Source organism: Thiomicrorhabdus sp. zzn3 (assembly GCF_029767755.1).
Taxonomy (GTDB): domain Bacteria; phylum Pseudomonadota; class Gammaproteobacteria; order Thiomicrospirales; family Thiomicrospiraceae; genus Thiomicrorhabdus.
The window spans coordinates 287,622-345,292 of the sequence record NZ_JARUQS010000002.1 but is presented as its reverse complement, the minus strand read 5'-3'; the positions used below and the strand labels follow the sequence as shown (position 1 = coordinate 345,292).

48 protein-coding genes (1 of these 48 only partly in view) are annotated in these 57,671 nt (G+C 49.2%); 16 read left to right on the top strand and 32 right to left on the bottom strand.

The genetic code is table 11. The annotated features are described in order from the left end of the window. Positions 1-183: 183 nt before the first annotated feature. Positions 184-633 (bottom strand): hypothetical protein, encoded by a 450-nt coding sequence (locus QCB44_RS09205; RefSeq protein ID WP_279409619.1) that lies wholly within the window; start codon positions 631-633, stop codon positions 184-186. A gap of 106 nt (positions 634-739) precedes the next feature. On the opposite strand from QCB44_RS09205, the gene hemB reads away from it, so the two are divergent. Further along, the gene (gene hemB / locus QCB44_RS09200) at positions 740-1,744 is read left to right on the top strand and encodes a porphobilinogen synthase (RefSeq protein WP_279409618.1); all 1,005 of its coding nucleotides are present in this window, start codon (positions 740-742) and stop codon (positions 1,742-1,744) included. A gap of 117 nt (positions 1,745-1,861) precedes the next feature. Beyond that, complete coding sequence (aroE, locus tag QCB44_RS09195) at positions 1,862-2,707, top strand: shikimate dehydrogenase (RefSeq protein ID WP_279409617.1); 846 nt, start codon at positions 1,862-1,864, stop codon at positions 2,705-2,707. Between the two features lie 69 nt (positions 2,708-2,776). Here the strand turns inward: aroE and QCB44_RS09190 are convergent, their stop codons facing one another. Continuing rightward, entirely contained in the window at positions 2,777-3,328 is a 552-nt protein-coding gene (locus QCB44_RS09190) for a gamma carbonic anhydrase family protein (protein ID WP_279409616.1), read from the bottom strand. A gap of 200 nt (positions 3,329-3,528) precedes the next feature. Here QCB44_RS09190 and QCB44_RS09185 point away from each other — a divergent pair, with 200 nt between their 5' ends. Continuing rightward, positions 3,529-3,846, top strand: a complete 318-nt coding sequence (locus tag QCB44_RS09185; RefSeq protein WP_279409615.1) for a PilZ domain-containing protein — start codon at positions 3,529-3,531, stop codon at positions 3,844-3,846. 59 nt (positions 3,847-3,905) lie between these two features. Then, complete coding sequence (locus tag QCB44_RS09180; protein ID WP_279409614.1) at positions 3,906-4,322, top strand: PilZ domain-containing protein; 417 nt, start codon at positions 3,906-3,908, stop codon at positions 4,320-4,322. Between the two features lie 60 nt (positions 4,323-4,382). Here QCB44_RS09180 and gorA read toward each other — a convergent pair whose 3' ends face one another. From gorA to mnmC, 10 genes are all read right to left on the bottom strand, one after another. Further along, the gene (gene gorA / locus QCB44_RS09175; protein ID WP_279409612.1) at positions 4,383-5,738 is read right to left on the bottom strand and encodes a glutathione-disulfide reductase; all 1,356 of its coding nucleotides are present in this window, start codon (positions 5,736-5,738) and stop codon (positions 4,383-4,385) included. Between the two features lie 192 nt (positions 5,739-5,930). Next, complete coding sequence (locus QCB44_RS09170) at positions 5,931-6,668, bottom strand: glutathione peroxidase (protein ID WP_279409611.1); 738 nt, start codon at positions 6,666-6,668, stop codon at positions 5,931-5,933. Positions 6,669-6,811: 143 nt separating this feature from the next. Next, positions 6,812-7,261 carry a hypothetical protein gene (locus QCB44_RS09165; protein ID WP_279409609.1) on the bottom strand — a complete coding sequence of 150 codons (450 nt, stop codon included), beginning with the start codon at positions 7,259-7,261 and terminating at the stop codon, positions 6,812-6,814. Between the two features lie 64 nt (positions 7,262-7,325). Then, entirely contained in the window at positions 7,326-8,522 is a 1,197-nt protein-coding gene (locus QCB44_RS09160) for an NAD(P)/FAD-dependent oxidoreductase (RefSeq protein WP_279409607.1), read from the bottom strand. Positions 8,523-8,547: 25 nt separating this feature from the next. Continuing rightward, complete coding sequence (locus tag QCB44_RS09155; protein WP_279409605.1) at positions 8,548-10,242, bottom strand: sensor domain-containing diguanylate cyclase; 1,695 nt, start codon at positions 10,240-10,242, stop codon at positions 8,548-8,550. Between the two features lie 3 nt (positions 10,243-10,245). After that, positions 10,246-11,004 (bottom strand): competence/damage-inducible protein A, encoded by a 759-nt coding sequence (locus QCB44_RS09150; protein ID WP_279409603.1) that lies wholly within the window; start codon positions 11,002-11,004, stop codon positions 10,246-10,248. Between the two features lie 32 nt (positions 11,005-11,036). Further along, positions 11,037-11,633: a YfaZ family outer membrane protein gene (locus QCB44_RS09145; RefSeq protein ID WP_279409602.1), complete on the bottom strand. Its 597-nt coding sequence runs from the start codon at positions 11,631-11,633 to the stop codon at positions 11,037-11,039. Continuing rightward, a complete protein-coding gene (locus QCB44_RS09140) occupies positions 11,634-11,828 on the bottom strand; it encodes a hypothetical protein (RefSeq protein ID WP_279409600.1) in 195 nt (64 codons plus the stop codon). 45 nt (positions 11,829-11,873) lie between these two features. Then, the gene (locus QCB44_RS09135) at positions 11,874-12,872 is read right to left on the bottom strand and encodes a hypothetical protein (RefSeq protein ID WP_279409599.1); all 999 of its coding nucleotides are present in this window, start codon (positions 12,870-12,872) and stop codon (positions 11,874-11,876) included. Positions 12,873-13,025: 153 nt separating this feature from the next. Continuing rightward, complete coding sequence (gene mnmC / locus QCB44_RS09130; RefSeq protein ID WP_279409597.1) at positions 13,026-15,014, bottom strand: bifunctional tRNA (5-methylaminomethyl-2-thiouridine)(34)-methyltransferase MnmD/FAD-dependent 5-carboxymethylaminomethyl-2-thiouridine(34) oxidoreductase MnmC; 1,989 nt, start codon at positions 15,012-15,014, stop codon at positions 13,026-13,028. Between the two features lie 133 nt (positions 15,015-15,147). Between mnmC and QCB44_RS09125 the strand changes: the two genes are divergently transcribed. Beyond that, positions 15,148-17,307 (top strand): GNAT family N-acetyltransferase, encoded by a 2,160-nt coding sequence (locus QCB44_RS09125; RefSeq protein WP_279409596.1) that lies wholly within the window; start codon positions 15,148-15,150, stop codon positions 17,305-17,307. A 54-nt stretch (positions 17,308-17,361) separates the two neighbouring features. Here the strand turns inward: QCB44_RS09125 and purU are convergent, their stop codons facing one another. After that, positions 17,362-18,219 carry a formyltetrahydrofolate deformylase gene (purU, locus tag QCB44_RS09120; RefSeq protein ID WP_279409594.1) on the bottom strand — a complete coding sequence of 286 codons (858 nt, stop codon included), beginning with the start codon at positions 18,217-18,219 and terminating at the stop codon, positions 17,362-17,364. A gap of 25 nt (positions 18,220-18,244) precedes the next feature. Continuing rightward, positions 18,245-20,842: a methyl-accepting chemotaxis protein gene (locus tag QCB44_RS09115; RefSeq protein WP_279409593.1), complete on the bottom strand. Its 2,598-nt coding sequence runs from the start codon at positions 20,840-20,842 to the stop codon at positions 18,245-18,247. A gap of 225 nt (positions 20,843-21,067) precedes the next feature. Here QCB44_RS09115 and xthA point away from each other — a divergent pair, with 225 nt between their 5' ends. The 4 genes from xthA (at position 21,068) to QCB44_RS09095 (ending at position 25,004) form a co-directional block, all read left to right on the top strand. Then, complete coding sequence (gene xthA / locus QCB44_RS09110; protein WP_279409592.1) at positions 21,068-21,889, top strand: exodeoxyribonuclease III; 822 nt, start codon at positions 21,068-21,070, stop codon at positions 21,887-21,889. 18 nt (positions 21,890-21,907) lie between these two features. Next, positions 21,908-22,585: an NAD(P)H-flavin reductase gene (locus QCB44_RS09105; RefSeq protein WP_279409591.1), complete on the top strand. Its 678-nt coding sequence runs from the start codon at positions 21,908-21,910 to the stop codon at positions 22,583-22,585. A 23-nt stretch (positions 22,586-22,608) separates the two neighbouring features. Beyond that, on the top strand, positions 22,609-23,640 hold the full coding sequence (locus tag QCB44_RS09100; protein ID WP_279409589.1) for a phospholipase A: 1,032 nt from the start codon (positions 22,609-22,611) through the stop codon (positions 23,638-23,640). A gap of 65 nt (positions 23,641-23,705) precedes the next feature. Next, positions 23,706-25,004: a GGDEF domain-containing protein gene (locus tag QCB44_RS09095; protein ID WP_279409588.1), complete on the top strand. Its 1,299-nt coding sequence runs from the start codon at positions 23,706-23,708 to the stop codon at positions 25,002-25,004. A 13-nt stretch (positions 25,005-25,017) separates the two neighbouring features. Here the strand turns inward: QCB44_RS09095 and QCB44_RS09090 are convergent, their stop codons facing one another. The 4 genes from QCB44_RS09090 to hemC all read right to left on the bottom strand — a co-directional run bounded on the left by QCB44_RS09090 (position 25,018) and on the right by hemC (position 29,504). Continuing rightward, positions 25,018-26,196: a heme biosynthesis HemY N-terminal domain-containing protein gene (locus QCB44_RS09090; protein ID WP_279409586.1), complete on the bottom strand. Its 1,179-nt coding sequence runs from the start codon at positions 26,194-26,196 to the stop codon at positions 25,018-25,020. 96 nt (positions 26,197-26,292) lie between these two features. Next, positions 26,293-27,732 carry a hypothetical protein gene (locus tag QCB44_RS09085; RefSeq protein ID WP_279409584.1) on the bottom strand — a complete coding sequence of 480 codons (1,440 nt, stop codon included), beginning with the start codon at positions 27,730-27,732 and terminating at the stop codon, positions 26,293-26,295. Continuing rightward, positions 27,729-28,547, bottom strand: a complete 819-nt coding sequence (locus tag QCB44_RS09080) for a uroporphyrinogen-III synthase (protein ID WP_279409583.1) — start codon at positions 28,545-28,547, stop codon at positions 27,729-27,731. Before QCB44_RS09080 ends, QCB44_RS09085 begins: the two co-directional genes overlap by 4 nt. A 21-nt stretch (positions 28,548-28,568) precedes the next feature. Then, on the bottom strand, positions 28,569-29,504 hold the full coding sequence (hemC, locus tag QCB44_RS09075; RefSeq protein WP_279409581.1) for a hydroxymethylbilane synthase: 936 nt from the start codon (positions 29,502-29,504) through the stop codon (positions 28,569-28,571). A gap of 154 nt (positions 29,505-29,658) precedes the next feature. Between hemC and QCB44_RS09070 the strand changes: the two genes are divergently transcribed. Next, complete coding sequence (locus tag QCB44_RS09070; RefSeq protein ID WP_279409579.1) at positions 29,659-30,264, top strand: thioredoxin fold domain-containing protein; 606 nt, start codon at positions 29,659-29,661, stop codon at positions 30,262-30,264. Between the two features lie 41 nt (positions 30,265-30,305). Further along, on the top strand, positions 30,306-31,703 hold the full coding sequence (argH, locus tag QCB44_RS09065; protein ID WP_279409578.1) for an argininosuccinate lyase: 1,398 nt from the start codon (positions 30,306-30,308) through the stop codon (positions 31,701-31,703). Between the two features lie 117 nt (positions 31,704-31,820). On the opposite strand, the gene QCB44_RS09060 is transcribed toward argH, so the two are convergent. From QCB44_RS09060 to QCB44_RS09040, 5 genes are all read right to left on the bottom strand, one after another. Then, a complete protein-coding gene (locus QCB44_RS09060) occupies positions 31,821-33,221 on the bottom strand; it encodes a GGDEF domain-containing protein (protein ID WP_279409577.1) in 1,401 nt (466 codons plus the stop codon). A gap of 77 nt (positions 33,222-33,298) precedes the next feature. After that, positions 33,299-33,817 (bottom strand): adenine phosphoribosyltransferase, encoded by a 519-nt coding sequence (locus QCB44_RS09055; protein WP_279409576.1) that lies wholly within the window; start codon positions 33,815-33,817, stop codon positions 33,299-33,301. Positions 33,818-34,070: 253 nt separating this feature from the next. After that, positions 34,071-36,464 (bottom strand): retention module-containing protein, encoded by a 2,394-nt coding sequence (locus QCB44_RS09050; protein WP_279409574.1) that lies wholly within the window; start codon positions 36,462-36,464, stop codon positions 34,071-34,073. A gap of 189 nt (positions 36,465-36,653) precedes the next feature. Then, positions 36,654-38,030 (bottom strand): Sel1-like repeat-containing protein kinase family protein, encoded by a 1,377-nt coding sequence (locus tag QCB44_RS09045; protein ID WP_279409573.1) that lies wholly within the window; start codon positions 38,028-38,030, stop codon positions 36,654-36,656. Positions 38,031-38,214: 184 nt separating this feature from the next. After that, positions 38,215-43,629 (bottom strand): retention module-containing protein, encoded by a 5,415-nt coding sequence (locus tag QCB44_RS09040; protein WP_279409572.1) that lies wholly within the window; start codon positions 43,627-43,629, stop codon positions 38,215-38,217. Between the two features lie 246 nt (positions 43,630-43,875). On the opposite strand from QCB44_RS09040, the gene QCB44_RS09035 reads away from it, so the two are divergent. From QCB44_RS09035 to QCB44_RS09020, 4 genes are all read left to right on the top strand, one after another. Then, entirely contained in the window at positions 43,876-44,166 is a 291-nt protein-coding gene (locus QCB44_RS09035; RefSeq protein WP_279409571.1) for a hypothetical protein, read from the top strand. A gap of 434 nt (positions 44,167-44,600) precedes the next feature. Next, positions 44,601-45,056: a hypothetical protein gene (locus tag QCB44_RS09030; RefSeq protein ID WP_279409569.1), complete on the top strand. Its 456-nt coding sequence runs from the start codon at positions 44,601-44,603 to the stop codon at positions 45,054-45,056. A 166-nt stretch (positions 45,057-45,222) separates the two neighbouring features. Further along, positions 45,223-45,636, top strand: a complete 414-nt coding sequence (gene trxC, locus QCB44_RS09025; RefSeq protein ID WP_279409789.1) for a thioredoxin TrxC — start codon at positions 45,223-45,225, stop codon at positions 45,634-45,636. 73 nt (positions 45,637-45,709) lie between these two features. Beyond that, positions 45,710-45,970, top strand: a complete 261-nt coding sequence (locus QCB44_RS09020) for a hypothetical protein (protein ID WP_279409567.1) — start codon at positions 45,710-45,712, stop codon at positions 45,968-45,970. An 18-nt stretch (positions 45,971-45,988) separates the two neighbouring features. On the opposite strand, the gene QCB44_RS09015 is transcribed toward QCB44_RS09020, so the two are convergent. The 7 genes from QCB44_RS09015 to QCB44_RS08985 all read right to left on the bottom strand — a co-directional run bounded on the left by QCB44_RS09015 (position 45,989) and on the right by QCB44_RS08985 (position 53,658). Further along, a complete protein-coding gene (locus QCB44_RS09015; RefSeq protein WP_279409565.1) occupies positions 45,989-46,252 on the bottom strand; it encodes a FeoC-like transcriptional regulator in 264 nt (87 codons plus the stop codon). Positions 46,253-46,293: 41 nt separating this feature from the next. After that, entirely contained in the window at positions 46,294-47,919 is a 1,626-nt protein-coding gene (locus tag QCB44_RS09010) for a hypothetical protein (RefSeq protein ID WP_279409563.1), read from the bottom strand. Beyond that, on the bottom strand, positions 47,913-49,916 hold the full coding sequence (locus tag QCB44_RS09005) for a VWA domain-containing protein (RefSeq protein ID WP_279409561.1): 2,004 nt from the start codon (positions 49,914-49,916) through the stop codon (positions 47,913-47,915). The genes QCB44_RS09010 and QCB44_RS09005 overlap by 7 nt, the downstream gene beginning before the upstream one ends. 27 nt (positions 49,917-49,943) lie before the next feature. After that, positions 49,944-51,122 carry a VWA domain-containing protein gene (locus tag QCB44_RS09000; protein WP_279409560.1) on the bottom strand — a complete coding sequence of 393 codons (1,179 nt, stop codon included), beginning with the start codon at positions 51,120-51,122 and terminating at the stop codon, positions 49,944-49,946. Next, entirely contained in the window at positions 51,110-51,604 is a 495-nt protein-coding gene (locus QCB44_RS08995; RefSeq protein WP_279409559.1) for a hypothetical protein, read from the bottom strand. Before QCB44_RS08995 ends, QCB44_RS09000 begins: the two co-directional genes overlap by 13 nt. Further along, a complete protein-coding gene (locus tag QCB44_RS08990; RefSeq protein WP_279409558.1) occupies positions 51,597-52,613 on the bottom strand; it encodes a DUF58 domain-containing protein in 1,017 nt (338 codons plus the stop codon). Before QCB44_RS08990 ends, QCB44_RS08995 begins: the two co-directional genes overlap by 8 nt. A gap of 61 nt (positions 52,614-52,674) precedes the next feature. Next, a complete protein-coding gene (locus QCB44_RS08985) occupies positions 52,675-53,658 on the bottom strand; it encodes a MoxR family ATPase (protein WP_279409788.1) in 984 nt (327 codons plus the stop codon). A gap of 233 nt (positions 53,659-53,891) precedes the next feature. Between QCB44_RS08985 and QCB44_RS08980 the strand changes: the two genes are divergently transcribed. Continuing rightward, entirely contained in the window at positions 53,892-54,788 is an 897-nt protein-coding gene (locus tag QCB44_RS08980) for a DUF808 family protein (RefSeq protein WP_279409556.1), read from the top strand. An 85-nt stretch (positions 54,789-54,873) separates the two neighbouring features. On the opposite strand, the gene chrA is transcribed toward QCB44_RS08980, so the two are convergent. Both chrA and QCB44_RS08970 read right to left on the bottom strand, forming a co-directional pair. Continuing rightward, the gene (gene chrA, locus QCB44_RS08975) at positions 54,874-56,049 is read right to left on the bottom strand and encodes a chromate efflux transporter (RefSeq protein ID WP_279409555.1); all 1,176 of its coding nucleotides are present in this window, start codon (positions 56,047-56,049) and stop codon (positions 54,874-54,876) included. Positions 56,050-56,240: 191 nt separating this feature from the next. Further along, a protein-coding gene (locus QCB44_RS08970; RefSeq protein WP_279409554.1) for a cation-transporting P-type ATPase crosses the window boundary here: on the bottom strand, positions 56,241-57,671 show its 3' portion. Its footprint extends 1,251 nt past the window's final position; 1,431 of the gene's 2,682 nt are visible here — the last part of the coding sequence; its start codon lies off the right edge, out of view; it ends in the stop codon at positions 56,241-56,243.

Below are 57,671 nucleotides of genomic sequence, written 5' to 3'. Positions count from 1 at the left end.
CTGACCAGTAATGATATTTGTTAAGGCCTCATACTTCAAGCAAATGCCTAACAAAAATTAGAATTCGCTTATATAATTTTTTTATGGGGATAAGCCCTTTTTCTATCCCCGGAAGGAATTATGGCTTTATAACCCGGGCTTAACCCCGCCGCAAAACGACCTTTCAAGCCGACTCCACATCAATCACAAGCTCGGCAAATCTTCCCTTCTGCAAATGGGTCCCGACTTCGGATTCTCAATGTCTTCCGCCACCTGACTTAAAAAGCTCTGTAGCTCATCAACCGTCAAAACTGACAGAATTTTATTCATAATTTCCGGATGAATGGCCACCGTAGTGAATTCGCCCGACTGAAGCTGCACCTGAACACCGCACGCATCGGCCAAAGCACCGTTCTCATCGTTACCTTCAATTTGCGCGGCTTGCTCTCCAAAAAACAGATCGTTGTAGTAATCTTCGATTTTCTCAATCGTCTCATCATCCAACTGACCTTTCATCTGGACCGTGAAAGAGAGTTCACCAGGATGCAATTCTTCACTGATCACCTCAAAGCCAACACCGAAACCACTACAGTAGGCGACAAACTTGTCTGCTAACGCCTCACTAAAAAAAACATACTCCATCTGTTCGTCCATTATGCCGATCCTTTCTTTTTAAGCCTATGAATAGTATCATTCAAACCACTTTGAAGCACGCTTTCCAGGCGTGACCAAACCTAATTGATAAGCAAAGGTCCAGACCATGATTGATCGCCAATTTCCTATTACGCGGATGCGCCGCATGCGCAAAGACGAGTTTTCCCGCCGCCTGATGCGCGAAAACATCCTGACCACAAACGATCTGATTCTGCCCGTTTTTGTGATTGAAGGACACAATCAAAGAGAGCCGGTCAAGTCGATGCCGGGAGTCGAGCGCCTGAGTCTAGACCTTTTGGTTGAAGAAGCCAAAGAAGTAGCGGCCTTGGGCATCCCGATGATCGCTCTGTTTCCGGTCACGCCACAGGAAGCGAAATCATTGGACGCAGCGGAAGCCTACAATCCGGACGGATTGGCGCAACGCGCGGTGCGTGCCATTAAACAGGCCTGTCCAGAACTGGGCGTCATGACCGATGTGGCACTGGATCCATTCACTACCCACGGACAAGACGGCATTATCGATGAAAACGGCTATGTGCTGAACGACGATACCATCGATGTTCTGATGAAGCAGGCCTTATCTCACGCAGAAGCCGGCGCGGACGTTATCGCCCCTTCCGACATGATGGATGGGCGCATTATCGAAATTCGTGAGTTGCTGGAAGATCATGGTTACATCAACACGCGCATCATGGCTTACTCCGCCAAATACGCTTCTGCTTTTTACGGTCCGTTCCGTGATGCCGTTGGCTCAGCCGGGAATTTGGGTAAAGGCAATAAATACACCTACCAAATGGATCCGGCCAACAGTAACGAAGCGCTGCACGAAGTCTCCCTAGACCTGAACGAAGGCGCTGACATGGTCATGGTCAAACCCGGATTACCTTATCTGGACATCGTACGTCGCATTAAGGATGAATTTAAGGCGCCTACCTATGTTTACCATGTCAGCGGTGAATATGCGATGCTGAAAGCCGCGTCGCAAAACGGCTGGCTGGACGAAAAATCGGTGGTTCTAGAAACGCTGTTAAGCTGCAAACGCGCTGGGGCCGACGGCATCTTAACCTATTACGCCAAACTTGCGGCGATCTGGCTTAAAGAAGAAAATTAAAGGCCATTATGTGCATGCTTCTGTGTTCAAAAACGGTCACTTGGCATTATTTAATCCAAACGCACCTTTTGCACTGAAGCGCACCATACTTGACTTAATTTTACACTGAGAGAAATTATGACTGATTTGTACGCTGTGGTGGGTTACCCCATCGCCCATTCAAAATCTCCACTGATTCACCGTCTATTTGCGGAACAGACCGGCGAAGCCATCAGCTATGAAGCGATTCTGATCGACAGCGATGAAACCAGTTTTCAATGGGCGATTGAAGATTTGAAGCGCCGTGGGTATAAAGGCATCAATATCACCGTGCCATACAAACTCGACGCCTTTGAATATGCCGACACCCTTTCTCCGAGAGCGCAGACAGCCCATGCGGTCAACACCTTCGTCTTCAACGAGGATGGTACGACCTTTGGCGACAATACCGATGGCGTCGGTCTGGTGAACGACATCGAACTTAACGGCGCACGGCCGTTTAAAGAGCAAAACGTACTGATCCTAGGCGCAGGCGGCGCCGTTCAAGGAATTTTAGAGCCGCTACTGGCCAAGCAGCCTAAACGGGTTCATATCGCCAACCGTACCGCCAAACGGGCACAAGTGTTAAGTGACCGTTTCGACAGCGATATTCCGATGACGGCGAGCGGCTGGGAGGACATTCCCGAAGGCCCTTTTGACATTATCATCAACGGCACTTCGGCCAGTTTGGACGGCAAACTTCCGCCCGTTTCAGAAGCGATAGTCCACCCCAGCAGCCTGGTCTATGACATGATGTACGGCAAAGAACCGACCGTATTTATGGAATGGGCGAAACGCATTCAACCCGACTGCCAGGTCATGGATGGATTGGGCATGCTGGTCGGTCAAGCCGCTGAAGCCTTTTACTTATGGCGCGGCGTCCGCCCTGAAACCCAGCCGGTCATTGATACGATTCGTCAGCAGATGCTAGAAAGCAACGTCTAACGCTATCAAAAAACCCAGCAGGAGGCCTGCTGGGTTTTATGCATCCAATCCCGAAATCATTCAAGCAGATTACTCTTCTTCATCCACATAGTCATAGTGATTCTGGTACTCATTTTTCAGATCCACATAATGCTTCGCCGAATATTTAAAGAACGCCATTTCTTCGTCAGTCAACGGACGCACTTTTTTCACCGGGGAGCCCACATAAAGGTGGCCACTTTCAAGCACCTTACCTGGCGGCACCAAACTATTGGCCCCAACCAATACATTTTTTTGCACCACCGCATTATCCAAAACGACGGATCCCATCCCAATCAGGCACTCATTTTCAATAATGCAGCCATGCAGGACTACATTATGGCCTACGGTTACATCCTGACCGACAATGCATTTTGACCCTTTTGACTTTTCGCTTTCATGCGTGGTGTGGAGAACACAGCCATCCTGAATATTGGAGCGGTCACCCACCATAATGTCATTGACATCACCGCGCAGGGTTGCATTCGGCCAGATGCTGACATCCGCCCCCAAAACACAACGCCCAATAACCACGGCCGCATGATCCACCCAGCACCCGTCTTGCAGAACTGGAAACACCCCTTGAAAACTTCTAATCGCCATAACTTTTATCACTCCACCTATTGATTGGCATCGATTCGCAATCCCATCAATTTTAGACCAAAAATCCCCTAAGAATTCACTTTCAGATAATAATCATTTATACGCACTAAAAATGATTGATTAAGAACCTATCAAAACTGCATTTTCTATGACTATAATAGCTTAAAAGCGATGACCGAAATAGGGAGCAGTTTCTTACCATGATCGAAAAACGTTTTGCAAAACGCATCCCATCCAGCCGGCCGGCCCTATTGCTGTTCGACAATCGTACCGTCTATGCGATCATGACAGACTTTTCCAGACATGGAATTGGACTTATTTCTGATGAACCGCTTCCAAAAGATAAACGCATTGAAATCCATTTCGATATTGCCAACCAGAATACTTTAAAGCCTTTTCAATTTAAGGCCGAGGTCAAACACTGCATTTCCTGGCATTCAGGCAATCATATCGGTGTTCGTTTGGATTTTCCAAGCGAGAGCTACTTGGAACTTTATGAGCTCCTTGCAGTGGCCTGATATTTTTTCTACAATCAGATCAAATAATTACCAATTTTTTCATTACATCTTGGTGTACTATGTATACAACATCAGCACTTGCTGAAGCACAATCGGTAACGGAAGACATGCCTGAATCTAAAATCGCAGAACGGGAAAAACGGGGCGCCCCGCGCTTTCCAGTCCATAAAGCATCTGTACTCCGACGAAATGATAATGAAATCTATACCACTCTAATTAACGTGTCCGCAAGCGGGGTCGCCTTTTTGAGTGCGGTCGAACTCGAGATGGGAGAAGAAGTCACACTTAAGTGTCACTCCACCCAAAACGAGGAGATCGTTCAGCTCGACCTGCCGATTACCATTGTCCGCTGCCACTTCGACGAGAAAGAGCTGGAATATGAGGTCGGCGCCAAGTTACAGAAAGTCACCTTTGAATACCGGGAAATGCTGAAGCATATTGCTGAAACCTACTCAAAGTTAGCCCATTTAAACTGATTAACTCTCAATAAAAAAGGAGCCAAAAGGCTCCTTTTTTATTTACAGCCAACCATTCGATTAACGCATGGTCACTAACTCTTCCGAGCTGGAAGGGTGAATGGCGATCGTGGCATCCAGATCGGCTTTGGTGGCTCCCATTTGCACCGCAACCGCAAACCCTTGCAGCATTTCGTCCGCCCCGTCACCGACAATGTGAATACCCACTACCTTCTCTTCAGGACCGGCCACCACCAATTTCAATGCGGTTTTGATTTGATGTTCGGTAAAAGCGTAACGCATCGGAGTAAAGGTAGAAGTATAGACCTTGACATTATCATGCCCATATTCGCTGCGCGCGTCATGCTCTGCTAAACCGACCGTCCCCACCGGTGGATGCGAGAAGATCACGGTTGGCACCGAACTCAAATCCAGCTTAAGCTCTGGCTTATTGTTATACAAACGCTCGGCCAAATAACGCCCGGCGCGAATCGCTACCGGTGTCAATTGGGGCTGACCGGTCACATCGCCAATAGCATAGATGTTATCGACAGAGGTTTTATGGTATTCGTCCACCTCAATAAATCCATAACCGTTGGCCTCAAGCCCGACATTTTCCAATTTCAACGGTTCGATCAAAGTCTGACGGCCAACGGCCCAAACCACTTGATCAAAGCCTTCCAAATGTTGTCCGTCCTCGCTTTCAACCGTAATCGTACCATCATCGGCTTTAATCAGCTTTTTGACCTTGAAGTGATACTCTTTATGAATCCCTGAAGTGATCATGGCATCGGTCAAGGTTTCACGGATCATGTCGTCAAAGCCTCGCAACACTAAATCTTTCCGGCTCAACAAGGAGGTTTCCGTACCCAACGCCTGGAATACCCCAGCCAGCTCAACGGCGATATAACCACTGCCGATCACCGCGACCTTTTTTGGTTGTTCCTTAAGCTGGAAAAAGCCGTCTGAGGTAATCCCTAAATCACCATTTTCCGTTTCCTGAGGAATCGTCGATGTACCGCCTGGCGCAATCACAATGGTTTCCGCCGTGTAACGCTTGCCGTCAACCTCGACCGTATGATTGTCGACAAAACTGCCCCAGCCCTGAAGCACATCGACGCCCTTGTCGGCCATGTAACCGCCGTACCAGGTATTGATGTTACTGATATACTGCTCACGCTTTTCAACCAATGTCGCCCAGTCAAAGCCTTTCTGATCGACATCAAACCCAAAATCCGGGGCATCACGCAGCGCTTCGGCAATGTGCGCACCAAACCACATCACTTTTTTAGGCACACAACCAATATTGACGCAGGTACCGCCGAGTTTTTTCGCTTCTACAACAGCGCATTTTTTTCCGTACTCCGCAGCACGTTCAACCACTGACAAACCGCCACTTCCGGCACCTATTGCAATCAAATCATAATCGTATTTCATTCTTTGCCCCTAATAAAAAGCTGGATTTAGAACCCCTCAAACAACCGTACTCTATCTTCAATCAAATGGTATCAAGTACGTTTGCCTAAACAGTCCTTTAAAGCAAAGAGGCCAACAACTGGCCCCCTTACAATATTTTGCCTAAGCATTTTTGACCAACTGAACAGGCCTGTTCAGTCTGCCGTGCCAGAATTACTTGGCAAGATAGGCTTCCAAGTCGTCAGAACCGCCGACATATTCACCTTCAATAAAGATTTGAGGTACCGTACCGGCATTCGCCACGGCACGCAGTGTACGGGAAGTTACACCACTGTTAGAAACGGTGATCTCTTCATACTCAATCCCGTTGTCTTCCAACATGGCTTTGGCCTTGATGCAGAACGGACAACCAGGCTTGGTAAAGATTGTCGCAACACGAGGCGGCTTCGCTTCTGGATTGATGTAGTTCAACATAGTATCTGCGTCAGACACTTCAAATGGATCACCCGGGACTTCTGGCTCGATGAACATTTTCTCAATCACGCCATCTTTAACCAGCATCGAATAGCGCCATGAACGCATTCCAAAGCCAAGATCTTCTTTGTTCACCAACATACCCATGCCATCAGAAAACTCACCATTTCCATCTGGAATCAAGCGCACATTCTGCGCTTCCTGATCTTTAGCCCACTCGTTCATCACGAAAGTATCGTTGACCGAAAGACACACGATTTCATCAACGCCATTTGCGAAGAAAACCGGCGCCAATTCGTTATAGCGTGGTAGGTGAGTTGAAGAACATGTTGGGGTAAATGCACCTGGAAGTGCAAACACCACAACCGTTTTACCTTTAAAAATATCATCCGTCGTGACGTTCACCCACTCATTGTTTTCACGCACACGGAATGTAACGTTAGGAACTCTTTGACCTTCTTTATTTGGTAATGCCATCTTTTGAACCCTCTGATAACTGTTTTAAATTCGTCACCGCTGTGACTTGATAGTTAGTGTAGGCGAACTCTATGAATTAGTAAATTTGATTATTTTAAAGCCAACAATAGTCAAAAACTATCAATAAAAACCAACTGATAGCATTACTGCAAAGTGGAGCCTTGAAGTGTACGCATAAAGGGTTCAAGCTGCTCTTTTTCCTGAGCGTATTTCATTAACAGCCCCAAAATCGCCTGATCTTCATGCTGCGAGGCAATTCGCGCGCATAGCTGAAAATCACGATCCGTGACCGAACCACTAAACGCCCCCAACTCCAATAAAGCCGCAGCCATTCCCACATTCTGCAACAGGCAGGCCGCATGAATCGCTTTAACCGGTTCGCCAGACGCATCCTTTTCCACCACTTTCTGTCCGGAAACAAAATGCTCCTGAACCAATACCATCGTCATCCAATAGTTCATTTCAGGGGCTTCCTGACTTTCAAGCACATTCATAAAAATTTCGTCAGGCGCAATCCCATGCTTTTGAATCAAGGTGGCAACCGTCGCCGAAAACGGTGCCCGAGTTTGTGGATCCACATTCAATAAATTCATAACATCTCTCGTAACTGCTTTTAACGTTCCATTATAACGAAAGCCATCGTTAAAAATCGTGCGCTTATAAAGCTAACCCGCACGCGACCGCCGATGCCCAGGCCCACTGAAAGTTATAGCCTCCCAATTGCCCGGTAACATCCAGGACCTCACCAATAAAATAAAGCCCAGCCTGTTTCTTAGCCTCAAACGTTTTCGAAGAGATCTCATCCGTATCCACGCCGCCAAGTGTGACTTCTGCTTTGTCGTAGCCCGCTGTATCCGCAGGATAAAGTCTCCAATGGCACAGATGGTGCAGCCAAGACTTTAACGTTTCATTCGGGTAATCCGCTAAACGGCCTTCCAAGGGATAAAGCTGCAACCACATTTGCGTAAACCGTTTTGGAAAGGCCTGGTTCAGCCAACTCTGAGCGGTTTTCCCCGACTGTTTAACAGCAAGTAATTCAGCCAACAACGCCTCATCCGACTTTCCAGGAAACAGGTTGATTTCAATCGGTTTTCCGGACTGCCAATAATTAGAAGCCTGCAAAATACCCGGACCACTCAAACCAAAATGGGTAAACAGAATATTTTCCGCAAAGTGATGCTCCCCCACAGAAACCTCCGCTTCAATCGACAGACCGCTTAACTGTGCAAAACGTTGCTGCCATTTGCCCTCAAATAGCAACGGCACCAATCCCGGAGCAGTCGGGATGATATTAAGCCCGAACTGTCTGGCAATCTCATATCCCCAACCGCTGGCTTTAAGCTTTGGAAACGACAACGCTCCGGTCGCTATAACCAGTTTTTGGGTAACCAAAGCGCCTAAAGAGGTCTGTAACTCAAATCCGTTTTCAGCCAGCGCAACAACCTTTCCAATCTGCGTCTTCAGTTGAACCGTGACGCCAGCCCAGTCACATTCTGTACGCAGAATTTGAATGAGGTCCGATGCTCGATGCAGACAAAACAGTTTGCCCAGTTCGCGCTGCTCATATTCCAAACCATGACGATCAACCAGTTCAATAAAAGCGTGCGCAGAATAGCGCGACAAGGCACTTTTAACAAAATGGGGATTACGGCAGATATAGTTGGCCGGCGTTACATTCAGATTGGTAAAATTGCACTTTCCTCCACCGGAAATGCGGATTTTAGAAGCCGCTTTCGGCGCGTGATCCAGTACCAGTACCCGCTTACCTTGATACCCTGCGGTAGCGGCACACATCAGGCCTGAAGCCCCGGCGCCTACAATAACAACATCCCAATTGATTTGATTTAGCATCATAAACGGAAGCGAATCTAAGAAGAAATCAGGTCAGATCTGAATAAAAACGATAGCCATTGCGGCCATGCAGCTTGACATCATATAAAGCCTGATCGGCTCGGCGCAACAGAGGCTTACGTTCCAATGAATCCTGAGGATAAATGGCCACACCGGCACTGATGGTGACACACACCTCACAGCAGTGAGTAACGATTGGAGTGGAAAACGCCTGCATGATTTTATCCATCACCGGCCTGAAGGCTTCTTGCTGCTTAACCCCTTCAATAATCAAACTAAATTCATCTCCGCCCAGACGCGCAATCGTATCGCTGCTACGTAAACAATTTTTTAGCCGGCTTGCTACCTCTACCAACACTTCATCCCCCGCCTGGTGTCCAAGAGAATCATTGATTTCTTTAAACTTATCAACATCAATGAACGCCAACCCCATCATCTGTTTTTCACGATTAGCGCGCAAAATGGCGTGCTCAATTCGATCATCAAACAAACGTCGGTTCGGCAAACCGGTTAGCTCATCATGACTCGCCTGGTAGTGCATTCTCTCAGCCTGTTCCTGAAGTGCGCGCTGCGCCTGCATCAGGTCGGTAATATCATGGGCCGTTTCCACAATTGCACTGATCTCCCCGTTTTCATCATGCAAAGGAACGGCGGTTAATTTAACGAAATGCTCACATCCTTCCTCTCCATGGTCATGTATCACCGAAACCGTTTCACCACTTTGCACCGCCATTTGCAGCGGACACGGGTGCTCTTTACCCGAACATGGCGAACTTCGATAATGAGATACCTCATAGCATTTGGGACACCCCGGATCCGCAACCCACTCTGGCTTGATACGTTCTCTTGCCGCCTTATTCATCAAGCGTATGGAGTAATCGGCATTGATGACCATGACCGCATCGGCAATCCCGTCCACCACATCCTGTACAAATTGATGCTCTTTTTCGCGCTCCTTTTCTAATTCCTTATGTTCACTGATATCCCGCACGACGGCCACGTATTGCAGCCGATCACTCACTTCCAGCATCTGTACGCGTACGTCAACTGGATAACACGGACCATTTTTAGGGCAAAAAACCGTTTCAAAACAGACATTGTCTTGTGGCCGTTCTGCGGAGTTCAAAGGTTTAAGTTTGGCCAGAAACTGCTCCCGATCCATTTCCGGCTGAATGTCTTTGGGCGTCAACTCCATCGCTTCCTCGAAGGTATAACCGATATTGTGAAGCGCGGCTTGATTCAGATAAGTAAACTTGAGCGAGAACTGATTAAAAACGTAGATTTGATCACTGCTTTGGTCAATCAAGTTGATGAGTTCTTGGTTATGCTGCTCGGTCGCTTTCTGTTCCGAAATATCAATAACGGTACCAAGAAAATGGCGTGCCTGACCGTGCTCATCTCGTTCAATCGAGGTGCGATCATCAATCCAACGAATCTCTCCGGCTTTATCCAAGATTCGATAGACTTGACGAAAACGGCCCGTCCCTCTGTTTACATGTTGAACGACTTCATGCGTTACCCGTTCGAGGTCATCTGGATGAATAATGCTCGCATAGGGAATCTCACCGCTGAGGAAGTCTTCTTGAGTATAGCCAAACATGTCGATGTTTTTGGAGACATACTCTACCGGCCACCCTGCCTCGGCACGCCAGTAAAACATAACAGCCTGACTGTTATCCAAAACCTTCTGAATCCGATCGTCTCTATCGGTGCTTATACTCATATTTCAGGACTCTTTGGGGTGCCATTGACACCCTCTGCGGCGCGCTTCTTCTTCCAGCTCTTTATACCCCTGCAACACATCGGCCTCTACGCCTTCCACACCCAGTTCAATACTGCGCCGATCTTCCTTATCAATGCTGGGCAGACTAAACAGCCTAAGCTGGGGAAACCGTCTCTCAAAATCTTCCATAAAGGCAACCCATTCCGATTCCTGGCCATCCATCAGCAGCAAAGCTTTTTCAACTCTGATTGGCTGTGTCAAATCGGCATAGTGATTTTGCAAAACCCACTCCATCATGGGTTTTGCCATCATCGGAAATCCAGGCATGAAATGATGGTTGTTTATCGAAAAGCCGGGCACGCGATTATAGAAATTAGGGATGATGGTAGAGCCCTGCGGGTACTCTGCCATACGAATACGCTGAGGATAGGCTTGCTCGCCAAACTGAGCCTCTATCTCCCTGACAGCCTCGGGGTGGCGCTCTAAAGGCAGGCCGAGGGCTTTAGCGGCAGATTGGCGAGTTCGGTCATCCGGCGTAGCGCCAATCCCCCCGAAACAGAAAACAATGTCACCAGTTGAGAAACTTTGCTGCAAGGTTTCGGTTAACAGCCCAGCCTCATCACCCAGAAAACGCACCCAACTCAAAGACAAGCCTCTTGCGCGTAGCAACTCATTAGCCTGAGCCAAATGTTTGTCTTGGCGCTTACCGGAGAGAATCTCGTCACCGATAATGGTTAAGCCAATGCGTGGAATCAATTGCACCCTACCTCCGGAATTGCGCTTTCAGAAGACCATTAATTCAATGTTACTTCGACGCCAATGTGCACATTCTTATCCAGCTCGTAATCCGAACTTAAATTAAAGTCCGCAGCCAGATACCGAAAACCGACAAACCCGTTCACACTCGGAAGGATTTGCAAGTCAGCACGCACCCCCATCTCAGTCACCGAATCGGCATCGCCCGAAGTCACAATTTCAGGCGAATGCATGATTTCAGCCGACAACGAAGCTGGAGAACTGGTAGGCAGCCAATAACGCCCGCTCACACCCAACATCAAGCCAAAAGCCTCTAAATCCTGTTCATCCTGAGTCACGTAATAGGCCTTACCTTTTAAACCGAGTTCCAGGTTAGGGTTTCCACCCATGCCTTTGCGCTGCACCCCGACTGAAGCGGAATACATGCGATCACCTGGTTCATTATAAAAATAGTGCGCGGCATAACGCGTCGAATCGACAGGGGTTTGCGTCTGAGAGAACAGACCGAAATTGGCGGTTTCGTCAGAAACCGCTAAATCCAAACCCAATGAGTTGGCCTGTGCCGTTGCAGCAAAAAACGTACACGACAAAAATGTGGCTTTTAAAGCAGATTTAAAAGGCATGATATAACGCATCTATTCTTTTCCTTTTTCTTTGATGGTTTCAATGGCTTCGCTGACCTGATCACCGGTATCCTGGATCTGTTCAACGGCTTTCTGGGCACCTTCAACCCCTTTCTGGGCAAACTCTCGGCTACCGAACCAATCGAACATAATCGCTAAAATGATCAACAGCACCAGTATGAAGATGAATACTATTTTTCCAAACATAAACTAAAGTTCTTACTCACTATATTGTTATTTTAATCAAGCACTTCATGACTCGGCTTGTGTTAATGAAACCAGTCTTTGGGTTAATTGCTGCAATAACTCTTCCGCCAATAACTGCAGCGCCTCATCAGAAGGTGCCTCACCATCATTGTTTTTAGAAAGGGCGCCTTGGGTCTCGTCATTGAACGAAAAAAAATCCTGCTTGCTCGGTTCGCTCAGAGTGATCTCGCTTAACAAGGTCTGTGAAGTTTCATTTTCATCCACAACCTCGATATAGTAATTCAAAATCAGGTCCGGCTGCTTTGAACTCACTTGAAGCCCCTGACTGCGTAGCGCTTTTGCCAAATAGGCCTGATAGCCTTCGACTTCAGGCGCCTGCTCGTCAAGCATAATTAAAAATTCGCTGAACAGGATCGAAATGCGACGATCCATTAACATTGCCAACGAACTGTCTGAAGACGACTCGGATGAAGAGTGCAGCCTATTGAGACCATTTGCCAACCACTTGTATTCTTCAATCAATGGCAGTGCAGGCAGAAATCCCTTGAGCTGTTGCAAACGCGTGCCGCGATCCGAAAAAAAGCGGTAGTCCGCCAATTTTAAATTAATCTCATTCAATCGGCTTTGTAAGGCGTCCACCAAAAGCGTTTTGGAAACATGCAGACGGCCTTCAACCTCGTTTCCATCCTGTTTTTCAAGCATGATCACTTGCTCAGGCAATATCCAATGATCTCTCACCGAGAGGCCCACATTCTGGCGAATACGCCGCTCCAATGGCGAATAATTCGAAGAAGGGGGCATCGATTCGGAAAACAGGAGACGGACCTGTTGGTTCAACTGCTGACGCGCGCGTTCAATCGAGACTCCGTCTGCTTCGTTGAAAATTTGAACAAGATCCACAGTTGCATGAGACGGTGGGATCTGCGGCTTAACTTCGGGATTGAGAGGCATGGATGAAAAAACTTGCATAGAAGAGCAGCCGGCCATCACGGTTGCCAACGTAGAAACCGCGGCACTCCTTATCCATCTTGACCTCATAGACATACCCTCTCTCCTCTCTTCCATCGGCAATCCTAGATAAAATGCTTATTTTTTTGTTATGCCTAAATCATACTCGGTTAACCAAGATTATTCATCTTTAACACCGCGAAATATTTAAGAATATTGCATTCCCGGCCTAAAAATTCGCCGGATGATTTACTGCGATTTGCCACTACGCCAATGGCGGATCTTAAAACGCGCCGGATGCGATGCATGATAAAGGGCCGAAGGCAGCGGCAAAGCCTCCCCCTGCAAATCGGCGACAATCATCTCCGCCGCAAGAAATACCGACATTAATCCTCTGGCACCATGCCCGTTAGACACATACAGACCAGGCTGATAGCGCTGCTGAGGATAACGATAAACCGCATGGGTATGTGACTGAGACAGATATGCAGCCTGCAAATAATCCACATCTGCAACTGGGCCGATTATTGGCAAATGGTCGGGCGTGGTCGGCCGAAACGCCACCCGCCCCTCTACCTCGCGTGCATCGGCGTGCAACCAATCCGGCAACGCTCGAGATACCTGTTCTAAATTGGCTTGATGACTTGCCTGAGACAGCGAGGCAGAAAGACTTGGGGCTTCAAACGTGGCGCCGGTAACCGCTTTACCCTGACCGCAAGGCGCGGAATACCCCAAATGAGTCACTGCGCACTGCAACGGCCAGCCTTGATGTTCCGGTTTAAGGTGCGTCACCTGCCCTTTCACCGGACGAATTGGCAGCCCCAGACGGGTATTTAAGCATTCGTTTAAGGCACCACTGGCTACCACCACACAATCCGCTGCATAAGAATAAACCTGCCCCCCCTGTTCCGCTACCACAGACCAGGCCTGATCAGTTTGTTCAACCTGCGTGACCGTCTGCTGATAGTGCACCTGAATATTTGCATGATCCAAACAGCGTTTGACTACGGACGGCGGATTCACCCAACCGCCTTGCGGAAAAAACAGCCCTGGTTCGGATACGGCTCCTCCTGCAATCTGCGCTGCTTCGTTCTGCTCCATCCAATAGGCAAAATCGTTCGGCAAGCCCACTCTTTGCAAGGCTTCTTCAATCCGCGTACGCGCCGTATCGGTGACCGCCAACTGCAACAAACCAGTCAAATCCCCCTCAATCTCGCCCGTTTGCAGCCACGGCAATAAACGTCGCAAGGTGGCGCTTAATCCGACCAGATACCACTGGCTACGCAGATTCCAGTCGGCCGTCACCAGCGGATGCACCGCGCCAGCCAGGTTACCTGAGGCATGCTGAGCCGCTTGTTCATCGGCTTCCAACACGATCACCTGCCAACCCGCTTCCGCCAGTTGATAGGCGACACTGCCCCCCGCCAATCCGGCTCCCACCACCAAGGCTCTACCCGCTTCCATTGCGGAAGGCCGGCTAAACCACGGGGCTTTGGAACTGTAAGGCCTCACCTGCTCCAATTGGCCGAAACACATTTCACGCTTCTTGCCGTGACCGGGGGCTTTGCGCACCGCAAACCCCACCTTTTCCAGACCGCGGCGCACCACTCCGGCGGAGGTAAAGGTCGCAAAAGTGGTCTGCATATGACTTAATCGCGCCATCTGTTGAAACAGCGTCGGTTGCCACATTTCCGGATTGCGCGATGGCGCAAACCCATCCAAAAACCAGGCATCCACTTTGGAATTTTCATGCACATCCACTTCCGACAGGCCGCTTAGCACATCACCAAACCACAGCGTCAACCTTACTCGCCCGTCAAACAGCCACACATCATGCCATCCCGGCAGCAGCACGGGATAGGCGGCACACAGCGCCTCGGAGATACGCAGCAATTCGGGGTGCTGCTGGTGCACCGCATGCGCCTTGCGCAAATCCTCCAGTTTTAAAGGAAACTTCTCAAAGGAAATAAAGTGCAACCGGCTGGTTTCTGGTGCCGCTTGCAGCCAAAGATGGACCGCCACCAAAAAGTTCAGCCCGGTACCAAAACCGGTTTCGGCAATACAAAACCGACCGGCACTTTCAAAGCGCTCGGGCAGACGATTATGCTCAATAAAAACATAACTTACTTCCTGCACCCCATCGTGACGTGAATAATAAACATCGTCAAAACGTTTGGAATGAGGAACCTGTTCGTCGGTCCAGTTGAGCTCGGCAGAAGTGATCTTTTCCAGTTTCATCGGTGTAATAAATGAGGCTGTTAGCACTTTTCAGATTGGGCAAGAAGGCAATATTATAAGACGGATTGCGTCGTGCGTCTTAATTGCCTCTCAATCGAGTACAATGAGGACAAAAACACCCAAATGAATCATCATGCCCAAGCCATTATTAAATCGCCTACTTGAATTGCGCCGTGAACTCAAACGCCTGCGCCAGCGCAGCCTGCTGATTTTAAGCGGTGACGCCCAGTGGCATCGGACATGCCTTGACGGCCTTTGGGGCCAGGACGAAACCGTCCTATGGCAAGGTTGTGCAGCGCCTAATCGCTATATCGCCATTGAAGAGAGTCAACTGAAGCACCGTTTGGGCCAGGAAGCCGACTCGGTGATTATCGATCTGAAAGAGGGATTTAGCGCCAATGGCCTCGGCATTGTCTCCGGTCTGATTCGTGGCGGCGGCCTGCTGGTTTTATTGATGCCGGAAATGAAAAACTGGCCAAAGGCGCCCAATCCGGCGAGCCGCCGTTTTTTAAGCTCGCCTTATACCATCGAGCAGACAAATCCTTTCTTTCACCAACATCTGTTGAATGTTTGGCAGCAAGAGGCCATTTGGCTGCATCAGCACCAATCACCGCAAACTCAGCAGGCCTCCTTGCAAACCGCAATTGGCGCACTGAAGACGCAATCTCGACCCGCGCCGTTCAGCCTGCCAACCAAAGCGCAGATAGAAGCCTTGCAGGCGGTCGAGTCAGTTGCGTTTGGCCATCGCAAACGCCCCTTGGTGCTCAGCGCCGACCGCGGTCGCGGTAAAAGCAGCCTGCTGGGACTGGCCGCCATTGAGTTGCTGTGCAAAGGCAAACGACAGGTTGAGATCACCGCCAGCCGTTATGAGCAGGCAGCGATTGCGTTTCATCAGGCCTGGCAAACGCTGCAAGATCATGATGATTGGCAATTGCTGGAACAACGACCAGGCCTGCTCAGTTTTCAATATCAAAACCAGACGAAAACACTGAAATTCAAAGCGCCGGACGAACTGGTCAACACGCCCTCGCAAGCGGATGTTTTGATGGTTGACGAAGCCGCTCACCTGCCGACACCGATGCTCACAGCCCTGCTCACCACCCATCATCGTCTGGTATTTGCCACCACACTGCACGGCTATGAGGGCTGCGGTCGCGGGTTTGAGCTGCGTTTCAAACGCCAGCTCGACCGACTGACGCCTCACTGGAAAAACCAGCATCTGCTGCAACCTATCCGCTGGGCTGAAGCCGATCCGCTCGAACGCATTATGCAACAGAGCCTGTTGCTGGATGCCGAAGCCGCCGAAATCCAAACGGACGGCTCTTTAGGCCGCACCTCAATGACTTGCCAAATGGAGCCAATCCAACCGCTGATTGACAATACCGACCGTCTAAAACAGCTTTTCGGCTTGCTGGTCCAGGCGCATTATCAGACCTCACCCAATGACCTCCAACAACTGTTGAGTGCACCTGATGTCAGGCTATTCACCGCCAACTGGCAAAACCAGATTGTAGGGGCCGCATTGTGCATTGCAGAGGGAGGCCTGGCCAAAACGACTGAAACCCGATGCCTGCATGGACACTTGGTACCGCAACTGCTCAACCATCAATATGGTGAAACGCGCTTTCTCACGGCGCGAGGCTGGCGCGTTATGCGCATTGCCGTCCATCCACAACGGCAAGCACAAGGCATTGGCCGACAACTGCTCAAGCAAATTGAACACCACGCCATGAGCCAGAAGCTTGAATACCTCTCAGCCAGCTTTGGCACCCAAGACACCCTGCTGAAGTTCTGGTTTCAAAACCATTACAAGCCGCTGCACTTGGGGTGCAAACGCGACAAGGCTAGCGGCAGCTATACCCTGGTCGTTATGCGCAGCTTAACGCCAGCCATCGAGCAAGCTTGCCAACAAACGCAACAGGCCTGGTCACAGCAGTTTCCTCATCTGCTAATTGAAAACTTGCAATCCCTGGAAGCATCGCTGATTTCCCAGCTTTTAAGCGAGATCGTCATCTACTTTAAAGTCGACGAGACAAAGGCAACGGAACCGATCCAGGCCTATCTACACGGACACCGGCCTTATGAAGCCATAAGTGGCCAGCTGTGGCAATGGGGATACAGACACGCTGAGCAGCTAAGCAGACTGTCCGAACTAGAACGGAATATATGGATTGAAAAGATTTTCAAAAAGCGCAACTGGCAGGAGGTGGCGAGCGAATACCAACTGGCCGGCCGCAAGGCCGTTGAGAGCACTTTAAAAAGCGCCCTCAGCAAACTGCAGCCGAAGTCTTGAACAGAGTATTTATCCAGGTTTCACGTGAAACACTGTCGTTTGACTACCACTTGGTCAGACGGCAAACACCACCGTTTTATTGCCGTGGATCAGCACACGGTCTTCCAAGTGGTAACGCAGCCCCCGAGCCAGCACGGTTTTTTCCACATCGCGCCCAAGGCGCTTCATGTCATCAATGGTATGCGCGTGATTCACACGAATCACATCCTGTTCAATAATCGGCCCGGCATCCAGAACTTCGGTCACATAGTGGCAAGTGGCGCCGATCAATTTCACCCCGCGTTCATTCGCTTGATGATAAGGGCGCGCACCGACAAACGACGGCAGGAAACTGTGGTGAATATTGATCACTTTGCCTGCGTAGTCGGCGCACATCTGCGGCGGTAGAATCTGCATGTAACGCGCCAGCACGATCACATCCGCACCGTACTGTTCAACCAAAGATTCCGTATCCGCAAACGCCTGCGGCTTATTCTCCGGGGTAACCGGTACATGATGAAATGGTACGCCATGCCACTCAACCATGGAGCGCAGATCATCATGATTGGCGATTACACATACAACCTCACCCGGCAACTCGTTTTCGTGCCAGCGATGCAGCAAATCGGCCAAACAGTGGGATTCTTTGGAAGCAAACAGAGCGATTTTTTTCGGTTTTTCCGAGTCGGAAAGGTACCATTCCATTTCAAACTGCTCGGCAATTTTGGCAAACCCGGCTTCAAAATCGGCCAAATCTTCTTTCAGTGAAGAGGCCAAAATCTCATGGCGCATAAAAAACCAGCTATTCACCGGATCGGTATGATGATTGGCTTCTACAATGGTTGCTCCCTTATCGGCGATATACTGGGCGACCGTAGCCACAATTCCGACCTGATCGGGACAAGAAATTACCAAACGATAGACTCTGCTCATAAACTTTATTCCAAAACCAATTAGACTATGCGGTTTTGGATTCCGTTTCAATCAGTGCAAATTCATCAGCATGTTCTTCTAGAAACGCATCATTTTGCTCAGCACTATCGGGAAGGGCCAAAACCGTTTCCGCGATTGTATCATTCACCGCCAATAGATTGAATCCTTGCATCTTGTCTTCCAATCCCATCACTTGATCGATGATGCGTGTTGATGTCGAGGAGATCTGCTCCACTAAAGCCGCGTTGTGTTGCGTTGCACCATCGATATCCAACAGCGCCTGACTCACCTCTGCAATTCCGTGCGTCTGCAGATCCAAAGCCTGATTCATTTTACCAACCATCTCACCAATACCCTCGATCGACTGGGTATTCTGCTCAAATACCGTCTGCGTCGCACTGGACAGCTCCATCCCCTCAGAAATACTTCGCAGATTATTGTCCGTGACCTGCTTGATGTCTTTCGCCGCCTGCGCCGATTTCTGCGCCAATGCACGCACTTCTGTGGCGACCACAGCAAAACCGCGACCGGCCTCTCCGGCACGTGCTGCTTCTACCGCAGCATTCAACGCCAGCAGATTAGTTTGGAACGAGATACTGTCAATGACATCGGTAATCTGTGCCACCTGCTGACTGGCTTCCTGAATTTTTTCCATCGCCGCCACCATTTGCTGCACAATCGTGACGCCTTCGGCCGAATCCGACTTAACCTGCCGCGTTGCAGCCCCCACTTCTTGAGCCTGTTCTACCGTCTGATTGACGGTCATGATCATTTCTCCCATACGAGCCGTGGTTCTTTGCACCACCTCAGCCTGTTTTTGTACACGCTGATTCAGATCCTGATTGCCGTCACTGATCTCTTTAATTCCATGCACGGCATGCTCGGAGGCCTGACGAACCTCATTCAACATATCACTCACACTATGCGCCATTCCGGACATGTGTGTCTTCAACTCATCCAACTTACCTCTGTATTCACCCTGCATCGCAAACGAGAAATTTCCTTGGCTAAAGTGCTCCAGAGCTTCGGCCTTGCTGTTAATCGCGTCTTCTAAATTCTGCAACGACTCATTCAGATAGCGCTTTAGGTTTGACAAGTCCCCCGGCATATTGACGCTGATCCGTTGAGAGAAGTCACCGTCACGCATTGCACGCGTTACTTGGCGCACATCATCAATCGCCTCATGCTGCACACGCAGAGCTGCATGCATGCTCGCCATCACAACGCCATACTGACCTTGATATTGGCGCAAATCCACCTCATGACTCAAGCGGCCTTGCTCCAATGCCTGGCTCACCTCCACAATATCCTGCAACGTCGATTGAATGCGCTGCACGCTCTGATTGAAGTTCTGACTCAGTGACAACAAATCTCCCTGATAGTCGGCACTCATTTGGCGCTGTAAATCCCCGCTCGCGAGCGCATGGCTGACCGCACTCACTTCTGACGTCGCATCACCAATACGTTTTAACAACTGCTCAATACTCAGCCCCATATCCACCAATTCATTACGTCCGTCCAGCGGTTTCCAGCTGCCAAACTGGCTATTGACCGCGATGTCACTGACGGCTTGACGCATGGCCTTCATAGGCCCAACAATTGAGCTGCGCAGTACCGTATTAAACAAGACCATCACAGCAATCGCGCCGAGACTGATCCAGACTAAAATGTCGGTACTTTGACGGCTTTCAGCCTCGACGGCTTGCAACGTAGCCACTCGCTCTTCTCTCAAAGAGTTGGCGAGTTTAATCAGCGTCATATTGCCCTGTTCAGAAAGTTCCGATAGAGCGCGGTTATTATCCGCCGTTGTCGCCAAGTAATCCTTAAGGTCGGCAAAGGATTCATAGTAGTCATCCCGCGAACTAACAATGGTTTCTACGGTCTCTCTGACCGAGAAATCCATGGAGAAGGATTCCGCCAAATTTTCAAACAATGGATTAACGACATCTCCCAACCCGGTTTTATCGAACTCATCACGGTAGCTGACATCGCCACTAGACACCATTTTGGCTGCTAAAATTTGCGACACCCCCAGTTTCTGCTCAATCTCATCCAGTGCCTGGCGCGTTTCCGTATTGTCTTCGTCAATGGCTTCGCGCATTTCATTTAACGCTCTGAGCAGCTTTTCGCCACTTGGCGTCAAACCGTATTCAATCGTACTGTCGATGTTCTGCTTCAAAAAAGCATAACTATTAGTGGACTTTTTCAGATTGATCAGCACTTGATTAAGGCTGAACATCGGCACAATCATGGCTTCAAGTTCCGGCGGATAAGACTGCAACACCCAATATCCGTTACCCCCCACTTCCGTTTGCGCGCCCAACGATTGCAACAGGGTTTTCAGCTCTTCCAGCTGATCATCCAAACTCTGGTTAAACGCCTTCCCGGCTTCTTCATCCAAGGTCAGCAGATAGGTATTCATGCCCTGTACGGTTTTAATAAAGTCTTCATGAAATTGCGCCACTTTAACCGTACGCTCCTGCTCAACGCTCACCAATTTTTGTGCGGAATGTTCCGCCTGATTCATCGCATACCAGCCTGAGATGGCGACACCGGACAGAAAGATCACTGCCATTAACAAGTTCAACCACAGACGACCGCCAATTGTGAGCCGTTTAAACATATTTTTCCCTTTATTTCCTGACGTTACCTTGAAAAGATAATGAATTACTTATTCCTTTTATTGGATGATTAGATTACAGAAATTAGAAAACGGCAGGTTTGACATTTTTATGACAGTTTATGACACCAAAACCCGCTAAAAATCAGGGCTGATGTCACTATCTCAAATACCTTTCCATCGCTTTTTCAGGTATAATTTTTTAAAAATTAAGAATTCGGAATGGTTATGAAAATCGTCTCATTTAATGTCAACAGCGTGCGTCTGCGCTTGCACCAATTACAGGCCTTAACAGATCAAATTGCGCCGGATATCATCGGCCTTCAGGAAACGAAAGTTCAGGATCACGAATTTCCGCTGACTGAAATTGAAGCCATGGGCTATCAAGCCATTTTCATGGGACAAAAAACGCATTATGGCGTCGCCCTGCTTTATCGTAATGGTGTTGAATTAGTTGACAGTCAGAAAGGCTGGAAAGACGATAGTGAAGACGCTCAAAAACGCATGATTATCGGCGATTTTCGTTTTGAAACGGGCGACATCATACGCGTCATTAACGGCTATTTCCCACAGGGAGAGAATCGAGAACACCCGGTTAAATTCCCAGCCAAAACCAAATTTTACCAGGACCTCATGAGCTACCTGCATAGCGACTGCGACCCACAACAACCGTTAGCAGTCATTGGTGATTTCAACATTTCACCTCAAGACATCGACATCGGAATCGGTGAGCAAAACCGCAAACGCTGGCTGCGTGACGGAAAAACCAGTTTCTTGCCTGAAGAGCGTGAATGGTGGGATCGCCTGCTACGCTGGGGGCTCAAAGACACCTTCCGCACCATTCATCCGGATGTAAACGATGTGTTTAGCTGGTTTGATTATCGCTCAAGAGGCTTTGAACGCGAACCTCGCCGCGGACTGCGCATTGATACAATTTTGGCCACCGAACCACTTAATGCCAAGGCTGTGGCCAGTGAAGTGGGATACGACATTCGAGCCATGGAAAAACCCTCCGACCATGCACCGGTATGGACCGAATTTAAACCGTAACCACTTTAAGGAACTTTAATGAGCGATTTTCATACCCTCAAAGTGGTGCACTGTGAAAAGTTTACTCCACACATCATTCAACTGCTGTTACGCCCGGATTTCCCCGTCACCTATGCGGCGGGTCAGTACATCATGCTCGGATTTGAGCGTGAAGACCTCAAACCGTTTTCCATTGCGTCCGCGCCCCGAGAGGACGGCTTGATTGAATGCCACATCCGCAAGCAGGCAGATAGCGCTTGGATGGAAAGGCTATTTGCCGTCGAGCCCGGAGATACATTAGTGATGCAGGGCCCTAAGGATCAGATGCAGATCCAGCCTGCCCACCAACCGATTATTTTTGTGGCCGGCGGGACTGGCTTTGCACCTATGAAAGCCTTGCTTGATGAGTATTTGAAGCAAAACACTGAAGTTCCTTTACATTTCTACTGGGGGGTTCGTCACTCTGAAGACTTGTATATGCACGACCAAATGCGTGACCTGGAACGCAAACATGGCAACTTAATTTATGTTCCCGTGATTTCGGAAGACGACCCTCAATGGGACGGTTTGACCGGACTGGTGCATCAGCAAGTGCTTAAAGATTACCCCTCTTTGGAGCATAAGACTGTCTTTATGTGCGGGCCCTGGCCAATGATTGAAGCGGCCAAAAAAGACTTTTCCGCCGCCGGACTCGATCCCGTCGCCTGCATTCACTGACTGTTCATTACAAGGTCTCTTCCATGAAAAAACTCATCGCCATTAGCCTTCTCATTCTCCCCTCATTGCTAATGGCCGATGCGCTTACAGGCGACTCTAAAACCGATTCTTTCTCCCCACCCGGCCTAACGGTGGAAAACCTGACCGACTGGGTTCCCGGCGCCTATGATCTCTGCATCCACAATATGCTACTAAATGGCTCAGACAGCCTGACTGTTGGAGAAATTCGACAACAATGCGCTAACATAAAAGCCCCAGAACAACCGCTTTCTAAGCGTCATTTAAGTGAAGTCTTAACCGAAAAGAACCCATTTGTCATCACGCCACATCGACTCAACTATGCGATTTTTGGGCACTATACGTCCGACGTCAATCAGACCCCCTTTGAGCTGCAAAACCCAGACACGCCACTGCACTACGAAAACAGCGAGCTGCAATTTCAGGTTAGCTTCAAGTTTCCCCTTGCTAAAAAAGTGATTTACGATACCTTTGATGTTTACGCAGCCTATACCAACCGTTCTTTCTGGCAGTTTTTCGATGACAAAGATTCAATCCCGTTCCGTGAAACCAATCACGAACCGGAACTGTGGGCTGAATTTCACGCCAACCTGGACATCTTTGACTTCAATCTGCACAAAATATTAATTGGAGTTAATCATCAATCCAACGGTCAATCCGGTCTCCTGTCCCGCGGCTGGAATCGCGTATTCGTTCAAGGATTGCTCCAGCGTCCAGAAGGCTACCTGAGTTTTAAAACCTGGCAGCGTTTTGAAGAAGATGACGAGTTTGACAATAGTTTTGACTATGCGAAATATTTAGGCGATTATGAAATTGAGCTGGGCTACCGTTTTAACCAACATACACTGGGCATGACCCTACGCAACCGCTACTTGGTCAATCCCTACGGCTCTGTTCAATTGGATTACACCTATCCTTTGACGAAAAAAATCAAAGGCTATGTACAGTGGTTCAACGGCTATGGCGATAGTTTAATCGACATGGACCACCACCATAATAAAATCGGTATAGGCGTAGTGTTAGCGGATCGCATCTAAAATTTGCCCCTTACTCGGAGCGGGATTGGGGAATTTAGATCCGTTACACAGGGAGGACGCAATCGGTGCAGACAATCTCTTTTAAAAAGTTAATGCTGAAGCAGATCGCCATAGCCGTGGCCGCCAGCTTCATTATCAGTTTTGTGATTACCTTGATTCCCGGCTACCTACTGCTCAAGGCCAATATTCAAAACGATCTGAAACAGTTGCAAAAAACCAGCCACGACGAAATCAGTCTGCATCTAGCAACCGGTTGGCAGCCGCAAAATATTCAAATCATTCTGCAACATTTACAGCAAGAAATTCCGAATGCGGTTTTTTATCTGTTAAAAGCCGAACCCTTTACTGAAACCCACAACCATGCGTCAGCCACGCCGCCCGAAAGCGTCATTCGCCAAATGGATGAAGCCAAGTTAAAGCAAACCATCGCCTATGACACCGATCTTGTCAACGGAAAGCTTTATGCCGCCTATCCGATCTATTTTGAAAAACAGTGCCTAACCTGCCATATGCAAGCGGTTCAAGCAGGATCAATCCGCGAAGGTCAGCTGGCCGGAACCATGGCGTTTCAAGCGCCCATTTCGGTTAAATATATCTCCTCCGTCTCCATGCTGCTATTTTTCGTCCTATTTCTATTCTCCTTTATCACAATCGGAGTTTTTCTGACGCAGCGTTTACTGCAGGACAAGCTTATTAAGCCGTTGCATACTTTATCGGGACGCATTGCTAAATTGAAACTGGATACCAAAACTCAAGAGACTGACTGGAAAAGAACACCAAACGAAATATTGGAAATCGACCGCATTGATGAAGAGATCAGTAAACACATTCATAAGATTCAAGGCATCTACAGCAAACTTGATGCTTTGATCGTCACCGAACACGAAACCGGGGTGTTTCACAAGGATAGGTTCAACGAGGTCATGCGATATGAAATGCTGCGATCTCAACGTTATGAGCACGCTTTTTCAGTGATTGTCGTCAAACTGGCAAAAGTCCTGCCGATTGATCAAAACCTTGCAAATCAGGGGTTGAATGAGGAGCAAAAAAGTGCGGCGACTGTCGAGTTCAGCGACCAACTCGTCAATCACACTCGGGTAACCGACTTGATTTTTCGCATTACCGATAGCCTGTTTGTCATTATCGCACCGGAAACCGACCAGGCCGGAGTGTTAGGGCTCAAACAACATTTAAGCCAAGAGCTTAAAAGTGAGGTTCAGACCTCCAGGGAGTATCATTTTGAATTTCAAATCGGCCAGGCTACTTACGGTGAAGATGGCGTGACCTCGAAACAGCTGATGCATGAAGCGCTGATCAATCTGTCCCCGATAGAAAACACCCTACCGAACAATCCAAACAACTAGTTTAGAAGAGCGCTTAGGATTGCTTTTTCTCTAGCTGCAAAATCGCTTCTTTATAGGTCAACGCCGCTTGGCGTTCTTCGCCTTCGGCCTCATAACATTGCGCCAAGGCATGGAAAGTCTCGATTTCAGGCCGTAAGCTCAAGCTTTTTTTCAAATAACTCTGACCCAGCCCCCACATTTGGCTACGGCAAGCTAGACGTCCCAAAGTCAGCAATAAAACCGGGTTTTCCGGCTGTTTCTTCACCCACGGCTCCGCCTTTTTCAGGCGCTCGAAGGCCGGTCCCAAGGTCAGTCGACCGTATTGATACACCAGCCGATCATTCCACTGCCTTTTCAGACTTTTCTCGATCCAATCCGCTAAACCGACTTCCTGCTGCCACCCCAAACGCTGCTCAATGTATTCACTCAGAATATCGGGATTCAATTTCTGCCGATTATCTAACTGCTGCCACAGAGCATCCAGCTCTTCTTCTCGAGACACACTCGCCAATTTGCCGGCCCACAGTTGCACCTCCAGTTCGGCAAAATGTTCACGGTCTATCGCCGAGCTACGTTTAAGCTTAGGTAAAAGCGTTTCAAGCTTGTCCCATAGCTTCAATCTCTGCAACAGTCGGGCGTACTCTGCCAGCACCGTCGTCTGTTTTGGATGTTGCTGGTGCAGCGTTTCCAAAATCGTCAGCGCCACATCCGGTTTCTGATCGCCCAGCAAACGAGCTTCAACCAGACCAATGGTCACGTAATCCTCGGGATACTCGGCTCGCGCCTGCGCCAAATATTGATCACGACGCTCATAGGCCTGTTGATTATCCGCCATTTTGGCTGCGCTCAGATAGTGCACCAAGCCCGCTTCACTGTGTTTAGCGCTCTTGATCAACTGCTTTTCCGCTCGATGCCAGTCACCGTATTCCAGGGCAATCATGCCTTTTGCCATTGCATTTTCGGCTTTGCTATAGCGTTTAAGGCGTTTGCGATGCTTTAAACGCTTGGGCAGTTGCCATAAGGTAATCAAGAGGCGCATCAGAAGATAAACCAGCAAGAAGCCAAGCACCCCACCGGCCAGTGCAAAGCTTAGACTGGTTTCAATAATCCAGTCGCCCCACACCATCGAAAGACGGCCGCTGTCATACAGCGCCAAGGTTGCCAGCGCGGTGCTTAATCCAAACACCAATGCCCAAATGATGACTTGTTTCATTGAACTCCTATCTGTACGAACACTGCGCTTTTGACTGTTTGCGCGCCCTGTACAGCAAACCTAAATTAAAAACTCAACAGGCCTGACACAAAAAGATTAACGACCCTGAATAATGGCCAAAGGCTGAGGTTGCAATAAGCGTGCACTGCGAACCTGCTTTAAAATTGTCCCAAATTCGTCTGCTTGAGCGGAAAAGGATTGGGTTACAAACGCCTGTAAGGCATCGCACGCGTCGATCAGATCCGTTTTGGATTCAATCATCAGCGCCCACTGCACCCGTTCTATCAGCAGATTCAGGCGCTGCAACAGCACATCGTGTTGCAGTAACGATTCCACTTCCCCAAGGCTCTCGGCCTCTTCACGTTTTTTCAGTGAGACCAAACCGCTCAGTCTATGTAGAAATTGATCGACCGCCGAGGCTGGCGCGAGCCCAGCCTCTTGCGATTGCTCGGATTGCGTAATCTCTTTTTTCGGGAGTGATGCGGCGAGTTGTTTTAACTCTGCAACCCACTGCTGATGCTGCGCGCGCGCCTGCTGCCGGTATTGAGCGTAACCGTCCAGGGTTTGTAGATCCTGACCGATTTTACGCGCCACCTCGGTCTGATGCTCCAACTCACTCATCGGCAATGCTTGTTCGAGCGCCAACAACTGCTGCTGGGTTTGCAGGGGGTTGCGTTGTAATAACCATTGGGCATTGATCTCCAGCATCCACTTTTGCAGCTGGATTGAAGTCAATTTAGGTGTTATCTGCGACGCTGCAGGGTCAGCAGGCTGCTGTTGCAACTCCTGATCACGGAATTCAAACAGCTTTGACAGTGCATCTCCCATTTCACTTAACTGGGTTTGCACTTTTTGTTCGAACTGCTGTAACGCTAGGACATCTTCCTCACTCGGCTGCAGCCGTTTACCGGCTTCATCAGAAAGTTTTTGCCACTGCGTTTGCGCTTGCTCACTCAAGGTTTGCAGCTGTTGCTGCAATGCTTCGCGCTGCACTTTCATGGCTTCCAGCTTTTGATCGATCGTGTGTTGCAAGGCCTCCAAATCGGCTTGGCTAACGACAGGTTGATTTTCAGGTCGAGCCAGCAGTTCGGCCACTTTTTCATCGACCATCTTCTGCTGCTGCTCGATCTTTGCCACCAAAAGCTGATTGGTTTCATGCAGTTGGGCGACCTGACTTTGCAGGCGGTTGATGTGCTCGATTTGCCAGTCCTGATCCGGGCGAGTGTAAATCAAAGTCAGTACAATCACCGCCAGCGAACCGCCCCATAGAACGGTTTTAAATAGCACCCTTTTGCCGCTGCCGTCAAAGAACAGACTTAACCGGCCTGATGAATTCGATGCTTCTTCAGAGGCCGCCTGGCGGTTGCGTGAAAAGGCACTGCCTCGTGCTTCCTCTGTTGAGGCTCGAGCACTCTGATCCGCTCGCCGTTTCATTGACGGTTCATTTTCTTTCTCAACGGTTTCGGTGGCCGAGTTGTCCACCACCTCTCCATCAATCACGCGGCGTTCCGCTTTGGGGGTCACCGGTTCTGTCATACCGAATTCTTCCTTAAAATACCCTGTATGGTTTGCACAATTCCTTCGTCACTCTGAGTGTCAACCACTGAGATCGCGCCTTTCCAACCTTGCTGGTCCGCAGTCTCGCGAATACGTTCGCTAAACACAATTAAGGTTTGTGCTTTCAGCCAATCTGACCAGGCCTGTTTCGTTTCATGCCCTTTGCTCTGTGCCGTTCGCTCGGCCTGTTCTACTGCGTTCAACAATGCCGTTAAGCTTGCAGAACTGGTCGCCAGCACTAAAGGATTTGGCGCTTGTAAGAACGTGGGCCAGACATCCATACACAACGCTTTGGCTTGACGGCGATAGAGAATCAGATTCTCAACCTGAGCACCACGCTGTTCAAGCTCTGATTGCAGTTTATCACGACCGCCCTCGCCTTTAACAATCAGAACATGTTGCCCTTGAAGAGACTGCAAATCCGCTCGCGCCAACAAGGCTTCACTGTCAAACCGAGCGCCTTCGGCGGTTTGCAGATTCAATCTCAACGGTTTGCCGGCCTTTACGGTGGCCTGACCGATGGCAAACAAACCGGGCGCTTTCACAGAAGATTCGCTCGGCTGGGACAGCTCTGCATCCAAACCTTCTTCTGCAAAGCGCCTGACCGCATTAGCGCTGATAAAGATAATCTTATTGTAGCCAGCGATCTCACCACGCTTTGCTTCAGGCAAATCGACCGGCACGATTTCCAGTGTCGGACATACTATTCCCCGTCCGCCAGCCGCTTGCAGCTTGTGCTGCAGCCCGGCTGATTGCTGTTCCGGCCGGGTATTGAGCAAAGTAAACTGAAGCAAAGGAAAATCTCCCAAAACCGATCAGCGTTGCTCGGCCGAATACACCTCATCGAGAATCTTCTGCGCGCCTTGAGCCAACAAATCTTCTGCCAAGGCGACGCCTAAGGCTTCCGCCTGGTTGCTCGGTCCGTCAATAGAGGCCTGTAAAATGGTTGATCCATCGAGTGTACCGACAATACCACGCATACTCAGATGATCACCATCCAGTTCGGCAAACACGCCGATTGGTACCTGGCAGCCTCCTTCAAGGCGGTGGTTCATGGCGCGCTCGGCACGGGTGCGGATTTCGGTTTGCGGGTGATTCAATACCTTGATGATTTCCAAGGTTTCGGCGTCTTCAGAGAAGTATTCGATACCCAAAGTGCCTTGCGTTACCGCCGGCAAACACACCTCAGGATTCAGCTCGTGACGGATACGGTCATCCAGCTTCAAGCGCTGCAAACCGGACGTGGCCAATACAATCGCATCATATTCTCCGGCATCCAACTTGCCCAGTCGGGTACCGACATTACCGCGCAGATCGCGCACATCCAAGTCGGGACGTTGCGCCATCAACTGCGCTTTACGGCGCAAACTGGAGGTTCCCAGAATCGCACCTCGTGGCAGCTCATCAAAAGAGGCGTACTGGTTGGAAACAAATGCATCGGTGGGAGAATGACGCTCTAAAATCGCACCCAAAGCGAATCCTTCCGGCAACACCATCGGCACGTCCTTCATGGAGTGCACCGCAATGTCGGCTTCTCCCGCCATCATGCGATCTTCCAACTCTTTGGTGAATAACCCTTTCCCGCCAATTTTTGCCAAAGGCACATCCAGAATCTTGTCGCCCTTGGTCGACATTGGCAACAGCTCGATTTCCAGTCCTGGATGTGCTTTTTCCAGTTCCGCTTTGACAAATTCGGCCTGCCACATGGCCAACGGGCTTTTGCGAGTTGCGATTCGTAAGGTCTTTTTCATTCATCCATCCAATTGGTTTACTCACCGACCGCTGTGCCGGTGATTACGGGTTTCGGCTATTTAGCCCCGACGATTGGGCCATTTTACTGAAAACCGACTTAAAGTTTTAGTTAAAATAAGCGCTTAAGATTTGAGTTATGCTCGGGAAACGACCATGAAACATTCACAAAGCCAATACAGACAAAATCGTGTGTGGTCACATTTACAGACTTTAGCCTGTTTTTTGGTTTTGACACTGGCCACCGTGAGTTCACCCTCCTGGGCACAAAGCGGCAAGCCAGGAGCTCATAGCGGCGCATTTAAAGAGCTGCAAAATTTGCAGTTGCTGGCACAACAGTCACACCAAACAGGGCTGCCGATTATGCTGATGTTTGGCGCTGAGTGGTGTGAATTCTGCGGTCTGCTGAACGAAGCGGTTTTAAACCCCATGGCCATGAACCCGAATTATGACGGTAAAGCCGTATTAATGCGTCATGTCGGTGTGGACGAGCAGGCATTGATTCCAGGATTCGATGGCAAACCGATTAAAAAATCGCAATGGGCCTATCAGTTGAATGCTGATCTGACGCCCACCGTCATTTTCATCGATGGCAACGGACGTGAAGTGGCACCAAGAATTGTCGGTATCTCAAATATCGAGCTGTATGCCGGATTGATCCACCGTAACCTGAACATGGCTTATGAAAAAATGGGCACGCCATTTCGCCTGCCCGCCACACCGGAACTTTATGAACAACAGGGCCTGCTTCCCTCGGAGTGACGGCGGAGGGCCAAAATTGAACAAACACAGTTGAGAGATGTATGAGCAATCAACATAACCAGGAAAAACTTTCCAGCGCACGTTTTAGCGAGTCCACCGACGCCTTTGTAGAAGAGTTTACCGCTTCGATCCAGTTCGATCAGCGTATGTATAAACAGGACATTCAAGGCTCGATCGCGCATGCCAAAATGCTCACCAAAGCGGGCATTTTAAATGAGCAAGAACTGAACGACATTATCCAAGGGCTAACGCAAATTCAAGCGGATATCGAAGTGGGCAAGGTCGAATGGTCCATCAAGCAGGAAGATATTCACATGAATATCGAATCACGCCTGACCGACTTGATCGGCATTACCGGCAAAAAACTGCATACCGGTCGTTCGCGAAACGATCAGGTCGCCACCGATATTCGCCTCTATCTGCGTGATGAGATTGACGTGATCCTGCCAGAGCTCAAGCGTTTGCAAAGTGGGCTGGTGGAATTGGCAGAACGCGAAGCAGATACGATCATGCCTGGTTTTACTCATCTACAAACCGCACAACCGGTGACTTTTGGCCATCACATGCTCGCGTGGTTTGAAATGCTGAAACGCGACGTAGAGCGCCTGCAGGATTGCCGCAAACGCGTTAACACCATGCCTTTGGGTTCTGCGGCGCTGGCCGGCACAACCTATCCGATTGACCGCACCTATACGGCGGAGCTGCTTGGCTTCGATCGCATCAGTGAAAACTCCTTGGATGGCGTTTCCGACCGTGACTTTGCCATCGAATTCACCGGCTTTGCGGCAACGCTGTTGATGCACCTGTCACGCTTCTCGGAAGAGTTAGTACTGTGGTCTTCGGCACAGTTCCAGTTCATTGATTTACCAGACCGCTTCTGTACCGGATCATCCATCATGCCACAAAAGAAAAACCCCGATGTACCGGAACTGGTGCGCGGCAAAAGTGGGCGCGTTTATGGCCATTTGATGAGCCTGCTGACGTTAATGAAATCACAGCCGTTGGCCTACAACAAAGACAACCAGGAAGACAAGGAACCGCTGTTTGACACCGTAGATACGGTAAAAGGGTGTTTGCGTGCCTTTGCCGACATGGTTCCGGCCATGATCGTCAAGCGTGAGATGACCTATGAAGCGGCGAAACGCGGCTTCTCGACCGCCACCGACCTAGCCGATTACCTGGTAGGGAAAGGCCTGCCATTCCGTGATTCTCACGAAGTGGTCGGCTTAGCCGTCGCGCACGGTATTCAAAGCGGTCAAGATCTGTCCGAAATGTCTCTGCAAACCTTACAGGACTTCTGCGACAAAATTGAAGAGGATGTGTTTGAGGTACTGACGCTTGAAGGTTCAGTTGCAGCACGTAATCATCTAGGCGGCACTGCCCCCGTTCAGGTACGTGCGGCGGTACAACGTGCGCGTAACTGGCTTAACGAACTGTAAACTTAAACTCAACAGGCCTGGTAGGAGGCCTGTTGAGTTTTTAAAAGTCTGCAAAATAAAAAAACCGCCGATGAGATAAATTCATCGGGCGGTTTTTTTATATCTGAAAGACGGCGATTACGCGATCTGTTTTTGTGCACTCTCGTCAATGCTTAAATCTGAATAGGCGACAATGCGGTTGCGCCCCGTCTCTTTAGCCTGATAAAGCGCCTGATCAGCGTGATGCAACAGAGCCATTTCATCTTCTACTTCAATTTGAGGATAGGAAACATAGCCCAAACTGACGGTAAACTTGATCTCTTGGTCATTAATTCTTAAGCTCAGGTCTTCAACCAAACGACGAATACGCTCTGCGGCATTCCAACAGTTTTGTTCGGAAGCACCTGGCAGAATCACCATAAACTCTTCCCCACCGTAGCGCGCCAGTACATCGCCTTCACGCAAGGTATCCAAGATGCTCTTGGAAACACTGACAATCGCCTTATCACCGACCAAATGGCCATAGGTATCATTAATGCGCTTGAAGTGATCGATATCAATCATAATCACGCCCAGAGGAGAATCGTTACGCTGAATGCGCTTAAACTCTTCCTTAAGGCGTTTCAGACCAAAGCGACGATTATAAATATTGGTGAGACTGTCAAGGGCCGCGAGACGCTGCAAGCTTTCATGGGCGATCGCATTATTCAGCGCCAAGCCCATTCCCTGACGGAACATATTAATCATGCCTACCGATTGTTCATTAATATGCACCGGAGACGCGAGAACAAACACACCCAAATGACGCTGTTTGAACAGAATCGGCACAATCACAATCTCTTGTGGGCGAAAACGTGTCAGCAGACCGTCTACTTGGATATTTTCCGGCAGGGTAATTCTCTCGATCGACGTATCATTCATGGCTTGATGCAACAGTTCGTGACCGGCAAGCTGATCCGCATTGACAATTCCCTGAGCGTAAACCAGCTTCATATCGCCTTCATATTCGATATACAAGCCCCCTGCACTGCACACGGTATGCTCTATCAGCATGTGAATCGCCTCTTTAGCCAAACCGTCCAATTCCAGGTTAGAGGAGAGTGCTTTCGAGAAACTGGTATAGACGTATTCCACTTCATGTGCACTTTGCAACGCTTGGACCATCTCATTAAAAGCGCGCGCACTATCACCAAATTCATCATCGGAAGTGGCTTCGATAAAGCAGCTGTCGCCCATACAGTGCACGTCCGATTCTTGATAGGTTTTATCGTTGACTGTGCTCTTTATCAGCTTCATACGTTCAGCCAACTCTTTGAGGTGGGGTCTCACGACAAAGTGCACCAGGCCGAAGTTCATCACGCCCATAAAAAAACCGGCCAGTAGCGAAGCACTGTAAAACAGAGGCGTCATCACATTCGCCTCGGGCACGCCGAGCAAAATCATAAATGGTGGAAAAATAAAGCCGACCGTCAGGCCAAGCGTAACCATCCAGATAAACTGATCGGTAAAAATTTTTCGGGTAATTCGAGGCATATGCATCGTTCACATCCCTTGTGAGTTGCCGTGTTTATATGTAAAAACGCATTATCAACCAGTACGAGCTACGCCATTGCAACTTAATCGGCTAATTGAATCACCGAACGTACTTTTTCGCCTTTATAGGTAAAGCTGTTGAGCGCCGCCAGATCAATTAAACAAGCCGTGCCCACTACCTCATAGCCCACTTTTTCGCACAGCTCCGCTGCGGCCCCCATAGAACCGCCGGTGGCAATCAGGTCATCCAGTAACACAATTCGGCTACCATCCCCTTTCTGCATTTCCAAGGTATCGGAACCGTACTCCAGACCGTAATCCACCGATGCGCAAACATTGGGCAACTTTCCAGGCTTGCGTACTTTAATAAATCCCTTGTTATGCTTATAGGCCAAAGCCGAGGCAAAAATAAAGCCGCGCGACTCAATACCGGCCAAACAATCAATGTTTTGCCACTCTTCTTCGCTAAAGAGGGCACTCATTGCGTCAATGGTTTCGACAAAATGGCTTTTTAATAGCGGGGAAATATCACTGAAAATAATGCCCGGTTTTGGAAAATCGGGGACTGAGTCCAGATATTGTGCCAAAGGGTGTTGAGACATAGGTAAAGGCTTCCTTAATTAATCAGATTTTTTTACGACCTGAATAATGAAAAATCATTATTCTCATAATCCATTTAGAAAAACAATGAAAATTACTGATCGGACAATAAGAAAATTATTATATCTCTATATCGTGTTGACGCATCACATTCAAAACAACCCCAACAGGCCTGTTAAGTTTTTAGGATTCACTTGAACAAACATAAAAAAGCGCCTAAAAAGGCGCTTTTAATTACTTAAGCTCAGTTTTTGATTACTTATCCTGATAATCAACATTCATGTCATCAAGATCGTCCTCATCCAGCACTTGGTCTTGAATGTAAATTGTGGTGATCTCACTGGTCGCATCAGACTCGCCTTTGGAGGCAATATCAATTTGAGTGTCATCAACATTACCGTCTCCATCACTGTCTACCGCAGTAAATTCGAGGTATTCATTTAATGTATTCACAGCGACTTCTTCATCGGTATCTTCAATCACATCTGAAACCTCCAAAACATCATCCGCAATGTCATAGTTAGTAATCGTAACATCTGTACCAATACCGTCCATATCGAATACATCCTGGGTATCGTCCGTGCCTTCATAGACAAACCCAACCTCTTCATCACCTCCATAAAGATTGACAGTCACACTGGCATCAGCATAGTCTCCGTCCATATCTTCAACCTGATAAGGGAATGTCATGGATACATCTTCATCGATATCCAAAGTCGTCATCGCATCAAAGCTTAACTGATAAGGCCAGTTTGAGGTATCTTCTGCGCCAAAGACCACTTTATCAATATAGACAGCACCAGCTAAATCCTCTGTACTAATCACAAGGGTTTCTTCGCCATTGACGGTTACCGATTGAATATCCGATGAAATCTCATTACCGTCAGCATCCACACCGTAAATGGTATAAGTCGCTAAAGAGGTTTTACCCGCTTGTGCATCCAAGGTCACCGAAAGACTCTGCACCCCAGAAGCCGTGTATTCATAAGTGACATCGTCTTGAGTAAAGGTTCCGCTATCGACAGAGAAGTCAATGGTTAAAGCTTCTCCCGCATCAATATAGGTGTTATCAACCCCCATAATACTGCTGTTGGTATTTACCGCATCCTGATCACCATCGGCCGTCGCTTGAGCAGTGGCAACCAATTCCCCACTGTCATCAAACAGGGCAAACCCGTAAGCCTCACCGCTACCACCATGAACACTACCGAAATCAATCGGATCCGTAGTGGTATAGCCCGACATTAAACTGGCATTTTGATCAAAAGAAAAAGTCGGTTCATCTCCTTCTAAACTTAGGGACAAGGTAAATACCGTAGTGGGTTCGCCATCAATAATGGCAGTTCCTACAAGCGTATCCTGCGTGTCACCATAGTCAACCGTTACTTCCTGACCATTCGAGAACAACGTATTGTTTCCGGTCGAAGTCCACACAATCGTGTTTTCCCCTTCTCCTTCCACAACAGGAATCGAATCCACAACAAGATCGCCGGCTAAATTATCGGTGTGAAGCACAACGTCTTCAGCCTCAGGCAGATCATTCACCGGGCTCACTGAGGTGGTGTCGCTGTCACTGGCGGTCAACTCGCCATCGCTGACTTCGACCGCAGCAACCAGGGAGCTGATCGGAACGTCGGCGTTAATCGCATCTGCTCCGTCTTGGGTCAGAATGATATTCCCCGTCGGAACACCTCCGTCTAGCTCGAGTTCGAGATAGCCGTTGTTGTCGTTAATCAACTGGTAGGTCAATTCGTCGTTTTCTGGGTCGGAACCGGTGAAGGTAAAGGCGACGTCTCCGGCCACGGCTTCTCCTTCGGTGAAGGTCGCGTAGGCTTCTACGTCAACGCTTGGACCGTCATTCACCGGGCTCACTGAGGTGGTGTCGCTGTCACTGGCGGTCAACTCGCCATCGCTGACTTCGACCGCAGCAACCAGGGAGCTGATCGGAACGTCGGCGTTAATCGCATCTGCTCGGTCTTGGGTCATAATTTTATTCCCCGTCGGAACACCTCCGTCTAGCTCGAGTTCGAGATAGCCGTTGTTGTCGTTAATCAACTGGTAGGTCAATTCGTCGTTTTCTGGGTCGGAACCGGTGAAGGTGAATACGGTATCACCAGCTTCAGCTTCACCCTCTACAGGTACGGCAATAGCCACCACATCAACCGTAGGCGCTTGGTTCTCTGTTAAAGCGGGTTCTATATAATCACGCTGAGCAACTTCAGATGTCACGCCAACAGTATCAAAACCGCTGGTGACATTTCCTTCAGCTCCAATACGGTCAACCACGTTCAAGGCACCAGCATTGGAGCTGGAGACACCGCCTTCCCCCGCAGCTGGCGCTTCAAGTTCTTCCAAATTCACGTCACCTTGCAAGATCGCTTCTTGCAGCGCTTCAACATCTTCTGCCGATGCAATAGATGAGGCGAGACCTAATGAATCCACATCAAGAACGGTTTCGGTTCCACGAGCTAAGGTCAGCAATTCACCATCTATTAATTCAATAGTAGCCGTGCCACTCACCGACGTTAAAATGGTTTCATTAATATAAACTTGATCGCCAACTGCAAGAATTCGCACAGCCCCTGTCGCTGTATCAACAGCTTGAACAGTGCCGTTTACGGCAGTCACTTTTCCAGCAAGAATAGACATGATCCCCCCTCCTCTCACTTTCTGGCAATTCGCCAGTAAAAATCCTGTTTTCACTTTTAATGTTAATGATTAACAGAACTTTTCCAATTGTCCTAAGGTACACCCATCAGAACTCTCATTAATCAGAACATTACTCAAAATTGATTTCAATCACCTTTTAAGGGTATTTTTCTTAAAGATTAGAAAGGATTACGTTATTTCATCGAGTAACACTTGAGCCCGAGCATAGCCGTAATAGGCAGCCAACTTGAGCCAACTCATGGCTTGATTAAGGTCTGAGTTTTCACCATGTAAAAAGAGTTGTCCCAAACGATACTGAGCATCGGCATCACCTCGTAAGGCAGAATATTCATACAATCGCATCGCTTTTTCTTTATCAACATGTAAGCCAATTCCAAGTTCGAACATTTTGGCTAAATTAAATGCTGCGGTTGGATGCCCTTTGTTAGAGGCTTGCTGAAAAAGATGGGCCGCCATACTGTTGGATGCACTGACACATTTTCCCTGTAAATACATTCTTCCAAGCCTGAATTCCGCTAACGAATAGGAGCGAAAAGCCCCATTTTCATACAGATTAAAAGCCGACTCTAATTTGCCTTCTGCTTCCAAACGTCGCGCCTTTTGGTATATCGCAAAATCATAATGCTCATCGGCCAACGCACTGATGCAATCGTCCGGATACCCTTCGATGGACGGGTGTGCCTGCTTTCGCACCCACTTAGGAACAGTCTGATGTTTTAGCCAGTCTTTTAATTCCAACAGGCCTGGTCGTTTTTGCGGATCTTTTTGCGTCATCCACAGAATCAGATAGCGCCAGAAAACCGGAAGACGATTGATTTTTCTGATCGAGTGGTGCGTATGCGCCCAAATTTGCCGATCAACGCTCTCTTCTTTTTCAAGGCGAAAAATATGTTTGCCGGTCAAAGCAAAATAGAGGGTACACCCCAGTTGATAAACATCCGATTTGACATCATGTTGACCATTTAAGCGCTCCGGGGGACAGTAACGGCATTCCTCAGGCAATAATTCGGTTTCATAAGAACTTAATTCCGGCAAGGCTTGGCACCAGTCAATCAGGTAAGCGCGTTTTTTGCCCATCAAGATGGCTTCAGGACGAATGGCGGCATGCACAAAACCGACATGATGCAAGATCTCAAGCGCCTTCAGCAGCTCGGCCATCAACTGCAGTGTTTTTTTGGCAGACAAGCCTCCCTTTTTTCGCACAACGGTTTTTAAGGTATATTTGCCGCCATCCTCAAAAAACAGCAAATAGCGCATGTCCACTTTTCGGATTTCATTAAAACGCAAGAATACTTTTTCAAATCGATTCAGATAATGCAGCAAATCCTTTTGCCGTTTTAACGCGTAATGGTTTTGCAGATTATCGACCACCTGCAGCAATTGACGCTGTTTGCCCTGTTCGGTTTTCTGCTTGATACGGTAAAAACGAGCAGGCCTGTTCAGATCGGATTGAGCCCCCGTTTTAAAAGGCTTAAAGCTTTTAATATCCGCTTGCTGTTCTAATAATCCCTGATCCGGAAGAACAATTTCTTGAAAAAATTTCATTATTTTTTTACCTTTCAAAACTCAACAGGCCTGGTGTATAAGCGTTTAAAAAAATCCTGTTTCTTAACGGAACAAAGGCAAATAACCTCTTGTCTTATTTATAAATAAGACAAAATCAGTATAACCAAATTCCACAAATAAAAAAGGCCTCAAAAGAGGCCTTAACGCTTTAAATTAGCTTTGATCAATCATGCTGATAATCAATATTTAGATCATCAATAGTTTGTGCATCATTGTTTTCAAGAATAATGGTTTCAACATTATTCGTGTCTTTACTATCATCCTTAAAGACGGTGAGCTTAGTACTATCATCCGTTCCATCATTATCGGTATCGACACCTTCAAATTGAAGGTATTGATCCAACGAGTTCTCATCTACCGAAGTATCTTTAAGTACTTCACTCAGATCCAGCACATCGCCTTGCGCTTTATCGTAATCGGTAATTGTTGTGACATCACCAGGGTTACCCGGCTCGATCATAAAGTGATCCGCACCGTCACCGCCGGTAAGAATATCATCGCCTAAACCTCCATAAAGCAGATCATCTCCGGCGCCGCCATCCAGGCTATCGTCACCACCATAGCCATAAAGAATATCATTCCCTCCATGCCCCATTATGATGTCGTTAGAATCCGGAAGGTTGATGTTGATATTGACATCAAATTGAGTCTCATCGCCATCTACATCCGAGGCTGTCACAGTGAAACTCTTGGTGGCATCGCCGGTGAATTCAGTCTGACTAGCCGTGTAACTATAAGTGCCATTGGCAAAGTCAACGCTCAGTTCACCATCGCCCTCCAATGCTACCGTTTGACCGTTGGCAAAGTCGGCAGCCGTATAAGTTGCCGCTCCGACGGTAATGGAGTCAAACGTGATTGAACCATCGCCTTCATTGGTAATGTTATCTGCAAAACTACCATTAACCGTCAAAGTAATATCCGGTGTTAGGCTAGCGTCTAACTGAGTTTCATCACGCACCACAATGACATCGGATACATCGCCACCGGCATTTGCGAGTGTTTCAAGGTAAGACGTGTCAGTAATTCCTTCACCTAAAGCCACCACATTCAGCTGATCGACATAGTCGGCAACAAAGTTATTCCAACCTGTTTGTGCCCAATTACTTAAATAATTGTAATCTCCATCACCCCACTGATCAGTTGTCGGCTCACCATCCGAAATGAAGTAGGCAACCGTTTGGTCCGCAGCCGGTTCAGAGTAATTGTGATAGGTCTCGTAAACCGCATCTTCATAGTTGGTAGAACCGTCAGATTGCAGATCGTCAATAATGTCGATCGCTTCTTGAGCCGTCATCCAAACCTCACCATCCGCATTGGTTGCAACGGTTCCACTTGAGCTAAAGGTCACCAGTTTAACGTTAACACTACCCATATCATCGTAGCTATTGATCATATTAGTCAATGCGTCTTTAGCTAAAGCAAGACGGTCAATATCACTACCGTTCGGACCATCATTGTTTTCAGTCATGCTACCCGATAGATCCAACGTAATGACTACGTTCGTCGTAACGCTTTCTAATACAGCTGTCTCAAAATCCATTGTCTGAATTTCTGATTCACTTTCAGGAAGCAAATTCTCAGGCACATTGATATTAATAGTGACATCAAACTGGGTTTCATCGCCATCGACATCCGAGGCTGTCACCGTAAAGACCTTGGCTGTATCTGCATCAAACTCCGACTCGCTGGCCGTATAAGTGTAAGTGCCATTAGCAAAGTCAACGCTCAGTTCACCATCCCCATCCAACGCTACCGTTTGACCGTTGGCAAAGTCTGCAGCCGTATAAGTCGTCGCTCCGACGGTAATGGAATCAAACGAGATAGGCGTATCGCCTTCATAAGTAATGTTATCTGTCAGATCACCATTCACGGTTAGCGTAACATCGGTCGGGGTCAATTCAGCTTCCAGCTGCGTTTCATCACGTACCACAATGACATCGGATACATCACCGCCCGCATCTGCGAGTATTTCAAGGTAAGACGTATTAGTGATACCTTCACCCAAAGCCACCACATTCAGCTGATCGACATAGTCGGCAACAAAGTTATTCCAACCTGCTTGGTAACTAGAATCCAACCAACCTGCTTCACCATCATCCCCTTCTTTACGCTTACCTGAACCACCGTCATCATTTTCAGATGTTGGCTCCCCATCCGAAATGAAGTAGGCAACCGTTTGGTCCGCAGCCGGTTCAGAGTAATTGTGATAGGTCTCGTAAACCGCATCTTCATAGTTGGTAGAACCGTCAGATTGCAGATCGTCAATAATGTCGATCGCTTCTTGAGCCGTCATCCAAACCTCACCATCCGCATTGGTTGCAACGGTTCCACTTGAGCTAAAGGTAACCAGTTTAACGTTAACACTACCCATATCATCGTAGCTATTGATCATATTAGTCAATGCGTCTTTAGCTAAAGCAAGACGGTCAATATCACTACCGTTCGGACCATCATTGTTTTCAGTCATACTGCCCGATAGATCCAACGTAATCACCACATTCGTGGTAATTGGAGAACTATCTGAACCAGCGGCCTCAAAATCCATAACCTGAGTCTCACCAACACTAATAGGCGCTGGATCTACCTCTTGGACGGATTCTGGTTCAATAGGATTAATCGAAACATTAATCGATCCTGAAACACTATCCCCGTCGGCATCTGTTGCATTGACGCCAAACTCCAGATCCTGACCAGGAGCGGTAATCAAATCGATTGTTTCCATGCTAGTGATTTTAAGCGCTGCTGGCGACTCAACAACGGTTAATTCAACCGACGTGAAGCTGGCTGGCGCATACAGCAGCAAGTCTCCATCGGCAACATCTGTACTTACAGAGCCAGATGAAACTGATGTAGTGCCATCATAGAACTCATAGTTAAATGTACCGCCCTGGGGAGCTTTCAATCCGAAGATGACTTCATCTACACCCGACTGCACGGAATCAAAGGTAAAAGTAATGGCTTCTCCCACTTGAAGACTATTACCATCACCTGCTAGTCCCGTAGTACTCGGATTTAAATCAGCATTTGTTCCGCTAGGCGTTGCCGTCACATCACCAAAGTCATAGCCAGAAGTAGGACCGCCAGCGACTACTTGTGCAAAATCAACGGTTGTTTCTACACTTCCTGCATCGGACTTCAGAATTTCAAAACGATAGTCCCCGTTTTCCCCAAGCTTAATAGTGAAAACATCATCAGTTCCATCATTCGCAGTCAATACAGTATAGGTAACACCATCAATCACTTCAGAACTTGATGTATAGGTAACGCCTTCGAGTTCAGGCCCTGTAAGAGAAATATCATCCCAACCGTCTGCACCAGAAAGGAAGCCTGCGTTACTAGCGGTAGAGAATTCGCCATCCTGATTATCCAAGGTTAGTTCAGCAAATGAACCTAACTCAGGCATATCATCTTCTACAGAAACTGTAATAGTTCCAGTGTCAACAGGATTAGCCCCGTCGTTTACGGAGACATCAAAATCAAAACTCAATACATCTTCAAGACTATTAAATTCATGATCAAGAGGCTGAGTTAAAGCAACCGTGTAGCTAATAGAACTTGGAGGCGTTGAACCTGAAGTATTTACAGATGAATTGCCGCCGTTCAACTCAACGCGAATTGCTTCTCCATCAGTCGTTGAACCAATCGCAACTGCTTCATTCCCAGAATCATATGACCAGCTAATCGCATCACCACCGGAAGATAAATCAGTCGGTAGAGAATTCAGATCAATGCCTACTTCAAGCGATGCAGTACCATTGCCCGTAATCGCAAGACTTCCAGAAACAACAGTGTCATTTGTTGTATCTATATAACCTGTACCAGCCTCATCATCAGCAATGCCATCATCCAAACCTTCCTCAGAGACAGCAATTGCAGAGTTACCAATTGTTGGCACAGTATCCAAGTCTGTGATCGTCGTGGTCACGCTGCCTGTTTGGACTTCCGCGTTCTCGAACGCCGCGCTGCTGGCGTTGCTGATCTCAACGTTGTATTGCTCGCCGTTGTCCGCGACGTAGTCGTCGGTTGTGCTCACTGTGAAGTCTGCACTTGAGACGCCATCCGCTGTACCGGTAATGGTCAGGGTGTCGCCATCAAGGCTCACATAGTCCGTACCTTCGGTCGCCGCCAACGTCAGTCCTGTGCCGTTGGTCGATAGATCGACCGTGTAGCTTTGGCCTTCGGTCAGCGTCACTGGCTGGCCGTCTTTGTCTACCAGGCTAACTGTGTAGCTCGCCGTTTCACCTTCAACAACGGTCGCATCTCCGCTCAGTACCGCATAGACCGTGTCTACTGGTGTCGGTGGCTCGTCTGTACCGGTTTGATCGTTGATCGTACTAACAACACTGTCAGCAGTACTGTCAGCAGCAATATTTTCAAAGTTCGTATCGGTGATGTCGCCAATCGTGATGGTAAAGCTTTCAGATCCTTCAGCCAGAGCGTCATCAATAGTATCGATAGTGAAAGTGGTGCTGTTGCTGCCCGCTGGGATTGTAACTTCGGCTACACCCTCGAAATCCGTGCCGTCTTCTGCAACACCTGAGTAGCTCAACTGAACGGTAATATCGCTGGTTACATCACTTGCTGGCTGATCCACACTTACGGTATAAGCCGTTGAGGTCTCACCTTCAACAATATCCTGTGCGCCACTGATGGACACGAGTGCAGTCTCTTGATCGGGTTCCTCTGTCCCAGGATTACTGTCATCCAGAATAGTGGTAGTTACAGGTGCATCATCAATGGAAATTGAGTCAAACTGCCCTCCGCCGGAGACCACACTGTTAATGGAAACAGCAAAGTCTTCCGCGCCCTCAGCCAAGACATCATCAATTGTCGCCACATTAAATTCAACAGCGCTAGAACCAGCAGGAACCGTTACTGTCGTAGTTTGTTGAATGTCTTCACCTTCAGCAGAAATAAAGGTATAGGTAAGATCGACGGTTAAATCTTCTGATGCGACAAGAGGTGCGCCATTTTCATCGGTAAGATTAATGGTGTAACTAGCCGACTCACCTTCAATGACGGTGGCATCACCAGTTAATCCAATGACTGCCAAGTTTTGCGGCGTCACTTCCGTAGGAGGTGTTGGCTCTGTATTTTCCGGAGCAGTCGCCGTTTGGAAATCACGTGTTGTAAAATCGGTTGCAGTGGCACTGGTATCAAATCCGCTGGTTACCTCGCCCGTTGAACCAAGACGTTCAACACTGTCTAGCGCACCGGCATTCGCACTTGAAGTATTACTTTCACCTGCAGCCGTTGCTTCCAAATCTTCAAGATCAATTTCGCCCGCCAGAATCGCTTGCTGTAAAGCCTCCGCATCCATGGCCGCATCGGTAGTTGGGTTAGTATTTGAGGCGATTCCAACAACATCCTCATCTAATGTCATTTCTGTATTACGGCCGAGCGTCAATACTTCACCGTTTTCCATGTCGATGGTGACACCACCCGTCACTGCAGTAACAATCATTTCATCCTGAAAAACCTGATCTCCTGTAACCAGGAGGCGAACCTCACCCGTACTCGGATTAACCGCTTGAACTACCCCTGATACCGCAGTGACCTTTCCAGCTACCATCGACATGTTTCAATCCTCATCTTCAATTCAAGTTTTGTCTGTTTTGACGCACACACAAAGCGTGTACGTAATAATAGATATAGTTACGCATCATAGATCATGGGGAAACCATTTCTATTGTCCATAAGTACAATAAGCGAAAATAATTTACACCCCATTCCTTATTGAAGAAATAATTTCTTTAAAAAATAACAAGATATCTTCTATAATCAGAATTGAACATTGATCAACAATACCTTGTGAGGTGGTTTTATGAGCACGATCAACCCGGTTCTCGCCCACGCAACGCTGAGCGCTCAGTCTCAGATCAGCAACCCTTTGATGCCGAAAGAAGAGCTAAAGCTGAATGATAAAAGCACAGCCTCTCAAACACAGGCAGGAAATACGACGGTTACCCTATCTGAAACAGCCAAACAACTTAACAGTGCAGACAATACAGTTTCCGCCGAACAACAAGTGCGCAATGTCAACGACACCGAAAACCAGACTTTAGAGTCTCAGCAAATGGATAGCGGCCTCACTTACGCAGCCCTTCAGAAGTAAACAACCAAGGAATAGACAGGCCTGCTAAAAACAGGATATAACCTGTTAATATAAAAGAAGTATAAAATATTCTAATCTATCCATAAAATTTAATACTTTCTCAATACTTCTTCAAGGTTTGGTCATTGATTCTGCCAAATTCGCGGAGTAAACTAAACTCAACTTCGATAAGGTTCCCTAAACAGATTCTTATTCCAAGTTCGACTTAATCCCTTTTAAGTCAGTTCTTGTTTAAGTGATTCATTGTCAAATCATTTAAACATGCTCCTCAGACATTCAGCACGGTACGGCCAATACCGTGCTTTTTTTTTGCTTTTAAAAACCATTAGAATAGATTGCCAATCCATTATTTCTGTCTGAGGATAAAATAAAATTTCCAGCTTTGTTTTTTCCTTACGAAAAGCATAACCCCTTATTAAAGTCCTGGAGGCACTATGTCAGGCAACCACAAACGCACTTATAAACACGGGCATGGCAGTGATGAACAGCATAAAAAAGACCAAGCTCTATTCAGTGAACTCTTAGAAAGACATAGCCAACTCAAGCGCGAAACGGTCAAATTGGATAACGGCATTCGCAGCACCACAACTGCAGACACGCCTGAGTTAGGAAAAATCATCCAAGAACATGTTATTGGTATGGAAAAACGCTTTGCTATGGGTCGCGCCATTCGTTCATGGGACCCACTGTTTGCTGCCCTGTTTGAATACAAAGACCAAATTTCCATGAGTTACCGTAATGTGGAAAATGGCGTTGAAGCCACCTTAACCAGCGACGATCCGAAACTGGTTGAACTGATTCATGCGCACGACGAAACCCTGCATGGTTTTGTCAATCGCGGTTTTGAAGCGGGCGGTAAAGAAAGCCCCAAACCCAGTTGGCTTGAATAAAGTTCCATATGCCCCCATGACTCGTTTGATAACAGAAATCCAAACGTTCCAACTCATAACCGTTAAACTCTACTGAAGCGTTTGCTTAGATTTTGATTAAACCTCAGTTAAGTCGTTATGATTTGAAGCCGTTTAAAAGGATAAAAAGGAGTCGATCGTGATCATAATGTGTCCTCATTGCGGAGGTCTTAACCGCGTACCGGAAGAAAAATTAAACAGCCAACCAACCTGTGGCAAGTGCAAACAGGCATTATTCACCGGGAAACCGATTGAGATGAATAGCGCCCAATTTACCCGCGCCCTACAAAAGTCGGATCAGACACTGGTGGTTGATTTTTGGGCGCCGTGGTGCGGGCCGTGCCAAAGCTTTGCACCAACCTTTTCGCAAGCGGCGGCACAGTTTGAACCCAAAGCTCGGTTTATCAAAATCAACACCGAAACCGAACAGCAGATTGCCGCTCAATTCGGTATCCGATCCATCCCGACACTGGCTGTGTTCCGCAATGGACAGGAAGTCGAACGCCTCTCCGGTGCACTGCCACCGCAGGAATTCAGTCGCTGGTTACAGCAATTCATCTAAACCAACAAACCAGGCCTGTTCAACTTAAAATAACCAGGCCTGTTCAAAATTGACGCACATCAAAGGCCTAACAATGGAACTGGGATCACCCGAACACAAACAAATTTTAATCAACGGTATTTTGAAAGTCGCTCTGAAAACGGCCACCATCGGATTGGTCATTGGATTGATTCTACTGATTCCAGCATTTGTGCGCGAGAACGCCTTTTCGAGCGGCTTAGCTTATGCAGGATTTATCGTGATTATCGGCAGTTTAGGGTGGGCTTTATGGCTGGCGTGGCACAAGTATCAAAAGATCGTCAAACCGTTTGACCAGCATTTTAACAACCGGTAAACGCTGCCCGTTTCGGGATTACTTTATCTCCAGCCCCACTTTAATCGGTTTATAGGCTTTGTCCAGCCAGTGAAAATACACTTCGTCCTGCATGTTGCAGTTACAGCCACCGGTTGAACAGGCTGGACCGGCATGGTCAATTCTCTGCACATGCCCCTGCTCAATCAATAAGATGATCATCGCTTCCAACGCCTCTTCGGAGACATCAAAACGGTTGATGAGATCGGTTTTGGTGACCTCTTGATGCTCTCTGATATATCGCTTAATTGCCAGCAGTGCCATATGCCCTCCCTGGTGAAAATCACCTCACCGTTGAGACCATTTTAACAGGAACAACAAGATGACTTCCAACGAAGCGGAATTTGATTAACCCAAGAAAGCGCCGACTCCTGAAGCCGCTTAAGCTCCGAAGCTGATGTTTTTGCATAAAGCGCCCGATTCAATTGATCAGTTAACTGATTCAAGAGTTCACAATCACCATAGTCGTGTTGATACCACGATACCAACTGCCCGAGTGACATCACGCCTGAATGAGGACTCCCCTCTTTTTTCTGAGGCTGCAGGCCTCCAAACCATTTTCTCGGAATCATTCCATTAAACAGAGTGGCCTGCTGGCTTTGCCACTCTATCAATGCATCCACCACGGCTTCAATTGAAGTCGCATTTTGGATCTGCCGTTTCAGTTTATAGCGAGCTTGATAAGCCCTCAACACCAAGGCCCCGCGCAAAATCATCGCCAGCGCAGCCAATAAGCCGATAACGGCCAATAAACCATATAGCCACTTCGGCAGTGCTATGGCCGACTGTGCGGCCAAAACCTGGCTCTGCAGCACCCCGCTTTGCGGATCAAAGGTACGCAACATCAATTCCGGAAAGACAAACACACCACTGTGCAAAACGCGGTACGGCAAATGCACCTCCAAACGGCTGTGCACCCCTTTCTCTGTGAGCAGTTCCTCACTGCTGAAAGATTCATTTAACCACTCCATCTTCTTGTCGTAGCCGATCTGCGATTGCAATTCATAGGCAAGCTGGCGCAGCTGAGAAACACTGACATCATCGCCTTGCAAACGCCAAATCCAATGAGTCATTTCATCCGTTGCATGCCAGAAGGATTCGGTCTGTAACTGCATATCAACCTTGCCAACCACCACGGTTTGCGGCAAAAAGCCCGGCAGCGCACGCACCTCGATCCAGCGCGAGCGGTCGAAAAACCGCCACGGACGTTGGCGCGGACTTCTTACTTCAATCGCCGGCGAATTTAACCAGGCCTGTTCGGTTTTATTCAAATTCGGCTGTTGATCTTGCAAGACATAATTGGCCGATAACGCCACTTCTTTAGCAGGGTTGGAACGCCCTCCAACCTTTTTGGCAACCGGTTCAAGCACCGTTTCACTCACCGCTTGTTCTTCTAACTGAACCTGCCAATTTTCGGGATCACGATGTTCATAATGAATACGTGTCGCCACATCATCCACCCACACCTGCGCATTCCAAGGCAAGTTTTGCGAAGGATAAACAAATTCCGGCAATGCCGACCACGTCACCCGCACATGCGGATTCGACCGCACTTCAATCCGGGTTTGAGGAATCTGCATCCGGCCGAATTTCAAGGCGGGGATTACCGCCTCGCCATCCTGCAGTGGATAGAGCGTCAGTTTGACGCGATCCTTTTGCTGATCCACCTCATACACCGCAAACGTTTTTTGCAACTCGTGCAACGGCAGCAGATGGAAATCTTGGGCCGCAATCGGTCCCCGTAGCATTATTGTGAGCGGCTCACCCAGCATGATGCTCTGAGGTTTAATCTCCACGGTTTCAACCGCCATGCCTTTAGCCTCAGTGGACGCCAGTGCCGCAGGCAATAACCATAGACTCAGCCAAATCCCTAACAGCGTAGCGAACAGGTCCCTCCATCGAGCTGGTTTTACCGACCACTTCCCTACCATGGCTGCACTCCCGGAATCGGATGTGGCTCTTGCTGAGGTGCCTGAAAGCCTTCTTCACGTTCAAACATGCGTTGCAGCAGCACCTTCTGTTCATCCTTAAGCTGATGAATCTGCTGCTCAAAGCGCTGGGCACGGGCGATCTTTTTCTGCTGATCCAGAATCGCCTGCGCGGTGGCCTGTCGCGCACTCGCATCCACCCCGTTTTGCCAAGCCTGCTGAGCCTGTTCACCTTGCAAGCGGTAGTCCGTGAGCTCGCCCTGCTGAGGCAAAATCACCGCTTCCTTATCCAGGCCGCCCATATCGCTGTCGCTGCCAAACCCCGGATTGTCTTCACCGCCGGTCGGTTTCTGGCCGCCGTAGAAAGCGCCGTCCGAATCCTCGCGCCCTTTTTGCCCCTCTTCGTCGCCTTTGGCATCCTTCGATTTTTGCGCCAGCTTGATCTGCAATTGACGCTGCAAGGCCAATTGCAGATTATTTTCCGCCTTGCCATAGGGCGTTTGATACCGCAGAGCCTGACGGTAACTTTCAATCGCTTGCGGCAGCAAATTTGCCAGATAGTAGCTGTTGCCCAAATTAAACAGGGCCCGAGCACGATCCGCATCCTGTTTGGCCGCCCAGGCGGCTTCACGGAAATACAACACTGCGGACTCCAGATCCTGCGCTTGATAGGCTGCGGCCCCCGCACCAAACAGACTTTCGTAATCATCGCCATGGGCATAGAGCGCCTGCGCCTGATCAAACGCCCTGCTTTGATAGGCTTGATAGGCCTGCTGTTTGCTGGCCACAAGCTCTATAGACGCCGCAAAAACCGGCATGGAAGAGAGACTTAAAACCATCCCCAATATGGGCAGGAAAATGAACAGGCCTGCCCAGTTTTTCAGGCTTGTGTTGCCGATCTCCTGTCCAACGCGCGCGGTAAATGTCAGCGGATAAAACGCAGCAATGAGCGCCAGAATACTCAGCACCATAAACGGCTGCGCCCAGTCCTGCCACACGCGTTCATTCTGCAATTCAGGACGCTGTTGCGCCGGCAAAGTCACTTCCTCCATCAGGCGCTGCATAAACGCCGCCCCCGAATCCGCGCGTAAATAGACACCTTGGGTTGTCTGCGCCCACTTTTTCAATTCATTCTCATTCAACAGACTCTGCACCAATACGCCGTTAGCGTGCAATTTGCCGGTCCGATGCTGCGGATCTTGCAGTGTCGTGCCGCTGGGCTGGCCAATACCGACCCAGACAATTTTCACCCCCGTGCTCTGCTCGCGCAGGTCCCGACTTTCCGGCCAGGATTGCACTGCTTGCGGCAATTCAGGCGGCGTCCAAAACGGCGGCGCGCCATTGGTGAACACCACCATGACCTTGGCGTCTCCGCCGGTTTGCTGCAAATGGTGTATCCCGCTCATGGCCGCAAGCTCAATCCAGCTTCCGCGCGTCGGTAGCAATCCGGGTTCAATGCGTTGCAGCGCAAACGAAAACAGCTCACGATCAAAACTCAGCGGACTGACCAGGTGGGGCTGACCAGCGAATCCCATCAAGGCCAAACGGTCATTAGGCTGCAAACGATGCGTCATGCTTTCCACCAATGCACTCGCCTGCTGAAAACGGTTTGGAAACACGTCTTCGGCGGTCATGGATCGCGACAGGTCCATGAGCACCAATAGATCCACTCCCGGACGGTCGGCTTGAGTCTGCGACGACACCGGCTCGCGTGGCCCGGCAAGCGCAATCACCATCGCCAACCACGCCACACCGACTAGGACAGCAGGAGAAAGAAACTTTGCCAATTTCCCTTTCCAGCTCGATATGCCGTTTGCACGGCTGACTTCAACCCATGGCCACAAGTGGGCATCGGCGTACTGGGCTTTGCTTTTTTTCACGCCAAAGCGCTTTAGCCACCACACAGCGACAGGCAGCAACATCGCCCACAGCCACAGCGGTTCACGCCATTGCAGTTGTGCAAAAAGGTCGCCGGAAAACAGGACTGAAATCAAATCCATGCTGCCTCTCCCTTCGGCCGATCAAAGTTAAACCGCATTCGCCTTCTCCTCCGGTTTCGACACGCTTCGGTTTACACTTTTACCGGCAAACACGGTCAATAGGCTCAACAACCAGTACACAACCAGGGTGAACACAGCCAAGGCCAACGGCTGGGGGTAGAGCGCCACTTTTTGCGGCGGGTTCGGCGGCGCCTCATAAGGCACGCCTTCCGTCCGATCGATCTGCTGCAACACTTGTTGCAAATCTTCTCCACTGCCGACCCGATAATATCGCCCCTGCGTGGCTTGTGCAATTTCGGTTAGGGATTGTTCTTCCAACGGCTGGTAGAGCAACCCGGAATAGATACGCGCATCGCTCTCCTTGCTGGCACCCACGCCAACAGTATAGATCGGCACATTCATCATCTGCGCGTAATTGACCGCTTCGGAAAGCGCCAATCGGCTCGGCTGCGCCAAGCCGTCGCTGATCAGCACCACCACGCGCTTCAGCGTATCCGCTTCCGCCGGATTTTGCGGCGTCATGCTGTTTTCAGCCTGCTTTAACGCCAAACCGAGCGCTTCGCCCATCGCCTCATCGGTTCGACCGGCCAAATAGGGTTTGAGGCGTTTCAGGTTCAATCGTGCAGCACTGCCGTCGGCACTCAAAGGCATCAGAGTATAGGCCTGCTCGGCATACACGATAAGACCGAAGCGGTTGCCCTGCAAACCGCCGATAAAACGGTCCAACACCGATCTCACCACATTCATCCGCGTGTGCGGCTCACCATCGATCTGGTAGTCGTTTAACAGAAAAGAGGCCGAACTTTCGATGACAAACATCACGTCACGCACGGTTTTTTCCTGCGGCTTCGGCGGTGACGGCTTGAGTTGTTGCGGCTGTGCCAACGCGACCGCCAAAGCAGAGATCACCACACCGCGGAGCAGGTTCAGCCCCAGTTTAATCCATGAAAACCGTTCTTTTGACTGGGCTTTTGCCGAACCGATCGGACGCTGCAAATGAATCAGCGGATGGCGGAACACATAACGATTTTGCACCTGCAAGTGTGCCAAATCATCCTGAGCCGTACGCAAACCTACAAAACGTGCATGGCGATGCAACAGCCACAAAACAGGCCACAATAGAATCAGCCACAACCAAAACGGTTGCTCAAACCGCTCTACCGGCCAGCCCAAAGCGTTTAAACCGGCGAGGATCAGCGCGTCCATTTCACGCCTCCCAAGCCACGATTTTCGGCTTTGGCCACAGACCGGGCCTGAGCGAGCAAGGCTTCAAAGGTTTCACGTGAAACCTTATCCTCCGAAAACGCCGCATGATTAAGTGCCTGCCAGAAGGAGGTATGATCTAAACAGGCCTGCTCCGATTCACCTGTCGATACAGAAGTCTTGTTTTGCAACGGTTGAACGATTGCATAAAGCCGCCAAACCAGCTCTTTGGGCACCTCAGCTTGAGGTTTCTGTGCAACGCGGTATTCCAATGCCTTATCAATCTGAACCAGCTGACGACGCCAGGGCTGGTAAAAACGCCACAACAGCCAAATAATGATCATCACCAGCAATAGCGTCGCCAGGCTCCAGCCGGCAACCTGCACCCAGAACCCCCAATCCGTTCCCGGCGGCAGAGGCGGTTCAATCGAGACGAACTGCAAACTTGTCTGATCCCCGGCATTCATTAAGTTCGACTCAGCCATCGCTCTGCTCCACCTGTGCCGCCAACGCTTCCAGGCTTTGATGTGTCGCCAAGGAATACAGTCTCATACCGGTCTGGCGTAATTTCTGCTGGCGGCTTTCAAAATAATGCTCCGCCCAGAGTCGATAGTCTTCAAGCTGGCTGGCATCTCCCAATTCATAGGCCTGATCCGTCATTGACGAATACAAGCGCATACCGCTGACACTGGGTAAGCTGCGCTCGGCCTGATCCTCAATCCAAACGGCTTTGACACTGACGCGATGCTGCAGTTCCGTCAGCAGCCGAAGCGTGGTATCGGTCAGATCGTGAAAATCGCTGACCACAATCAGACGACTCCCCGGAAGCAGCCGGTGCAGCAAATCCATCAGCACATCATCCAATGACGGTTCCACAAAGGTGTGCCCTGACGTCACTTTGCTTGCAGCGGATCGAAGGTTAATTTTGGAAGACAATGGAGGACAAGACTGTGAAAAGCGGTGCATCAACTCCAGAAAGCTGCTGCGCCCTTCAAAACTGGGGGTAAATTGCAAATTTTCGGCCAAGTATGCGCCTTCGACCGGCAACGCCGATTTTTCCGCCAACCAGGCAAAGTAACCGGCGGCGCGCAAGGCCTGTTCCGCCTTAAGGCGCACTCGAGTGCCAAAACGCATGCTATTGCGCTGGTCGAGCAGAATAAACACGCTTTGCTGGCGTTCTTCCTGATACAGCTTGGTATAGGCCTGCCCGGTCTTGGCCATTAACCGCCAGTTGATGCGGCGCACTTCGTCACCAGGCTGATAGGGGCGACTCTCTTCATACTCCAAACCGGAACCCATAAAACGACTCGCCTGCTCGCCTTGGCGCAAGGCTTCACTGAAATGGGTACTGGCCGGAAAGTTCAACGTTAAGCCTTCCAGATCCTGCTGCAGTTGGTGAATCTGTTGATCTGACAGCAGAGGCTGAGCGAGGCGCTTGTCAAAAGCGGAACCTGAGAGCGGATAACGACGTTTAAACCAGGAAAACAGACGCATAATTAGGCAATCCGGACAGACAGCCTAAAGAGACGCTTGGCCAAACACGCGATAAAGCACATCAGGACGCGCTCCGTTCGGCCAGCGGAACCGGCACCAAAGCCAACAGACGTTCAATCACTGAGTCGGCCGTCCACTGTTGGGCACGGCCGCTGAAACTGACAATCAAGCGGTGACGCAATATATCCGGCAGCATCGTGATCACATCATCCGGCGTGACAAAATCCCGCCCCTGCAACCAGGCGTAGGCGCTGGCGGCGTGCAGCAACGCAATCGAAGCACGCGGCGACGCCCCCACTTCCAACACCCCCGCCATATCGGGATCCAGTTCGCCTAATTTACGCGTTGCGGCAATCAGGGCCACCATATACCGCTCCACCGGCTCGGAAACGAATTGTTCTGCGACTTTTCTGCGTGCATGCAAGACATTGTCCGGGGTTAAAAAGGCGGTCGGCTGGTCCTGATCTTCACCGAAATGGTGGGCGCGATCGCGGCGTAAAATATCCAGTTCTTCATCTTCATCCGGATAGTTGAGAACGACATGAAGCATAAAACGGTCAAGCTGCGCTTCCGGCAGAGGATAGGTCCCGCTTTGCTCCAATGGGTTCTGCGTAGCCATGACCAGAAACAGATCCGGCAGCTGACGGGTTTCCCCTCCGGCGGTGACCTGTTTCTCAGCCATCGCTTCAAGCAAAGCCGATTGTACTTTTGGTGGAGCGCGGTTGATTTCGTCCGCCAACACAATCTCATGGAAGATCGGCCCTTGAGTAAAACTCAACAGGCCTGTATTCGGATCAAGCACTTCAGCACCGATCACATCCCCCGGCATCAGATCGGGAGTAAACTGAATCCGTTGGAAGCTGGCATGCACTCCTTTGGACAAGGCCTTGACCGCAGTGGTCTTGGCTAACCCGGGCGGCCCTTCAAGCAAAATATGTCCACCGGTAAGCAACGCAATCAACATTCTGTCGAGCAGAGCCTCTTGTCCCACAATCACAGCTTGCATATGCTGCTTTAATGCCTGAAATTCCGCTTGCATATTAATTAGACCTCTTTTCCTGCAGCCATCCGCCTACTGTACCGCTAACGTCGTTGGCTGTGCAAATTTGCGTCACATTATAGGGTAGAGAAAACCCTGCCCTCAATCAATTAATTGAATGTCTACATAAAACCTGTAGAGAATCGACGTGGTAAGCATTTTGAGCAAGACAAACCGCTTCCCAATCGCTAGAATCAAAAACATCCTTGATCCTATTTTCCAAATGAGGAGTCGTTGCTATGGCCAGCGGACTGTTTATCATTCTGGATGACATCGCTTCCCTGTTTGACGATGTGGCCACCATGTCTAAAGTCGCCACCAAAAAAACCGCAGGAGTACTCGGTGACGATTTGGCCGTTGGCGCCCAACGTGCATCGGGATTTCATGCCTCACGCGAACTGCCAGTCATCTGGGCCATCACCCAAGGCTCCTTTTTAAACAAACTGATTATTCTGCCGCTGGCTTTTCTGCTCAGCGCCTTTTGGCCGGAAGCGATTGTGCCCATTCTCCTGCTTGGCGGCGCTTATCTCAGCTTCGAAGGCGTCGAGAAAATCCACGAGTTCCTGTTTCATCGCCAATACAAGGAGCCAGCTGCCAAGCAGATTCAAAATAAAAGCGAACTGCTGCAAATCGAAAAAACCAAAATCCGCTCCGCCATCCTCACCGATTTCATCCTCTCGATTGAAATCATCATCATTGCCTTGAGTGCAGTAGCGGAACAGATATTAAGCGTGCAGATTGCCGCGGTGACGTTTGTGGCCTTTTTAGCCACCGTAGGTGTCTATGGTCTCGTCGCGCTGATGGTACGCATGGACGATGCCGGATTGCATCTGGTGGAAAGCGCTGACGAGCTGACTGGTATTAAACGTAGCATTTTGATTAATCTTGGACGTGCGCTCATTGCCGCACTCCCTAAACTGATCCGCGTCTTGGCGGTGGTCGGCACCCTCGCCATGCTACTCGTCGGTGGAGGCATTTTCCAGCACAATATCGATACTCTGCATCACCTTTTTGCCCACTGGCCCGGATTGATTGCTGATCTTGCGATCGGACTGGTCTTGGGAGTCATTGTGCTGTTGGTTGTGACTGTCGGCAAATGGCTTCTGGTCCGTTCAGGCGTTGTCCATCGACCATAAAAACCCAATCAAAATCAACAGGCCTGGTCGGATTGCGTCAAGCGGTGGTTTGACCAGGGCTGTTTATTTCATAAATGTCCGAACTTTACACAAGTAAAAAGGATGCGCCCGGAAGCAACACACCAAACCCGAGAACCAGCCAGAGAATATGCGAACGATATAGGCGCAGCCAGGCCAAACCGAGCAGCACCCAAGCCATGTCGGCAGGGCTCTGCACCGCGCTGGTAAAGACCGGCGTAAACAAGGTAGCCAGCAACAATCCCACCACCGCTGCATTCAGCAGGCTGATCCCTCCCTGTACCGAGGAGCGTGACGACCAGGCCTGCCAACTTCCTTGCAACGCCAGCACCAACAGCAGACCCGGCAGAAAAATGCCCAACGTGGCGATGATGGCTCCCGCAAGCGGTGCTTGCGGCAACAGCAAGGTGCCCAAATAGGTGGCAAAAGTAAACATGGGACCGGGTATGGCCTGCGCCAACGCATAACCGCTCAAAAATTGATCGGCTCCAACTTGCTCCGCCACCAACGGTTCCAGTAACGGCAGCACCACATGGCCTCCGCCAAATACCAGCGCCCCCGCCTGTAAAAACTGGGCAAACAACTGCAGAGTCTGTGGCAGCCATGTCGGCCAAATCCAATTGAACACCACCAGCATGGCGGCTGCAGCCAGTATGACCCACGCCCAAGTGGGCTTTTCCGAGACTGTTTCGTTGGTCACCGGCTCCGACGCCACTGGAGCCATAAAGCGCCAGCCAATGACAAACGCCAATAACAATGCCAGCAGCTGCATCCACACGCTCGCGGCGAGCAATAAGGCCACCGCCGTCAGCACGGTAGTCAGTTGGGTCAGCCGTGTTTTGCAGAAACTTTGATACATGCCCAGCGTGGCATCAGCCACCACCACCACTGCCAACAGTTTCAGTCCGACTACCACCAAGGGATAAAACCCGTCATCGGTAGGCGGCTGGTAAAGCGCTAAGCCAAACAGAATCAGAAACGACGGCAGGGTAAAGCCAATAAACGCCGCCCAAGCGCCGGCTTGCCCGCCACGCGCCAAACCAATGGCAAACCCCACCTGACTCGAACCCGGACCGGGCAGAAACTGGCTCAATGCGATCAGACGACCGTAATGCGCCTCATCCACCCACTGCAGCTTGTCAACAAAGGTGTGGCGAAAATAACCCAAATGCGCCATCGGGCCGCCAAAACTGACCCAACCGAGCAGAAAGAAGCGCCAAAAAATTTCAAATACTCTGTGCACTGTCACTACCGTTTGTACGGATTAGAATGGAAAATATGCTAATGAGCATAAACGAAAAAAGCCATCTTATTTTGCGCTTCTCTACCACCAAACTCCGGCAATGAATCGTGTTACTCGTCTCTCATTGAATTCGAGCTTCAAGCCATGCCGGAGGCCTTGCATGTAGCCATCAAAGCGGCTCAAAAAAAGCATTAAACCAATGCGGACTGCACACCCACTTTGGTCAATCTGGATTTGTAGCGTTCATGGTTAAGTAGCAATAAGACTGGAAACGGTAATAGCAGCCATAAATCCTGCCAGGGAACGGTTGCGGTATTAAAGACACTCTGCACCGCAGGTACATAAAGAATCGCGAGAATAAACACCCCTTCAACGGCCACGCCGAACCAGATCATCTTATTAGTGGACGTCATCGCCCATAAAGAGCCTTCCCATGAACGTAAGGTAAACACATTCGCCATCTGACAAGTAATCGCGCCCAATAATGTCATCGTCATCGCCTGACGATGAAACTCGTCGCTGATATCCAGATGGCCATACTCCCAACCGTTTAAAAACAGGAACCCCAAAAAAGCGAACATGGCGGCGCCAGCCTCAAACAGACCATTCATAAAATAGCCGCGCTTAAACACCTCCCAGTCTAAAATCTTCTCCCCTTTACCCACCGGAGGGCGTTGCATAATGTGTTTTTCAGGTTTTTCCGACCCTAATCCCAGACCGGGCAACTGGTCGGACCCGAGATCGATCAGCAAAATCTGAATCACCGACAGCGGCAAAGGGATTTTGAGGAAAAACTGCATCACATAAGGGACAATTTCCGGGACATTGGAGCTGAGAATATAGGTGGTGAGCTTTTTGATATTGAAATAGACGGCGCGGCCTTCCTCCACGGCGGAAACAATCGATTTGAAATTGTCGTCCAGCAGAATCATATCCGCTGCCTCTTTAGCGACGTCGGTACCCGATCCCATGGCAATGCCAATGTCCGCCTGCTTCAGAGCCGGCGCATCATTCACGCCGTCACCGGTCATGGCCACCACATCACCATTGGCCTGCAACAGCTGGGCAATGCGCAGCTTTTGCGCCGAGGCCATACGCGCAAACAACATATGCCGATTCTGCAGTTTTCGTCTCAGCGCCGTATTGGACAAGGCATCCAGCTGATCCCCCGTCATCACCTCATCCACACGCAGACCAATATTTTCCCCAATCGCTTTCGCCGTCACCGGGTTATCGCCGGTGATCATCGTCACTTTAATGTAGGCCGAATAACACGATTTAATCGCGCGCTGGATGCCTTGACGTGGCGGATCAATCATGGCGACCAACCCCAAAAACAGTAAATCGTCCTCACCGTCACCCTCTTTCATCGCCACCGCCAAAACCCGATAGGCCTGTTCGGCGAGATGCTGGTTGCGCTTGGCAATGCGCTGCTGATGTGCTTCGTTCATCGCCACCACCTGACCCAGCTGCAGATGAGAACAGAGCGGCAAGACCTTCTCCACCGCACCTTTAACCAGCAACCGCTCTCTGCCCTCAACACGCACCAGACTCGACATCATCTTGCGCTCCGATGTAAAGGGATACTCTTTCAGCATCTCCGCTTCGGGCAGGCCTCCCCC

Bases quoted from the DNA above. Each gene is read 5' to 3' on its own strand.
- QCB44_RS09185 (WP_279409615.1), top strand. From the start codon at position 3,529: ATGATCGAAAAACGTTTTGCAAAACGCATCCCATCCAGCCGGCCGGCC.
- QCB44_RS09205 (WP_279409619.1), bottom strand. From the start codon at position 633: ATGGACGAACAGATGGAGTATGTTTTTTTTAGTGAGGCGTTAGCAGAC.
- QCB44_RS09030 (WP_279409569.1), top strand. From the start codon at position 44,601: ATGTCAGGCAACCACAAACGCACTTATAAACACGGGCATGGCAGTGAT.
- QCB44_RS09050 (WP_279409574.1), bottom strand. From the start codon at position 36,464: ATGTCTATTCTTGCTGGAAAAGTGACTGCCGTAAACGGCACTGTTCAA.
- QCB44_RS09015 (WP_279409565.1), bottom strand. From the start codon at position 46,252: ATGGCACTGCTGGCAATTAAGCGATATATCAGAGAGCATCAAGAGGTC.
- QCB44_RS09155 (WP_279409605.1), bottom strand. From the start codon at position 10,242: ATGAGTATAAGCACCGATAGAGACGATCGGATTCAGAAGGTTTTGGAT.
- QCB44_RS09035 (WP_279409571.1), top strand. From the start codon at position 43,876: ATGAGCACGATCAACCCGGTTCTCGCCCACGCAACGCTGAGCGCTCAG.
- QCB44_RS09000 (WP_279409560.1), bottom strand. From the start codon at position 51,122: ATGGACGCGCTGATCCTCGCCGGTTTAAACGCTTTGGGCTGGCCGGTA.
- hemC (WP_279409581.1), bottom strand. From the start codon at position 29,504: ATGAAAAAGACCTTACGAATCGCAACTCGCAAAAGCCCGTTGGCCATG.
- QCB44_RS09090 (WP_279409586.1), bottom strand. From the start codon at position 26,196: ATGAAACAAGTCATCATTTGGGCATTGGTGTTTGGATTAAGCACCGCG.
- QCB44_RS09100 (WP_279409589.1), top strand. From the start codon at position 22,609: ATGAAAAAACTCATCGCCATTAGCCTTCTCATTCTCCCCTCATTGCTA.
- QCB44_RS09105 (WP_279409591.1), top strand. From the start codon at position 21,908: ATGAGCGATTTTCATACCCTCAAAGTGGTGCACTGTGAAAAGTTTACT.
- QCB44_RS08995 (WP_279409559.1), bottom strand. From the start codon at position 51,604: ATGGCTGAGTCGAACTTAATGAATGCCGGGGATCAGACAAGTTTGCAG.
- trxC (WP_279409789.1), top strand. From the start codon at position 45,223: ATGTGTCCTCATTGCGGAGGTCTTAACCGCGTACCGGAAGAAAAATTA.
- QCB44_RS09070 (WP_279409579.1), top strand. From the start codon at position 29,659: ATGAAACATTCACAAAGCCAATACAGACAAAATCGTGTGTGGTCACAT.
- xthA (WP_279409592.1), top strand. From the start codon at position 21,068: ATGAAAATCGTCTCATTTAATGTCAACAGCGTGCGTCTGCGCTTGCAC.
- QCB44_RS09060 (WP_279409577.1), bottom strand. From the start codon at position 33,221: ATGCATATGCCTCGAATTACCCGAAAAATTTTTACCGATCAGTTTATC.
- aroE (WP_279409617.1), top strand. From the start codon at position 1,862: ATGACTGATTTGTACGCTGTGGTGGGTTACCCCATCGCCCATTCAAAA.
- purU (WP_279409594.1), bottom strand. From the start codon at position 18,219: ATGAGCAGAGTCTATCGTTTGGTAATTTCTTGTCCCGATCAGGTCGGA.
- QCB44_RS09115 (WP_279409593.1), bottom strand. From the start codon at position 20,842: ATGTTTAAACGGCTCACAATTGGCGGTCGTCTGTGGTTGAACTTGTTA.
- QCB44_RS09125 (WP_279409596.1), top strand. From the start codon at position 15,148: ATGCCCAAGCCATTATTAAATCGCCTACTTGAATTGCGCCGTGAACTC.
- QCB44_RS09135 (WP_279409599.1), bottom strand. From the start codon at position 12,872: ATGTCTATGAGGTCAAGATGGATAAGGAGTGCCGCGGTTTCTACGTTG.
- QCB44_RS09040 (WP_279409572.1), bottom strand. From the start codon at position 43,629: ATGTCGATGGTAGCTGGAAAGGTCACTGCGGTATCAGGGGTAGTTCAA.
- QCB44_RS08990 (WP_279409558.1), bottom strand. From the start codon at position 52,613: ATGCGTCTGTTTTCCTGGTTTAAACGTCGTTATCCGCTCTCAGGTTCC.
- QCB44_RS09005 (WP_279409561.1), bottom strand. From the start codon at position 49,916: ATGGATTTGATTTCAGTCCTGTTTTCCGGCGACCTTTTTGCACAACTG.
- QCB44_RS09045 (WP_279409573.1), bottom strand. From the start codon at position 38,030: ATGAAATTTTTTCAAGAAATTGTTCTTCCGGATCAGGGATTATTAGAA.
- argH (WP_279409578.1), top strand. From the start codon at position 30,306: ATGAGCAATCAACATAACCAGGAAAAACTTTCCAGCGCACGTTTTAGC.
- QCB44_RS09140 (WP_279409600.1), bottom strand. From the start codon at position 11,828: ATGTTTGGAAAAATAGTATTCATCTTCATACTGGTGCTGTTGATCATT.
- QCB44_RS09165 (WP_279409609.1), bottom strand. From the start codon at position 7,261: ATGAATTTATTGAATGTGGATCCACAAACTCGGGCACCGTTTTCGGCG.
- QCB44_RS08980 (WP_279409556.1), top strand. From the start codon at position 53,892: ATGGCCAGCGGACTGTTTATCATTCTGGATGACATCGCTTCCCTGTTT.
- gorA (WP_279409612.1), bottom strand. From the start codon at position 5,738: ATGAAATACGATTATGATTTGATTGCAATAGGTGCCGGAAGTGGCGGT.
- QCB44_RS09010 (WP_279409563.1), bottom strand. From the start codon at position 47,919: ATGGTAGGGAAGTGGTCGGTAAAACCAGCTCGATGGAGGGACCTGTTC.
- QCB44_RS09160 (WP_279409607.1), bottom strand. From the start codon at position 8,522: ATGATGCTAAATCAAATCAATTGGGATGTTGTTATTGTAGGCGCCGGG.
- QCB44_RS09055 (WP_279409576.1), bottom strand. From the start codon at position 33,817: ATGTCTCAACACCCTTTGGCACAATATCTGGACTCAGTCCCCGATTTT.
- QCB44_RS09085 (WP_279409584.1), bottom strand. From the start codon at position 27,732: ATGACAGAACCGGTGACCCCCAAAGCGGAACGCCGCGTGATTGATGGA.
- QCB44_RS09145 (WP_279409602.1), bottom strand. From the start codon at position 11,633: ATGCGTTATATCATGCCTTTTAAATCTGCTTTAAAAGCCACATTTTTG.
- QCB44_RS09020 (WP_279409567.1), top strand. From the start codon at position 45,710: ATGGAACTGGGATCACCCGAACACAAACAAATTTTAATCAACGGTATT.
- hemB (WP_279409618.1), top strand. From the start codon at position 740: ATGATTGATCGCCAATTTCCTATTACGCGGATGCGCCGCATGCGCAAA.
- mnmC (WP_279409597.1), bottom strand. From the start codon at position 15,014: ATGAAACTGGAAAAGATCACTTCTGCCGAGCTCAACTGGACCGACGAA.
- QCB44_RS09180 (WP_279409614.1), top strand. From the start codon at position 3,906: ATGTATACAACATCAGCACTTGCTGAAGCACAATCGGTAACGGAAGAC.
- QCB44_RS09170 (WP_279409611.1), bottom strand. From the start codon at position 6,668: ATGGCATTACCAAATAAAGAAGGTCAAAGAGTTCCTAACGTTACATTC.
- QCB44_RS09190 (WP_279409616.1), bottom strand. From the start codon at position 3,328: ATGGCGATTAGAAGTTTTCAAGGGGTGTTTCCAGTTCTGCAAGACGGG.